At 38.3% G+C, this 57,671-nt stretch carries 48 protein-coding genes and 1 pseudogene (1 of these 49 running past the window's edge); 38 read left to right on the forward strand and 11 right to left on the reverse strand.

Annotated elements, in window-relative coordinates:
• Positions 1-217: 217 nt before the first annotated feature.
• Entirely contained in the window at positions 218-736 is a 519-nt protein-coding gene (locus IW492_RS12260) for an RNA polymerase sigma factor (protein WP_202067928.1), read from the forward strand.
• Positions 729-1,808 carry a hypothetical protein gene (locus IW492_RS12265; RefSeq protein ID WP_236671903.1) on the forward strand — a complete coding sequence of 360 codons (1,080 nt, stop codon included), beginning with the start codon at positions 729-731 and terminating at the stop codon, positions 1,806-1,808. The genes IW492_RS12260 and IW492_RS12265 overlap by 8 nt, the downstream gene beginning before the upstream one ends.
• Before the next feature lie 102 nt (positions 1,809-1,910).
• Here the strand turns inward: IW492_RS12265 and IW492_RS12270 are convergent, their stop codons facing one another.
• Entirely contained in the window at positions 1,911-2,054 is a 144-nt protein-coding gene (locus IW492_RS12270) for a hypothetical protein (protein WP_202067929.1), read from the reverse strand.
• A gap of 206 nt (positions 2,055-2,260) precedes the next feature.
• Between IW492_RS12270 and IW492_RS12275 the strand changes: the two are divergent.
• The 3 genes and pseudogenes from IW492_RS12275 to IW492_RS12285 form a co-directional block, all read left to right on the forward strand.
• Positions 2,261-2,923, forward strand: a pseudogene (locus tag IW492_RS12275) (IS30 family transposase); the annotation flags it as partial.
• 20 nt (positions 2,924-2,943) lie between these two features.
• Positions 2,944-3,516 (forward strand): DUF6434 domain-containing protein, encoded by a 573-nt coding sequence (locus IW492_RS12280; RefSeq protein WP_202067930.1) that lies wholly within the window; start codon positions 2,944-2,946, stop codon positions 3,514-3,516.
• Positions 3,517-4,361: 845 nt separating this feature from the next.
• Positions 4,362-5,567 (forward strand): aminoacyltransferase, encoded by a 1,206-nt coding sequence (locus tag IW492_RS12285; RefSeq protein ID WP_202067931.1) that lies wholly within the window; start codon positions 4,362-4,364, stop codon positions 5,565-5,567.
• 98 nt (positions 5,568-5,665) lie between these two features.
• Here the strand turns inward: IW492_RS12285 and IW492_RS12290 are convergent, their stop codons facing one another.
• From IW492_RS12290 to IW492_RS12305, 4 genes are all read right to left on the reverse strand, one after another.
• The gene (locus IW492_RS12290; protein ID WP_202067932.1) at positions 5,666-6,310 is read right to left on the reverse strand and encodes an ECF transporter S component; all 645 of its coding nucleotides are present in this window, start codon (positions 6,308-6,310) and stop codon (positions 5,666-5,668) included.
• A gap of 256 nt (positions 6,311-6,566) precedes the next feature.
• Complete coding sequence (coaC, locus tag IW492_RS12295) at positions 6,567-7,115, reverse strand: phosphopantothenoylcysteine decarboxylase (protein ID WP_202067933.1); 549 nt, start codon at positions 7,113-7,115, stop codon at positions 6,567-6,569.
• Between the two features lie 204 nt (positions 7,116-7,319).
• Entirely contained in the window at positions 7,320-8,084 is a 765-nt protein-coding gene (gene coaB / locus IW492_RS12300) for a phosphopantothenate--cysteine ligase (RefSeq protein WP_202067934.1), read from the reverse strand.
• Positions 8,085-8,095: 11 nt separating this feature from the next.
• Positions 8,096-9,088: an acrylyl-CoA reductase family protein gene (locus IW492_RS12305; RefSeq protein ID WP_330928002.1), complete on the reverse strand. Its 993-nt coding sequence runs from the start codon at positions 9,086-9,088 to the stop codon at positions 8,096-8,098.
• A 318-nt stretch (positions 9,089-9,406) separates the two neighbouring features.
• On the opposite strand from IW492_RS12305, the gene IW492_RS12310 reads away from it, so the two are divergent.
• From IW492_RS12310 to iolB, 14 genes are all read left to right on the forward strand, one after another.
• Complete coding sequence (locus IW492_RS12310; RefSeq protein ID WP_202067936.1) at positions 9,407-9,949, forward strand: helix-turn-helix domain-containing protein; 543 nt, start codon at positions 9,407-9,409, stop codon at positions 9,947-9,949.
• Between the two features lie 17 nt (positions 9,950-9,966).
• The gene (locus tag IW492_RS12315; protein WP_202067937.1) at positions 9,967-11,052 is read left to right on the forward strand and encodes an ABC transporter ATP-binding protein; all 1,086 of its coding nucleotides are present in this window, start codon (positions 9,967-9,969) and stop codon (positions 11,050-11,052) included.
• A 12-nt stretch (positions 11,053-11,064) separates the two neighbouring features.
• Positions 11,065-11,874, forward strand: coding sequence for an ABC transporter permease (locus IW492_RS12320; RefSeq protein WP_202067938.1), 810 nt, complete (start codon positions 11,065-11,067; stop codon positions 11,872-11,874).
• Positions 11,871-12,707 carry an ABC transporter permease gene (locus IW492_RS12325; RefSeq protein ID WP_202067939.1) on the forward strand — a complete coding sequence of 279 codons (837 nt, stop codon included), beginning with the start codon at positions 11,871-11,873 and terminating at the stop codon, positions 12,705-12,707. The genes IW492_RS12320 and IW492_RS12325 overlap by 4 nt, the downstream gene beginning before the upstream one ends.
• Positions 12,704-13,777, forward strand: a complete 1,074-nt coding sequence (locus IW492_RS12330) for an ABC transporter substrate-binding protein (protein ID WP_202067940.1) — start codon at positions 12,704-12,706, stop codon at positions 13,775-13,777. Before IW492_RS12325 ends, IW492_RS12330 begins: the two co-directional genes overlap by 4 nt.
• 379 nt (positions 13,778-14,156) lie before the next feature.
• Positions 14,157-14,468 (forward strand): PTS fructose transporter subunit IIB, encoded by a 312-nt coding sequence (locus tag IW492_RS12335; protein ID WP_202067941.1) that lies wholly within the window; start codon positions 14,157-14,159, stop codon positions 14,466-14,468.
• Between the two features lie 11 nt (positions 14,469-14,479).
• Positions 14,480-15,592: a PTS fructose transporter subunit IIC gene (locus IW492_RS12340; protein WP_202067942.1), complete on the forward strand. Its 1,113-nt coding sequence runs from the start codon at positions 14,480-14,482 to the stop codon at positions 15,590-15,592.
• 27 nt (positions 15,593-15,619) lie between these two features.
• Positions 15,620-16,492, forward strand: coding sequence for a class II fructose-bisphosphate aldolase (locus IW492_RS12345; protein WP_236671905.1), 873 nt, complete (start codon positions 15,620-15,622; stop codon positions 16,490-16,492).
• 37 nt (positions 16,493-16,529) lie between these two features.
• A complete protein-coding gene (locus IW492_RS12350; protein WP_202067944.1) occupies positions 16,530-18,455 on the forward strand; it encodes a BglG family transcription antiterminator in 1,926 nt (641 codons plus the stop codon).
• Positions 18,456-18,470: 15 nt separating this feature from the next.
• Positions 18,471-18,932 carry a PTS sugar transporter subunit IIA gene (locus tag IW492_RS12355; protein WP_330928008.1) on the forward strand — a complete coding sequence of 154 codons (462 nt, stop codon included), beginning with the start codon at positions 18,471-18,473 and terminating at the stop codon, positions 18,930-18,932.
• Between the two features lie 276 nt (positions 18,933-19,208).
• A complete protein-coding gene (locus IW492_RS12360; protein WP_202067946.1) occupies positions 19,209-20,312 on the forward strand; it encodes an iron-containing alcohol dehydrogenase in 1,104 nt (367 codons plus the stop codon).
• Positions 20,313-20,335: 23 nt separating this feature from the next.
• Entirely contained in the window at positions 20,336-21,184 is an 849-nt protein-coding gene (locus tag IW492_RS12365; RefSeq protein ID WP_202067947.1) for a transketolase, read from the forward strand.
• Entirely contained in the window at positions 21,184-22,149 is a 966-nt protein-coding gene (locus IW492_RS12370) for a transketolase family protein (RefSeq protein ID WP_229442044.1), read from the forward strand. Before IW492_RS12365 ends, IW492_RS12370 begins: the two co-directional genes overlap by 1 nt.
• Positions 22,150-22,260: 111 nt before the next feature.
• Entirely contained in the window at positions 22,261-23,082 is an 822-nt protein-coding gene (iolB, locus tag IW492_RS12375; RefSeq protein ID WP_202067948.1) for a 5-deoxy-glucuronate isomerase, read from the forward strand.
• Between the two features lie 513 nt (positions 23,083-23,595).
• Here iolB and IW492_RS12380 read toward each other — a convergent pair.
• Positions 23,596-25,002: a glycoside hydrolase family 1 protein gene (locus tag IW492_RS12380; protein ID WP_202067949.1), complete on the reverse strand. Its 1,407-nt coding sequence runs from the start codon at positions 25,000-25,002 to the stop codon at positions 23,596-23,598.
• 386 nt (positions 25,003-25,388) lie between these two features.
• Here IW492_RS12380 and IW492_RS12385 point away from each other — a divergent pair, with 386 nt between their 5' ends.
• The 5 genes from IW492_RS12385 to IW492_RS12405 all read left to right on the forward strand — a co-directional run bounded on the left by IW492_RS12385 (position 25,389) and on the right by IW492_RS12405 (position 30,033).
• A complete protein-coding gene (locus tag IW492_RS12385; RefSeq protein ID WP_229442042.1) occupies positions 25,389-26,696 on the forward strand; it encodes a PTS sugar transporter subunit IIC in 1,308 nt (435 codons plus the stop codon).
• Positions 26,697-26,974: 278 nt separating this feature from the next.
• Positions 26,975-27,634 (forward strand): ribulose-phosphate 3-epimerase, encoded by a 660-nt coding sequence (locus tag IW492_RS12390; RefSeq protein WP_202067950.1) that lies wholly within the window; start codon positions 26,975-26,977, stop codon positions 27,632-27,634.
• Positions 27,631-28,080 (forward strand): ribose 5-phosphate isomerase B, encoded by a 450-nt coding sequence (gene rpiB, locus IW492_RS12395; RefSeq protein WP_202067951.1) that lies wholly within the window; start codon positions 27,631-27,633, stop codon positions 28,078-28,080. The genes IW492_RS12390 and rpiB overlap by 4 nt, the downstream gene beginning before the upstream one ends.
• 140 nt (positions 28,081-28,220) lie before the next feature.
• Positions 28,221-29,675, forward strand: a complete 1,455-nt coding sequence (locus tag IW492_RS12400; RefSeq protein WP_202067952.1) for a glycoside hydrolase family 1 protein — start codon at positions 28,221-28,223, stop codon at positions 29,673-29,675.
• A gap of 169 nt (positions 29,676-29,844) precedes the next feature.
• The gene (locus tag IW492_RS12405) at positions 29,845-30,033 is read left to right on the forward strand and encodes a hypothetical protein (RefSeq protein WP_202067953.1); all 189 of its coding nucleotides are present in this window, start codon (positions 29,845-29,847) and stop codon (positions 30,031-30,033) included.
• A 125-nt stretch (positions 30,034-30,158) separates the two neighbouring features.
• Here IW492_RS12405 and IW492_RS12410 read toward each other — a convergent pair whose 3' ends face one another.
• The 3 genes from IW492_RS12410 to IW492_RS12420 form a co-directional block, all read right to left on the reverse strand.
• Positions 30,159-31,196, reverse strand: a complete 1,038-nt coding sequence (locus IW492_RS12410) for a LacI family DNA-binding transcriptional regulator (protein WP_202067954.1) — start codon at positions 31,194-31,196, stop codon at positions 30,159-30,161.
• Between the two features lie 1,056 nt (positions 31,197-32,252).
• Positions 32,253-33,026 (reverse strand): formate/nitrite transporter family protein, encoded by a 774-nt coding sequence (locus IW492_RS12415; RefSeq protein WP_202067955.1) that lies wholly within the window; start codon positions 33,024-33,026, stop codon positions 32,253-32,255.
• A 237-nt stretch (positions 33,027-33,263) separates the two neighbouring features.
• On the reverse strand, positions 33,264-35,288 hold the full coding sequence (locus tag IW492_RS12420; RefSeq protein WP_202067956.1) for a urocanate hydratase: 2,025 nt from the start codon (positions 35,286-35,288) through the stop codon (positions 33,264-33,266).
• A gap of 221 nt (positions 35,289-35,509) precedes the next feature.
• On the opposite strand from IW492_RS12420, the gene hutI reads away from it, so the two are divergent.
• The 14 genes from hutI (at position 35,510) to aspS (ending at position 56,519) form a co-directional block, all read left to right on the forward strand.
• Entirely contained in the window at positions 35,510-36,781 is a 1,272-nt protein-coding gene (hutI, locus tag IW492_RS12425; RefSeq protein WP_202067957.1) for an imidazolonepropionase, read from the forward strand.
• Positions 36,782-36,930: 149 nt separating this feature from the next.
• A complete protein-coding gene (locus tag IW492_RS12430; protein ID WP_202067958.1) occupies positions 36,931-40,011 on the forward strand; it encodes an AAA family ATPase in 3,081 nt (1,026 codons plus the stop codon).
• 1,130 nt (positions 40,012-41,141) lie between these two features.
• Positions 41,142-41,678, forward strand: coding sequence for a folate family ECF transporter S component (locus IW492_RS12435; protein ID WP_229444415.1), 537 nt, complete (start codon positions 41,142-41,144; stop codon positions 41,676-41,678).
• Between the two features lie 58 nt (positions 41,679-41,736).
• Positions 41,737-42,636 (forward strand): glutamate formimidoyltransferase, encoded by a 900-nt coding sequence (ftcD, locus tag IW492_RS12440; protein WP_202067959.1) that lies wholly within the window; start codon positions 41,737-41,739, stop codon positions 42,634-42,636.
• Positions 42,637-42,649: 13 nt separating this feature from the next.
• A complete protein-coding gene (locus IW492_RS12445) occupies positions 42,650-43,276 on the forward strand; it encodes a cyclodeaminase/cyclohydrolase family protein (RefSeq protein WP_202067960.1) in 627 nt (208 codons plus the stop codon).
• Between the two features lie 27 nt (positions 43,277-43,303).
• Positions 43,304-44,980: a formate--tetrahydrofolate ligase gene (locus IW492_RS12450; protein ID WP_202067961.1), complete on the forward strand. Its 1,677-nt coding sequence runs from the start codon at positions 43,304-43,306 to the stop codon at positions 44,978-44,980.
• 21 nt (positions 44,981-45,001) lie between these two features.
• Positions 45,002-45,616: a HutD family protein gene (locus tag IW492_RS12455; protein ID WP_202067962.1), complete on the forward strand. Its 615-nt coding sequence runs from the start codon at positions 45,002-45,004 to the stop codon at positions 45,614-45,616.
• A 102-nt stretch (positions 45,617-45,718) separates the two neighbouring features.
• The gene (locus IW492_RS12460; RefSeq protein ID WP_202067963.1) at positions 45,719-47,047 is read left to right on the forward strand and encodes an APC family permease; all 1,329 of its coding nucleotides are present in this window, start codon (positions 45,719-45,721) and stop codon (positions 47,045-47,047) included.
• Positions 47,048-47,126: 79 nt separating this feature from the next.
• Positions 47,127-48,464, forward strand: a complete 1,338-nt coding sequence (locus IW492_RS12465; protein WP_202067964.1) for a bifunctional folylpolyglutamate synthase/dihydrofolate synthase — start codon at positions 47,127-47,129, stop codon at positions 48,462-48,464.
• A gap of 62 nt (positions 48,465-48,526) precedes the next feature.
• Entirely contained in the window at positions 48,527-50,071 is a 1,545-nt protein-coding gene (gene hutH, locus IW492_RS12470; RefSeq protein WP_202067965.1) for a histidine ammonia-lyase, read from the forward strand.
• 110 nt (positions 50,072-50,181) lie between these two features.
• On the forward strand, positions 50,182-51,459 hold the full coding sequence (hisS, locus tag IW492_RS12475) for a histidine--tRNA ligase (RefSeq protein WP_202067966.1): 1,278 nt from the start codon (positions 50,182-50,184) through the stop codon (positions 51,457-51,459).
• Positions 51,460-51,486: 27 nt separating this feature from the next.
• Positions 51,487-52,365 carry a YitT family protein gene (locus IW492_RS12480; protein ID WP_202067967.1) on the forward strand — a complete coding sequence of 293 codons (879 nt, stop codon included), beginning with the start codon at positions 51,487-51,489 and terminating at the stop codon, positions 52,363-52,365.
• 837 nt (positions 52,366-53,202) lie between these two features.
• Complete coding sequence (gene hisS, locus IW492_RS12485; protein ID WP_202067968.1) at positions 53,203-54,501, forward strand: histidine--tRNA ligase; 1,299 nt, start codon at positions 53,203-53,205, stop codon at positions 54,499-54,501.
• A 248-nt stretch (positions 54,502-54,749) separates the two neighbouring features.
• Positions 54,750-56,519, forward strand: a complete 1,770-nt coding sequence (aspS, locus tag IW492_RS12490; RefSeq protein ID WP_202067969.1) for an aspartate--tRNA ligase — start codon at positions 54,750-54,752, stop codon at positions 56,517-56,519.
• 347 nt (positions 56,520-56,866) lie between these two features.
• Here the strand turns inward: aspS and IW492_RS12495 are convergent, their stop codons facing one another.
• Positions 56,867-57,406, reverse strand: coding sequence for an IS630 family transposase (locus IW492_RS12495; protein ID WP_202067970.1), 540 nt, complete (start codon positions 57,404-57,406; stop codon positions 56,867-56,869).
• Positions 57,372-57,671, reverse strand: the 3' portion of a protein-coding gene (locus tag IW492_RS12500) for a helix-turn-helix domain-containing protein (protein WP_202067971.1). It continues 234 nt past the right edge of the window; 300 of the gene's 534 nt are visible here — the last part of the coding sequence; its start codon lies beyond the right edge, outside the window — the gene reads right to left on this strand; the stop codon is at positions 57,372-57,374. Before IW492_RS12500 ends, IW492_RS12495 begins: the two co-directional genes overlap by 35 nt.

Below are 57,671 nucleotides of genomic sequence, written 5' to 3' on the forward strand. Positions count from 1 at the left end.
TTCATTTGGTGTAAGATGAGTATAGGTCATTTGTCTTCACTCCTTATAATTCTTTGGACGGAACTATTTTGAGTGTAGCACAAATGACTTATTTAGTTGTCTAGCTTAATTTTACTATCGGCGTTTCTTAAATATAAAAAATAAATTACTATTAAGTGAAACCTTTCAGTACATTTTTTTCTCTAATAAGTATAGGGAGGAGGAGGCAAAAGAGTTTATGAAAAATGAGTTACAAGTGAGTTTGGTTGAGAAGACCAAAAAAGGTGACGCTGAGGCGTTTGTAGAGCTTTGTCGATGTTATCAAAGTGTCTTGTATAACTCAGCGTACAAGTTACTTCAAAATAACGAAGATGTCTCGGATTGTCTACAAGAAACTGAAATAATTGCGTGGAAAAATATTAGTATGCTTAAGAACTCAGCTGCATTTAATACTTGGATTTTTAGGATTATGATAAATGTAGCAAAGGCTATTGTAAAACGAAGAATTGATATGGTTCGGATTGAAGAAAATGATGTGTTTGTTGAAGAAAAATATTATGGAGAATCTGAACTAGGGCAAATATTTGATCTGTTGCCTGAGAAATATAAAATTCCCATAATATTACATTATTACGCAGGTTTCAATATTAAGGAAATTGCCAGCCAACTGAATTTACCTAAAAATACAGTGAAAACTAGGTTAGCACGTGGAAGAGAGAGGTTAAAAATTTTATTGGAAGGAGAACAAAATGGCTGATAAAAATATTGATTTTGTTAGAAGTGAAATAGAAATTCCAGAAGAAGTGCTGAAGGATTTAGAGAAAAACCGACAAAGAATACTAAGTCACGAGGTGGAGCAGAAAATAAATACGAAGAAACATAAAAAAACAGTGATTTTAGCAGTTCTAGCAGTAGCGGTAGCAATGATTCTTTTTGTTAATCCGCAAGTTAACTCGGCTATAAGGAATGCTTTGGGGATAAGCAAAGATTCGGGTGTTGCAGCAATAGAAGATAAAGGGATAGAAAACAATTTGAATCTAGTAAGCAAATCAAATGACATGGAAATAACGTTAACAAAATTTGTTTCGACAAAAAGAAAAATGGCATTTGAGTATCAATTTAAAATGGATGAGGAATTAAAGACATTATTGGAAAAGAACAGTAAAACAGAAGATCCGTGGGCTAAGACATTTGAATTTATAGATGTTTCGCTCTATGTTAATGGGGGAACGAAGGATATCTATGGTGGAGTATCAGGTAGTTCAACCAGTCGAGTTGAGGGAGATATGTTTTACGGGTCTGTATTCTCAACTTTTGATAAGGAAATTATTCCTGAAAATGCCAAATTGACATTACATATCACTCGGTTAGCTTGGCAAGATAAGGAAGCTGCAGCAGCTGAGATATCGAGAGCAATGGAGAATCCAGACCCAACGGCAACGTTTACAATAGAGAATGCTATTGAATATGAGGGGGATTGGTCTTTCGATATTGAGTACAAACCATTGATGCAAACAGCTGCCCCAGAAATCAGTAACATAAATAATATTAGTGACATTCAAGTGAAGAGTGACGCATTACAAACCGTGGTGAAATTCAAGGCACCAGTCAATGAAGATAGCAGAACAGCGGTAACAATTTACAAAGATGGTGTTAAATTAGATGGTGTGACACATATGGGAAGTCAACAAATTGACGAAATCAGTGTTACTTTCAGCTTAAGTGCATTGGATAAAACAAATTCTGTTTATACGGTCCAATTAAATAAGATAGATTCTTTTGGTGAACCGATTGAAGAAATAGGATACTTTGATCTGAAAAACAACTAAAATGTTAATATTTCAAATTTTTACCTTTTTTATAGGAAAACTACAGATTAGTCAATTTGAATCGGATGGGTCGGGACTGTGACAAAAGTAGTCCTAAAATAATCAAAAAAGAAAAATGGCAATCGAAAATTTGTTGAAAGCTTTCGATTGCCGTTTTTCTTTGTCTTTTCCCCGTGCTCTGGCAGCTAATTTCATCATGCTTAAAGCTAAAATGACAATCCCGGATTCTCTCCGAACCTTCTCCATCCCCCCTACATGATAACGGGTGAAACCCAAACAAGCCTTCTCTTTTTTCTTAAACATCTATTTTACAGTACCAGATTCAGTAAATAATATGACTATTTTTTTGTATCGCCGATAGTAAAATTAAGCTAGATAACTAAAGTAAGTCATTTGTGCTACACTCAAAATAGTTCTGACCAAAGACTTATAAGGAGTGAAGTCAAGCATTTCCTATTTCATGCTCTGTCAGGACACTCTATCGTAAGTTCAAAGCCAATCAATTTGAGTGCATAAAATTCCCAATGAAGGGAAAAAGAAAGCCCAACAGGTATAACGAGCGTCGCAGAAAGCAAGCGTTTAAACGCACTATTTCAGAAAGAATTAATGACTATCCTGAATTTAACCAGGAATTTGGTCATTTGGAAGGCGACACAATTGTCGGCGTTCATCATAAAAGTGGCGTCATCACGCTGGTTGAGCGCCTGTCAAAAGTGATTATTACGCTGAAACCAGACAGTCGCAAAACAGTAGATATCGAAAAAGCAACCACTAAATGGTTACAAAATATTCTCAAGAACTTATTTAAATTCATTATCTTTGATTGTAGAAAAGAGTTCTCAAATTGGAAAGATATGAGTAATGACAATGATAGTTCGATCTATTTTGCAGATCCTGGAACACTGTCACAACGGGGATTAAATGAGCATTCAAATGGCTTATTGCGTAAAGACGGTCTACCTAAGAGCATGGATTTTAATCAAGTTGACCAAGCCTTTGTTTCAGCTGTCGCCTCCAAAAGAAATCATATACCAAGAAAATCATTAAATTATCAAATACCAATAGAGGTATTTTTGAGTTACATAAGTGAAGATCATTTGTCTAGCTTAATTTGACAAATAAAAAGGAGAAAAGCATGACTAAAAGACCATCATTAGACAAAAACTTAGATAGCAAAATATTTCGTGATTTCTATTATTTGAAAGAAGAGTTGGTAGACTTTTGTAGAGAAAATGGCTTGCCTGTTTCGGGAGGGAAAATAGATATAACAGATAGGATAGCCTATTTTCTTGATTCTGGTAAAGTGCTATCTGCAACACCTAAAAAGAAAAAAGCAACAGTAATATCCAATATTAGCAAAGACACAAAAATTGAACCTAATTTTGTATGCTCCGAACAGCATAGAGTATTTTTTAAGGAATATATAGGAAGTGGTTTTTCATTTAATGTAACATTTCAAAAATGGTTAAAAAGTAATGAAGGAAAAACGTATCAAGAGGCAATAATAGCCTATCATAAAATTCTTGAAGATAAGAAAATGGGAAAAACGAAAATTGACAAACAATTTGAGTACAATACCTATATTAGAGATTTTTTTGCAGATAATAGGGGAAGTTCTTTAGAAAAAGCGATTAAGTGTTGGAAATATAAAAAGCAATTACAAGGGCATAATCGATACGAAAAATCAGATCTAATAGCGATAAACTGAAAGATTCAAATTTGAATTTTTAGTATGGTCTTAATGATGTATTACCGAAAGGGAATGGGAGAACACAGCGTGAAGTTATTCGGGTTTTTGCGTTGGCTAAAGGGTACGTGGTGTTGATTAATGTTGTGATGGTCAAGATGAAGTTTATAAGCAATAATATGAATGGAACAGCTTATTCGGATATGAAATTTGTGGAGAGATTGGCCAGTTCCTGATGAAGAAAATAGTTGAATAATAAATTTTTTATGAGATAAAGACAGAAATACTTTGAATGAGATATTTTTGTCTTTTTTACTATCGGCGTAACTAAAAATCCAAGTTTTATTTATCTGAAAGGAAACATGACTTTTAGTATAGGGATATCGGTTATAATTCTTAGAGAAGATGCTGGATACTTATTAAACGTTCGCCCATGAAAGTCATATTTTTATACACCGAAACTTATACCGGTTGACTTCAAACATGAGAATCCTCTTCGGATCATTACGAATCGGCATGATCTTAATGTACAGGTGATTGCGACCTTGTTGACTACGCTTATTAAGCTTAAAATAGGGATAAAGGAAAAGATGTTTCAGATCAAGCGTTTGTTTCGCCCGCTGTGCCCGGACTTTCCTTTTTGATTTTTTTGGAAAAAGTAAGTAATCAGAATATACTGACTACATTTATACAGCACTGATGACTTATTATAAAAGTTTACAGGTCATATTTCTTTTTTTAGTTTACAAAAGCGCAAGGAAGCGATAGAATACGGGAATATGGGAACAAAAAAACAGATCAATCTACTGATGTTATATTAAAGCTATCAGAGTCATAGATTAATGATAAATAGGAGAGTTATGGAAATGTATGAATTTAAGATTGGCGTTAATCCTGAAGAACATGATCAGTTTGTAAAAGAACATCCGTTGTGTAATTTGCTGCAGTCGTCTTCCTGGGCTAAGGTAAAAGATAATTGGGATTCAGAAATAGTCGGCGTATATAGTGATGGAAAACTGGTTGCATCAAGTTTGGTACTTATTCAGACTCTTCCGGCAGGGTTTACGATGCTGTATACCCCCAGAGGACCAATTTTAGATTATACTAACAAGGAGCTTGTTCACTTTTTTCTGACAAATCTGAGGAAATTTGGAAAGCAGAAACGGGCACTTTTTGTTAAAATGGACCCGACAGTAATCCATAAGAATATTTCACTGACTCGTGAAGAAACGCTGAACTCTCAGGCTGAGGAAATTGTTCAAAATATTGAAGCTAGTGGGGCAAGGCATCAGGGCTATACAATGGAAATGGATGCGACCATCCAACCTCGATTCCAGGCTAATATCTATAAAGAAAACTTTAGTGAAGAGCAGCTGTCCAAGAGTACGAAGAAGATGCTGAAGCAGGCAGAAAAAAAGGGAGTCGTTGTCCATATGGGGCATCAGGAGCTGGTTTCTGATTTTGGGAAAATGGTTCAGCTGACGACAGAGCGTCAACACATCTCTTTGCGGAATGCAGACTATTTTACCAAGCTAATGACTATCTATCCTGAAAATTCATTTATTATGCTTGCAGAGGTAGATTTAAAAGCTCGTTATGAAGAAACAAAAGCTCGACATGATAAAAATAAAGAAGAGCTGGCTAATTTGAAAGAGAATCAAGTGAAGAAACGTCATAATTTAGAAGAGCTGGAATTTTCTTTGACAAGAGAATTAGCTGAACTGGAAGAGCATATTGCTGACTCAGGAGATAAGGCTGTTGTGGCCGGAGCATTGGCTTTGAATTTTGGTTCAACCAGTGAAATTCTATACGCAGGAATGGATGATCGTTACAAACGCTATATGCCTGCATACAAAGCGTGGTATGAGTCCATTAATGAATGTTTTAACCGCGGCTGCCAAAGCTGTAATATGGGGGGATTAGAAGGATCATTGAATGATGGTCTGTTGAAATTCAAATCTAATTTCAATCCGACAATCAATGAATTCATTGGAGAATTTGATTTGCCTGTGAACAAGCTGCTGTTTAGAGCGAGTCAGTATGCCTATAAATTGAGAAAAGGCAGAAAATAAAAAAGAGTGTAAACCAAAAATTTAAATACCGCTCCAAAATCAGACAGAAAATCTGACTTTGGAGCGGTATTTTTTTTTATCTTATGATACAAACTTTTCTACAATTTTTGTGTGGTATTTGTTTTTGTTAATCGAAGCAAGACAGCTGCAACCGCAACTGTGGCAAAGGCCGCCACAAGAGCTTCGATAATTCCGCTCGTAAAAATGATTCCCAGAATAACAGAAAATACTGTTTCGATATCAATGTCCATTGCCTGAGCATATGCATCTTTAAACAACAGGAAAATCCCGCCCATTACTAAAATAGTATTGGTTGCTGAACCGCAGAAACCTGCTATAAAAAGTCCGACTGTCTGCAAAGACTTATTATTTTCCGCTTTTGTTTTAAACAGCTTGTAAACATAGTAGGGAACAACCCCAATTAATATTCTTGGAATGAAGGCTATTAGAACTGCTTTCCAGCTTCCCTGATCTGTCCCAATAACAGGAATTACTGGTGAAAAAACAAAGGAAAGAGGAGAGATAATGATTGTACTCCGAATCATACTGATGATACCGAAGACGCCTCCCAGAAATCCGCCAATCTTAGGTCCTAAAATAATCGATGCAATGATAACAGGAATATGCATAGTTGTTGCATTAATTGGGCCGATTGGTATAAACCCCAGAAATGGAACGACAGCGAGTAAAATAAGGATCGCTAAAAACATTGCTGTTAAAGTGAAATTTTTTGTGTTTTTCATTTATTGACTCCTTTCCTGAGAAGATGATTTGGACCGCTGCTATCATTTTGAAAGAATACATTAATATCAATTCTTATGCAAATAACAGCAGCATTGTTTAATATCTGTCTGAAAACGTTGGTGGCAAGTGTTTTTGTAGTTTTATGGATATCATCGGCATAAATCCTCACTTATGAACTATACAAGCTGCCCTTTTTCATGGACCTCCACCAAAATCGCTGAAAAACTCATTTTCCCAATAGTCTTCAGATTGGTCCTAGTGAACATTATCCAGAATCTGGTGTACATAAGCAACGATCTCATCTACCTCTGCCAGTGCACCTCTGCCAAAATCTCCACAGGCAAGTAAAGCTTCCCGCGGCTCAAGCTCCTGATAGCCGATTTCCTTCAAGGTATTCAAATTGCGCTGCATGATCAGATTTTGATACATATACGTATTCATCGCCGGTGCAATAACCTTAGGAACTTCCTCTTTCAGAGCAAGGGCAATAGTGGACAGCATATCATCTGCAATCCCATTTGCCAGCTTGCCAATAATATTAGCAGATGCCGGAGCAACAAGAAAGAGATCAGCCTTTTTGGCAAGCTCAATGTGATTAATCTGTTCAGGGTAAATTTCTTCCATTACTTCAGTATGAACGGGTCGTTTAGATAAAGCCTGCAACGTCAACGGTGTAATGAATTTTGTACTGTTCGTAGTCATGATAACTTCGACGGAATAGCCAAGTTTCATCAGTCGACTGGTGATATCAGCTGCTTTATAAGCGGATATACTGCCTGAAACACCTAATAAAATTGTTTTCATAATAGGTTGCCACCTTTTCTTTTGTTAAGAAACCAAATGTTAGTATTATTCTAACAGAAAACAGCTGTTTAGTGATGATACAGCAATTATTTTTTCAGTATTTGTGTGTTTATGCGTGTTGCCTGATTGCTTTGCCAGTATGATCCCTCTGCTTTTAATTTGAATAATATAATCGAAAACCTTAAAAAATTTGTTGCAAATGAATCAGAATCGACTAAGTTTTTCCACATTTTTTACAATCAGCTGTGCAATTTCTTTTTTTGTATCAGCTGTTTCTACATGATGATCTGCATGGATTAAAAGTCCACGGTGATTATTTCCTTGAATATTTTCTAAGTCATTTGCCAGAACGAAATCACAGTGATTTTTTTCAAGTGCAGCTGTTCCTACGTTGATCAGCTCATTGTCTGTAACACCTACAAGCAGTTTGAATCCTACTAAAATAGTATCGGGCTGATGTTCACGAATCATAGCAATTATTTTAGGGTTTTTCTTTAAGAAAAGCAAGAGTCGATCTGTATTGGAAGAAATCTTTTTTTCTGATTGACTTTGCTGACCAAGCGAATCTAGGACAGATTTTATGATTTCACTAATTTTCTGTCCCGTAGACAACTCTTCTTTTTGCAGTTTTTTTGTCAGATTCTGAATTAATTCTTCCTCAGGAATACTGGTTTCGCTGGAGAAGTCGCTGACTGCCATACTATGAATAATACTGTCAAAATTGTGATTGGATAATAGCATCTTCATCTGCTGCTGAAGTTCATCTGTTGTTTCTATTTCTATTACAGTCAGCTGTTTATTTTCAGCAGGACGAACAGCATAAGGGGTGGTCAGATAAATCACCTGATGCTCTTTTTCTAAAAAGACTTCCGCAATTGTTTGCCCTAAACGCCCTGTGGAATGGTTGGTAATGGAGCGGACGTTATCAATTTTTTCTGATGTACCTCCAGCTGTAATTAATACCTTCATTAACGATCTCCTTAATCAAATTTGATAATGGTTCTTCCGATGTGCTGCCCTTTTTGAAGAGAGGTGAATATTTCCGGTGCCTGACCCAGTGAGATTTCAGCAACTAATGCCTGCTCAGTGATATTCAGGTCAGTTGCCAGTCGATTCCAAATGGTCAGTCGTTTCTTCATATCAGTATTCACAGAGTCAATGCCCAACAGATTAATTCCCCGCAAAATAAATGGCAGGACAGTTGTTTTTAGATTAATTCCTCCGGCATTTCCGCAAATAGCAGCACTTCCTCCGTAGCTGATTAATGGCAATACAGCAGACAATGTCTCACCGCCCACAGTATCCAGAACAAAATCATATTCCTGTTTTCCAAGTGGACGGATTTTCTCAGGAATAAACTCATCTAATAGAAGGACATTGGAAGCTCCTAGCTTTTCTAAAACGGCAGCAGATTCTTTTTTTCTTGTTAATGCAGTGATGTTTTTGTAACCAAGCTTATTCAGCATGGCAATTCCAAGACTGGCTACACCGCCTGAAGCCCCTGTTACTAAAATATGTGCCTCTTTGTTTTCAGATAGTCCATGCTTTTCAAGACCATCTACACATAAAGCGGCAGTAAAGCCGGCTGTTCCTATAATCATCGCATCCTTTACCGACAGCTGTTTAGGTAAAGAGACAACCCAAGAGGCAGGAACACGTACATATTCAGAAAATCCTCCAGTATGTGCAACGCCTAATCCATAGCTGGTGACAATGACTTTGTCTTTTGGCTGAAACTGATCACTTTGGGAAGAGACGACTTCTCCACTGACATCAATTCCCGGAATCATAGGATAATTGCGGATGACACCGCCGTTTTTGAGTACCACCAAAGAGTCCTTATAATTAATTGAAGAATAATCAGATTTGATTAGGACTTCGCCTTCGGATAATTCTTTTTCTGAAATTTGTTTAATTTCAAAGACAATTTCACCATTTATTTCTTCAACCACAAGCGCTAAAAATTTTTCCACAATGTTACCTCCGTTATTATGCTGATTTATTGTTATCATCATATCACATTATTTGTTTTTTGTGAGAAAGTGTATAAGATAGAGCCTTTAAGATTTACTGATACCGCTTGGGTTTGTCTGTCTTTAAGTTAGAAAAAAATGTGACGAAAATTGTTTTCTGAGCAGCCTCTTTCTTTATAGAAATTTCTCCTTAAAAATCCTTAAAAAATAGTTGCTATTTTTTGAAAAATTTGTATACTGGAAAAGGTGTAATTAAACTACTAGTTTAGTATTACCAAACTTTTTTGAAAGACTAAATGATTTGAGTGAGGTGAGAATATGGAGATTGGTGATAAGCTGAAGAATTTGCGTGTTCAGAAAAATTTAACTCAGGAAGAGCTTGGAGAACGGACTGATCTGACCAAAGGCTACATTTCACAGTTGGAAAGGGATTTGAGTTCACCGTCAATGGAGACGTTCTTTAATATACTGGAAGTTCTGGGAGTGACACCTGAAGAATTTTTCAGTGAAGATAGTGTGGAACAGAAGGTTGTATATGGGGAACAGGATTGCACCTATTATCTTGATGAAGAAAACGGGTATATGCTGAAGTGGCTGATTCCTGAATCGAATGAAATGGATATGGAGCCGGTATTACTGACATTTGATCGAGATGGAGAGTATAAGACCTTTGAACCATCCTTATCAGAAACCTTTATTTATGTTCTGGAGGGGGCTGTTTCTTTAGTCCTTGGAGAAAACGTACACGCAGCTAAAAAAGGAGAAGCAATCTATTATGAAGCCTCCGAACCTCATCAGTTAAAAAATAAATCCAAAGGGAAAAGCAGAGTGCTGATTGTAGCAACTGAATCTTATCTTTAAAATGGGGGAATGAACGAGTGGGAAAAACAATTATTTCTTTTGATTCTGTAGCAAAACAATACGATGATGAAACAGTATTAAAGAAAGTCAGCTTTGAGATTGAAGAAGGAAAGTTTTATACGTTACTTGGTCCTTCAGGTTGCGGGAAAACAACGATATTGAGGATTCTAGCAGGCTTCACAGATGTCAGCGAGGGCGATGTCTACTTTGAAGGGAAAAAGATCAATGTTGTTCCTGCAAACAAACGCCCGGTCAACACTGTTTTTCAGGATTATGCCTTGTTCCCTCATATGAATGTTTTTGATAATGTGGCATTCGGTCTTAAAATAAAAAAAATGCCTAAACAGGAAATTGAAAAAAAGGTCAAGGATGCCTTGAGAATGGTTCAGCTGCCTGGCTATGAAGGTCGGGAAATTAGTGAAATGTCCGGGGGACAGCGTCAGCGTGTTGCGATTGCCCGTGCAATCGTAAATGAGCCGAAAGTTCTTTTGCTGGACGAGCCGTTGTCTGCGCTTGATCTGAAGCTGCGGACAGCTATGCAGTATGAGCTGCGGGAGCTGCAGCAGCGGTTGGGAATTACGTTTATTTTTGTTACTCATGATCAGGAGGAAGCACTTGCGATGAGTGATGAAATATTTGTGATGAATAAAGGAAGAATTATTCAAAGCGGAACGCCGGTAGATATTTATGATGAGCCGATTAATCACTTTGTTGCTGATTTTGTTGGAGAAAGCAACATTGTTGATGGGACAATGATTGAAGATAATCTGGTGGAGTTTGTTGGAAGACAATTTGAATGTGTGGATGGCGGTATGCGGTCCAATGAACCGGTTGAAGTCGTTATCCGACCGGAAGATCTGTCCATTACAACTCCTGATAAAGGAAAACTGGTTGTTACTGTTGACACCCAGCTGTTCAGAGGAGTTCACTATGAAATTATTTGTTTTGATGAACAGAAAAATGAGTGGATGGTTCATTCTACAAGGAAAGCAAAAGAAGGCTCTCAGGTAGGGCTGTTTTTTGAGCCGGAAGATATCCATGTTATGCGATTTAATGAATCTGAAGAAGACTTTGATGCACGTCTTGAAAGCTATGAAGAGTAGAGGAGGCAGGAAATGAAAGCAGTTCGTCGAATTTATTCGATTCCTTATACATTATGGCTGCTGTTGTTTGTAATAGCACCGGTTTTATTAATTATCTATCAATCTTTTTTCGATATGAACGGGCAGTTTACACTGGAAAACTACCAGATTTACTTTACTTCTGGAACTTATCTGGCAATGACGTTTAATTCTGTCTGGTATGCCTTTTTGATTACTGCAGTGACGTTGCTGATCAGCTATCCGACAGCTTATTTTCTGACAAAACTGAAGCATAAGCAATTATGGCTGATGCTGGTTATTTTGCCGACATGGGTAAACTTGCTGTTGAAGGCTTATGCGTTTATCGGAATTTTCAGTGTACATGGAACAGTCAATCAGTTTTTAGGCTTCATTGGTATCGGGTCGCAGCAGATTCTCTTTACAGACTTTAGCTTTCTGTTTGTGGCTGCCTATATTGAACTGCCATTTATGATTATGCCGATTTTTAATGTATTGGAAGAAATGAATCCTTCGCTGATTAGTGCTAGCCGGGATTTGGGTGCGAACAATACTGAAACGTTTCGCAGGGTAATTTTTCCATTGTCATTAAATGGTGTAAAGAGCGGGGTTCAGGCCGTATTCATCCCGTCACTTTCGTTATTTATGCTGACTCGTTTGATTGGCGGAAATCGTGTCATTACGTTGGGAACAGCGATTGAGCAGCATTTTCTGGTTACGCAAAACTGGGGAATGGGCTCGACCATTGGTGTCGTTTTGATTGTTGCAATGGTAGCGGTGATGCTCTTGACAGGTGAAAAGAGAAAAGGAGGGCGGATCAAATGACTAAAAAGCGTTTTAAGTGGTCAAATATCTATTTGGTTCTGGTTTTTCTTTTACTGTACGCACCAATTTTTTATCTGATCTTGTACTCATTTAATGATGGAGATACAATGAATAATTTTACCGGCTTCACCTTTGACAATTACAGGGCTGTGTTTGAAGATACACGCCTCCTGATTATTGTGTTGAATACATTTTTGCTTGCTTTTTTATCTGCGTTGATTGCGACTGTTATTGGAACTTTTGGAGCGATGGCTATTTACTATACGAGAAGTCGCAGAAACCGAACAGCCTTGATGAGCTTTAACAATATTCTGTTGGTATCACCAGATGTTATTATCGGTGCCAGCTTTCTGATTTTCTTTACTGCTGTGGGCTTTATAAGTTTAGGGTTTACCAGTGTTCTGTTGTCTCACATTGCTTTCAGTATCCCTATTGTCGTTCTAATGGTTCTGCCAAAGCTTCAGGAAATGAACGATTCCATGGTGGATGCTGCCAGAGATTTGGGCGCAAGTAATTTTCAAGTATTAAAAAATATCGTATTACCTTATCTGTCTCCTGGGATCATTGCCGGTTATTTCATGGCGTTCACGTATTCTTTGGATGATTTTGCTGTAACGTTTTTTGTGACAGGGAATGGTTTTACGACTCTTTCTGTTGAAATTTATTCTCGGGCAAGACAAGGGATTAGCCTGGAAATCAATGCGCTGAGTGCTCTAGTCTTTCTATTCTCAATGATTCTTGTCATTGGCTACTATTTTATCAGTCAGGACAATACCTCTAAACGATTAAAAAAAATTCGACGCGAACAAAGCGAGGTGGCTAAACTGTCATGAAAAAGCTGAATTCTTTATTTGCCGGCATTCTTGTGATTATTTTACTGTTGTTTATCGGTGTTGGACAGTTGGAACGTGCAAGCGGGATGGCTGGTGCGGATACTCTGACTATCTACAACTGGGGAGATTATATTGATCCGGCTCTGATTAAGGCGTTTGAAAAAGAAACTGGCTACAAAGTGAACTACGAGACATTTGATTCAAATGAAGCAATGTTCACTAAGATACAGCAGGGGGGAACTGCATATGATATCACCATACCATCTGAGTATATGATCCAGAAAATGATAAAGGAAGAGATGCTTCTGCCTATTGATCATTCCAAACTTAAAGGGCTGGAAAATATTGATGAACGTTTTCTGAATCTGGATTTTGATCCGAGTAACCAGTATTCTATTCCTTATTTCTGGGGAACATTGGGGATTATTTATAATGACAAGTTTATCAATGAAGAAGAGATGCAGGAGTGGGATGATCTGTGGCGTCCGGAATTGAAAGACAATCTAATGCTGATTGACGGGGCGCGTGAAGTGATTGGCCTATCGTTGAACAGTCTGGGCTGCTCGTTAAACAGTAAAGATAATCGAGAACTGTTCGAGGCTTCGGAGAAATTAAATTCATTAACAACAAATGTTAAAGCGATTGTGGCAGATGAAATCAAGATGTACATGATTAATGAAGAAAGTGCTGCGGCTGTTTCATTTTCCGGTGAAGCTGCTGAAATGCTGGATGGCAATGAGCACCTTCATTATGTTATTCCTTCACAGGGATCGAATTTGTGGTTTGATAATATCGTTATTCCAAAAACAGCTAAAAATGTTCAGGGAGCCTATGATTTTATTAATTTCATGCTGAAGCCGGAAAATGCAGCACAGAATGCTGAATACATCGGCTACTCAACACCGAATAAAAAAGCCAAAGTGCTTCTGCCCGAAGAAATCTCAGAAGATGAACAGTTCTATCCAAGCGATGAAACAATCTCTCGCTTGGAAGTTTATGAAGATTTGGGACAGGAATATTTAGGTATTTATAATGATCTGTTTCTGGAATTTAAGATGTATCGGAAATAGGATGGAACCTTCGGTAAAAATGAACATCATCAAAATTTTTGAACCAGTTTTACCTATTATTTTATTGACAGATTCACAGTTTAAAAAAAGCGACTATTTAGTCGTTTTTTTTTATAAACCTTAATGAGTGGAAAGTATTCAATAGCCAAAAGTCAACAAGGGCTAATCTGCAAACCAGCTTCAGAGCACTGCCCCCACCTAGTTATAAATTTTTTTGTAATACTATGAAAAATATGTATTTGGTATAATTATAGTATCAAAATAATTTTGAAATATAAAAAAGAAAAAAATACCATAAATATGTAACCGCTTTCTTTAAAATATTTACTATTGAAAGAACTATACTGGATTTATAGAGAAAGAAAGGGAGGAGAAGCTTATGAAAATTGTAGGTATAACTGCGTGTACTGCTGGAATTGCTCATACGTATATTGCAAAAGAAAAACTTGAAAAGGCAGCAATCAGAGCAGGGGATGATGTAAAAATTGAAACGCAAGGGTCAATAGGTGTTGAAAATGAATTGTCTTCGGAAGAAATAAAGCAAGCAGATGTAGTTGTTATTGCCACAGATATTTCAGTCAGCAGGGATCGGTTTAAAGGGAAAAAAGTAATTGAAATACCTATTAGTTTAGTGATGAAGTCACCCGAGGGAGTTATAAAAAAAATCCATGAAAAATTGGTTAAAGGATAGGAGTGAAAACCATGAAGGGAAAATTTGCTATTAAGAAGCATGTAATGACAGGGATTTCCTATATGATCCCTATTATTGTAGCTGGCGGTATTTTAGGCGCTTTAGCTAAAGGATTTGGTGGGTTTGATATCGGTGATCTAATTGAGCCCGGGGCAACACCCTTTACAAATATGAATCCGTTTACTTGGGTTGGTTTCTGGTGGGGAGTGAATAAAATCAGTTCTTATGCAATGAGCTTTGCCGTAGCAGTAATGACGGCTGGGACTTCCTATTCTATTGCAGGAAGACCAGCAATAGTTCCTGGGCTTGTATTGGGGTTTGTTGCTACAGAAACGAAAGCTGGTTTCATCGGCGGAATTTTGAGTGCATTTGTTATTGGCTGGTTTGTTAATTGGATGAAGAAATGGAAAGTTCCTGAATGGTTGAAAGGATTGATGCCTGTATTGCTTATACCAACATTAACTTCATTTGTTTGTGGAATGCTCTTCTTAATTGTACTATCTCCTCCTTTAGCGTACATAATGGATAAATTCCAATTATGGATTATTTCTCTAAATGGTGGAGCGAAATCAGTTATTGGTGCTGTTATTGGTGCAGGTATGGGCTTTGATTTAGGTGGTCCAATCAATAAGACTGCTTCTTTAGCAGCAAATGCATTGGGGGCTGACGGTATCTATGGACCGATGGCAGCAAAGATAGTTGGTGGTATGACACCAGCGATCGGAGCATTTATAGCAACCTTGGTTGCAAAAAATAAGTTCTCTCAAGCACAAAAAGAGACTGGGAAAGCGGCGTTACCGCTGGGCTTATGTTTTATTACTGAAGGATGTTTACCATTTGCAGCGGCAGATCCGCTTAGATTCATTTTTAGTTCAATGTTAGGTTCTTCTATTGCAGGAGCAATCGCTACTGGAATGGGGGTAGAATCTGTTGCTGGCCATGGAGGTATTTTTGTTGTTCCGATGATGGAAAAACCAATATGGTTCCTAATTGCTTTATTTGTCGGCTCACTTACAACTGGTATTGTGTATGGATTAATTAAAAAGTCAAATGAGCAGCAATCTGAATCAGAAGAAAATGAAGCAGATCTGGATGATATTGATTTTGATATAACCGTAGAATAAAAACGAGGTGGAAGAATGTTAGTGACAATGAAATCAATTCTTGATGATGCAAATAAACATCAGTATGGCGTTATGGCGATGAACAGTATAAATATAGAAATGGTACGGGGCGGAATTTTAGCAGCAGCTGAAGAAAATTCTCCGATCATTATTCAATTTGGTCCGGGACAGATGAAAAAGCATGCACATAAAGAAGAAATGTTTCCTGTAATAAAAGAACTGGCTGAGAGAGTTCATGTACCAGTTGCATTGAATTTGGATCATGGAATGGACTTTTCTGTAATCACTGATTGTATCAATATGGGGTTTACAAATGTTATGTTTGATGGATCTAGTTTGCCTTATGATGAAAATATGAAGAAGACCGAGATTATCTGTAGTCTTGCTCATAGTAAAGGGTGCTCAGTTGAAGCTGAATTGGGTCATGTTGGTCAAGCTGCCCAGGAGGATGACAGCGATGAGAATTTATATACAGACCCTAAGATAGCACAGGATTTTGTTAAATATACAGGTGTTGATGCACTTGCCGTAGCTATTGGAACAGCTCACGGAAATTATCCGAAAGGAAAAACACCCAAATTAGATTTTGATCGCCTGAAAGAACTAAAAGAGATTCTTCAAATTCCTTTAGTACTGCATGGCGGGTCAGGATCTGGCGAGGAAAACTTACGAAAAGCAGTTGCTTATGGAATTAATAAAATCAATGTTGCCACTGATGCTTTCTCGGCAGCAAAAAACGGGATGGTTAAAGCTTTAGATCAAGATCCAAGCATCGATTATTTAGAGCTGTGTGTAATTGCTGAAGAAAGTGTCAAAAAATTCGTGAAAGATTATGTTCAGATCATTGGTTCTTCAAACCGATATGTCTTCAATACAGAAAATATTACTATTCATGAGTAAAAATTGATTCGAATCAGATAGACAAGGAGGCGGCAGTATGGATAAGAATCAAATATATCAGAAAAAGATATTAAAAATACTTCTTGATGCCCCTTTGATTTCTGTGAAAAGAATCTCAAAAAAAATTGGTATATCTGAAAAAACAGTTAGAATTCAAATTAACTATTTAGAAGATTATCTTGAAAATGAAAAAATTGGGCATATTGATAAGATCCCTAGTAAAGGGATTAAACTAGTTCTGAATTCTGGTATAGACAAAAATGATTTAAAAGAAAGTAAAGTAGTGGAAGTCTCTACTGAAAAAGCATTTTTCCATATTCTTAGACGGCTTCTGTCTCTAAAAAATAAAGAATATGTTACACAATCAGAACTTTCAGATGAAATATATGTTAGTTTGCCTACGTTTAGAAAGCAGCTGGAGGACATAAAAGCTTGGTTAATAGAAAGAGATTTAGAGCTTGAAATTGTACAAAAAAAAGGAATGCGCATAAAAGGAGAAGAACTTTCTATTTGGAGGGCAATAGGAAATTTGATATTGAAGAGCGGACTTTACAGTATTAGAGAAAACTTAGCATTTTTTGTTAGAGGTCTGGATATAGAACTGGTAAGTAAGGTAATAAGATCATCTGAAAAGAGCTGGCAAATCCAATTTAGCCGTGACTCTTTCAGTAGAATTTGGGTAATGCTTTCTCTTTCATTATACAGACAAACACCAAGCAATCTTAAGCGATTCAATAATTTAGATTGGGTAGAGAAATATAGTGAATACAATTTTGTTGAGACGTTAGAGAAAAACTTGAAACAATACAATTTGGGAAGAAGCTTGTCGGAAATTGATAAAAAGATTATGGCACATGAGATTCTGATTTCAAGTAAATTAGTTTGGACGACTGAAAATGAGAATAGAATGCAGAACAATCGACCAACCAATTTGGAAAACTTCGTGAATGATTTAATTGAAGTTGTTTCAGATATTTTACAAGTGGATTTAAGGGGCGATTTGATTTTAAAAAAAGACTTAACTGAACATTTAAGATCTGCTATTTTCAGAATGAAGTACAGTAAAGCAAATACTTCCAGCTTGAGCAAACAACTTAAAGAAGAGTACGGTAAAGTTTATCTCAGTGTTTGGTCAACCAGCCAATTATTTGAGGAATATTATGATATTCAGGTTACGGAAAATGAAATCTGCTATATTGTGATGTACATTGAAGCTGCTTTAATGAGGATCAAAAATATAGTTGACTTACTTTATATAACCGATCAAACAAGATCTCATAGCAGCTTTATAGTTGAAACGATAAAACACCACATTCCTGAAGTGGAGAGTATAAAAATTGTGAGAAACAGTGAGACTTCAAATAGAGTTTACGATCAGGAAATAGCTATTTCTGATTGTCTCCCTGAAGATAGAGGGACAATATCAATTTCCAAAATACCGACTGATCAAGAAATTAGCAGAATAAAGAATACTATCCATCATTTTAATGGAATTGAACACCAAAAAATTCAATTCTCAAATTCTATTCAAACATTGTTTGATCCTCAATTATTCTTTAGCAATATGAAGGTTTCTAACAAAGAGGAACTATTAAAAATGATGTGTCATTACTTAGAAAAAATGGGCTATGTTACCTCAGATTTTTTTGAGACTGTATGGGGAAGGGAAAAAGAAACTTCTACCTGTGTAGGATTTCAAACTGCAATTCCTCATGGATCGATGAATGAAGTAAATGAACCTAAGATAGCAGTCGCAACCTTGGAACAGCCCATTCTGTGGTTTGGGGAGGAAGAGATTCAGTTCGTATTTTTGTTAGCTGCAAAGATGAATACAAAGGTTAATATCAATAAAACCAAGCAGTTCTATACAGATCTAATCACACTAACTGAAGACAAAAACTCAATGAACAGGTTTAAAAAATGTGAAGATGGAATAAAGGCTTATGGCTTCTTGTTTCATTAGTTGGGAGGATGGCTTGTGACTGTAGATATTAAAGATATTTTAGATAGAAAGCTCATTAATTTAGAACTAAAAGCAACTAACAAAAATGAAGTAATTGAAGCGTTAGCGAAAATGCTGTCTGAAAAGGGAACAATTTCAGATTTAGAGACATTCATAAAAGATGTTTATTTGCGCGAAGGCGAAGGGATTACCGGACTGGGAAATAATGTTGCAATTCCCCATGGAAAATCAGAAGGTGTACGAATTCCCAGTGTAGCAATTGGTCGGACAGAAAATTATATTGATTGGGAATCATACGATGATAAACCAGTACGTTTATTTTTTCTATTTGCCGTACCTGATGGTAATGAAGGCGCAGAAGATCATCTAAGATTACTATCCCAAGTAGCAGCTAAATTGGCTGATGATGATATTTTAACTAGATTGAAAGAAATAAGAAATGAAGATAGCTTCATAAATATTTTACTAAGTTCATAAAAAAATTTCTGAATTTGAAAATGGGGATATTTTTTGAAAGTTTAAAAGAATAGTAGAGGCTGATTGAAGATAGGAGTTCTTAACGTTGACATGTATGCCGTAGGAGTCTTCTACATATAGAGGCTAGCAGGTAATCGAATTATAACATGTGGGAGATTCCTTTTTGTGTTGTCCAAAGGTATGTAAAATAAAAAAATAGTAGAAAATTATGGAAATTATCGAATGCTGTTTGTAAATGTAGCTACTGTGATCTTTTTGAAAGAGAGATGAAATAATATGGAATTCAAGCTCCACCCAGTTATTTGCTCTAAGAATAATTTAAGGGATTTTTTTAATGAAACTGCTAATGAGAAAGATTTAATTATCACTAATAAGTTCATTTTCATGCCTCAAATGGATAGCCAAGAATTAAAAGGTCATATTCTATTTCAAGAACAGTTTGGAACAGGAGAACCGAATGATGAAATGATTCGTGCAATGTTTCAAGAAATGAAAGGGAAGAAGTATGAACGGATTATTGCAATTGGCGGGGGGACAGTAATTGATATCTCCAAACTTTTTGTTTTTGGAACAGAGTATACGCTCAAAGAAATTTTTGAAAAAGGCGCAACACTTCCAAAAAAGAAAAAATTGGTCATTATACCAACGACTTGCGGCACAGGAAGTGAAGTGACCAACATTTCAATTGCAGAGTTCAGAGAAAAGAAAACCAAAATTGGCTTAGCTGCAGATCAATTATATGCTGATGAGGCGATATTGATTGGCTCATTGTTAGAAACGATTCCTTTCCAAGTTTTTGCAACAAGTTCAGTAGATGCGTTTATACATGCCATTGAATCCTATGTTTCTCCAAAAGCCAGCTTGTTTACCAAAGCGCTAGGTGAAAAAGCTATGCGTATTATTCTTAAAGGGTATCAAGATATTGTTAGCAAGGATAAATTAGAGCTTCCGGACAATCTCCAAGTCTTTCTCGAAGCAAGTACGTTAGCTGGCATCTCCTTTGGCAATGCCGGTTGTGCGAGTGTTCATGCGCTGTCATATCCTATTGGTGCAAATTATCATGTTCCTCACGGGAAATCTAACTACTTAGTTTTCCATGCCGTATTTGAAAAATATAGAGAGATGAACGCAGATTTGATTGAGCTTGAAAAGTTGCTTAGTGAAATTCTTATCTGTTCTCCGGAAGCTGTTTGGGAAAATTTAAGAAAATTGATTGATCAAATTATTCCAAGAGAACCTTTACATTCTTTAGGAATTACTAGGGGAGAGGCAAAAAAAATGGCAGAATCGGTTTTCAAAAATCAACAAAGATTATTAGTGAACAATCCCGTGCCTTTCACAGAATCTGATATTTACGATGTGTATCAAAAATGCCTTTAAGCAATAAGAAGAGAGTGAACAGAATGAATGATGAAAAAAAATATCAATTTTATGCGACAAAAATTAGGATTGAAGCAATGAAAGCTTTCGGAAAATTAGGCTTTGGCCATATTGGCGGTGTTATGTCGGCAGCTGATTTATTGGGTGTTTTGTATGGTGGGGTAATGAAGGTTGATCCGAAAAATCCAGATTGGAACGAGCGAGACTATTTTGTTATGTCTAAAGGGCATGCTGGACCGGGGTTATATGCTGCACTTGCACTAAAAGGTTTTTTCAAGATAGAAGAACTAATGACAATCAATACTAATGGGACCCGCTTACCTAGTCATTGTGATCGCAATAAGACACCTGGAATAGACTATAGTACGGGCTCTTTGGGACAAGGAATGTCTACAGCTATTGGAATTGCCTTAGGTAACAAGATTCTTAACAAACAGAATTATACTTATTTGCTGATTGGTGATGGAGAATCAGATGAAGGTCAGATTTGGGAGGGAGCATTATTCGCACCTCATCACAAATTAGGGAATTTGATTGCATTTATCGATTACAATAAACAACAACTCGATGGCTATACAGATGACATCTTGAATTTGGGTGATTTACGACAAAAATTTCAAGATTTTGGTTGGTATGCAATCGAAGTAGACGGTCATGATGCAATAGCAATAAAATCGGCAATTGAGTTGGGGAAAAGAGAAAAAAGAAAACCAAAAATGATTGTTTTAAATACTTTAAAAGGAAAAGGAGTCTATTTTGCTGAAGGACAAAAATATAATCATCACATGACCTTTACATCAGAGCAGTGTGATCAAGTAATTGAAGAGCTGCAAGTGAAACTGGATGAACAAACAGGAGGTGAAAACGAATAATGTCATATGGAGTGCTGAGAGATTTAACGATTGAAAAAAGAGCAATGCGGGATGTATATTGTGATACGCTAATCGAATTAGCAACTGAGAATGACAAAGTCATAGGCTTTGATGCTGATTTGATGAATTCTGTCGGAATGGTGAAGTTTGGCGAGACATTTCCTGAACGTATGATCAATTGTGGAATTCAAGAAGCTAATATGATTGGTATGGCCTCAGGGAGTTCCGCTGTAGGCTTGATTCCTTTTGTGCACACCTTTGCTTGTTTTGCTGCACGTCGCACTGCAGATCAGGTTTTTGTGTCTGCAGCTTTTGCACAAGCTAATATTCGTATCATCGGGAGTGATCCTGGAGTTACTGCAGCATTCAATGGAGCAACGCATATGCCGTTTGAAGATGTAGGGATTATGCGTGGATTCCCAACCGTAACCATTATAGAACCTACAGATACTGTAATGCTGGCAGATGTCATACGCCAACTTGAAAAATTGATTGGAGTATATTATATACGCCTCTCACGTAAAAATGTTATAGGAATTTATGAAGACGGCTCTACTTTTGAAATTGGGAAAGGTGCCCTGTTGAAAGATGGGATGGATGTGACGTTGATCGCCAGTGGAATTATGGTCAGTGAGACAATGAAGGCAGCTGAAAAACTAGAACAATTAGGGATATCAACTCGAGTCATCAATATTTATACGATTAAACCAATTGACAAAGAGATTATTATCACAGCAGCAAACGAGACTGGAGCAATTGTTACAGCTGAAAATCATAATTATATCAACGGATTGGGGAGTGCGGTAGCAGAAGTTTTAGCTGAAAATAGACCAGTACCAATGGCACGTATTGGGGTAGAAGATCAATTTGGACAAGTTGGAAGTGTTGAATACTTAAAAGAGATTTATGGACTTACTGCTGACAATATCGTTGAAAAAGCATTAAAAACAATTAAACGAAAGTAAATGAACAGCAAATGAGAGAATGTAAGGAATAACGGACTATTAACAAATTAATGAGGTACTAAATGAAAAATTTTCTTTTTAAGCAGGAAAAATCATAAAGGAGCCTTTAAAATGAATTCATATTTACAAAGAAAACCTAAGAACAAAAAAATTTCTGATGGTGTAATTTTACAGCATGAAATTACTGTTGAAAATTCACCGTTTGCTTATGTAGGATTTAAAAAGCTCGACATGGATAAAGGAGCAGAATTTGAAGAAGATACAATGGATAAAGAAGCGTGTGTGCTTGTACTGACCGGAAAGGTAACAGTTATAGAAGGAGACAATGTTTTTGCACACATTGGAAAAAGAAATTGTGTCTTTGATAAAAATCCTACAGACAGCGTCTACATTTCTAATGATCATACTTACAAAATTATTGCTGAGACTCCGGCAGCTATTGCAATTGGCTATGCTCCTTCTTCTAAGCAGTTACCAACTAAATTAATCAAAGCTGAAGAAAACAGTGTTGTTGAACGTGGGAAATATTTGAATAAGCGACTTGTAAACACGATGCTGGATGATGAATCATCAATTGCTGACAGTCTACTGATGACCGAGGTTTATACAGCAGCAGGGAATACGTCAAGCTATCCGCCGCATAGACATTCATTTAATAATTATCCAGAAGAAACATACTTAGAAGAAAGCTATTACCATGAAATCAATCCTCAGCAAGGCTTTGTATTACAGCGTGTTTACAATGACGATAGAACAATTGATACAGCATTTGGAGCGGAAAATGGCGATGTCATTTTATGTCCGGAAGGCTATCATCCAGTAGCTGTACCAGATGGCTACGAATCTTATTATTTGAATGTTATGGCTGGTCCCGTCAAATCATGGTCATTTTATAAAGATCCAGCCCATTCTTGGATTGATGAACGTGAATAAAAAGTTGCGGCTCATTTTTAGCTATCTATACACAAAGCATAACTAAATACCAAAATAAAAAGAAAATTGTTCGCACATGATTATCAGGGAATGCTGCACATGTATAAAGAAAAACTAAGTCTTTTCGTGGTCCGAGTAGTCGCGGAAGCAGTTCGTGTATGATATCCGCTTGGTTCTCAAGGCTGAACGCTTTTTATAAAAAAATTCTCCTAAAAAAACAAAAAAGACCTTCTCTTGTGCTTTAAAGAAAAGCTCTTTTTTGGCTTGTACCATAGTGATATTACTTATTGAAATACTTCTTTTTAAATACTCTTCTCCGTGTTTTAAAATAGTAATATTTTTCCTTTAACCTCCTATAGATAATTCGAATTATTAAGTGGACTGTTGCGATAATTTCTCTTCGTTTCCCTCGGTTTTTCTGTATTTTTAATAAGAAGAAGGATTGGATTCTTTCTTCCTTGTGTGTTACAGCTTCTTCCCATAATAATGTAAAGAACTGAGAAAGTTCAGAGGTTAATAGTCGATTTCTAAGCTAAGGTCATCACCATTTGAAGCAATCACTCGTTTGTACCAATAAAATGATTTTTTTGGATAACGATTTAAGCTTCTTAGATCATGCTCCTCTCGATCAATATAGATGAAGCCGTAGCGTTTTACAAAGCCTTCTCTTGTGCTGTGAAGATCAATTGCTGACCATGTGAGATAGCCGATGATTTCAACACCATCATAAATCGCTTCTTTAACTTTTTTGATATGATCTGCTAAATACTTGATTCGATAATCATCGTGAATTTTATTATCACTATCTAACTCCTCCGTATGCGCAATACCATTTTCCAAAATCAATATCGGAAGCTGATATCTTTGGTAGATTTCCATTAATTGAATGTATAAACCAGCTGGATCAATCGTCCAATTCCATTCGGTACGATCTGTATAAGGATTTAGTTCTTCACCGGAGCGATATTGAACCAGCGCCCCTTGAAATTGTTTAGGTTCAGGATAATTTGCCTCAATATCTTCTTTGGGAAGCGGAGCAGCCCGAACTAAACTTGAGAAATAATAAGTAGATGAAATATAATCTGGTTTCGCTTCTTTCATTTTTTTTTCATCATCCTTTGTAATGACTGGAAGAGCATCCATTTTATCTAGCTTATTAAGCAAATACTTTGGATATTCGCCACGACAATAAATATCCAGGTAGGCAATATTTGTCTCATAATAGCTTTTGGCAGCTGCTAAACAGTCAGCTGGGGCGCAGGTGGCAGGATATAGCATCTGAAATGCGCTATTTGGTCCAATTTTTGCTTGAGGATCAATGCGGTGACAAGCAATACAAGCTTCAGCATAGGCAACTGTGAGGTGATGCTCAGCCTGCCATAGTTGTTTTTTTGTTAAATCTTTATTTCCAGCAATGTATTCGCTATCTAAGTGAAACAAATTAGATTCATTAAATGGAACATAGTACTTAATTCGCCCCTTAAAATGTTTAAAGATGGTAGATGCATAGTGGTTATAGTCTTGAATACATTGCCGATCCAGCCATCCACCGTATTCTTCTAAAAGATTTACAGGCAGATCATAAGCATAGAGTGTACAAACCGGTGTAATTCCCTTTTCAATCAATTCGTTGACGATAGTGTCATAGAAAGCTAGACCTTTTGCATTGGGTTCGCTATTGTTGCCAGTGGGAAAAATTCTTGCCCAGGACATAGAGAAGCGATAAACAGTGAACCCCATTTCAGCGTATAATTCGATATCTTCCTTATATCGATGATAGGCATCACTGGCAGTTTTAAAGTCTGAATAACCATTTTTTAGCACACGTACGTCAGCAATAGTCGTGCCTTTGCCATCTTCATTCCATCCACCTTCATACTGTTGTGCATTGGTAGAACTACCCCATAATATTTTTTCCATAGCAGTATTCTCCTTACAATTATTTATAAAAATCAAGTTCTCTAAAAATTGCGCAAGTACTCATACAACAACGGTCATTTGTTTAATTCCACTCTTGGTAGGATTAATAGGTCTTCTAGACATAAATATAGTAGCTCTCGTGACTTCCTGTGTAAACGATTACTCGATTTTATTATGGAGAGAGGAAATGAAAAAGTCAAGGATTATTCTGATTTTTTCCTATAAACTAAAGGCTTCTTGTTTGAGCAGCTATTTTCAAGGGCTGTTTAATTTAGCCTTGACAAGATAAATCAGATATTTTATACTTTTATTAGGTAAACGATTACACAATTTTCACATTATTTTTTTCAGGCATGGGTAAACGATTACATGAAGGGGTGATAATAATGTCAAGTAATAGTGGAAAAGGGTTCATGGATAAAGTTGCTGATTTTACTATGAAAATCTCGGGTCCTTTAGGTAAGTTTGCAAATTTGGATTCAATTTCTTCAATCGTCAATGGATTAACAGCTGTAATGCCAATTATAATGATCGGCTCCATTTTTCTCATTCTATATGTATTGGGGTCTCCGGATATTGGTACAAGTGGCAAGGCGCTTATTCCTTTTTTAGCACCTCTGGCAGGCAAGTTTGCTTGGATGAATAGCTTAACATTGGGGTTTATGACCTTATATTGTTCGGCTGCTATTCCATTTAGTTATGCAGAAAGAAAGAACGTCAACACAAAAAATTCGATGTTAATGGGGCTTGCTACGTTTATTATCTTTACAATTGGTGGTTTGGATGAATCGGGTGGAATCTTAGTTGAATCTTTCAGTGCAACAGGTCTGTTTGCTTGTATTATTACTAGTTTAGTTAGTGTAAGAATCTATAAATTTTGTTTGGATCATCATATTACCATCAAGATGCCGAGCTCTGTTCCACCAAACGTAGGAAATGCTTTTGGAGCACTTATTCCATACACTGTTTCATTTTCTCTAGCCTGGTTGGTTAGAACTGCCTTCAATTTTGATTTTGTATCATTCTTAACTACGCTATTGGAACCAGTTATTTCAGGATCTGACTCTGTTTGGACCGCAATTATCGCAGCGTTTATTCCATTACTATTGTGGAGTATCGGGCTTCATGGGGATAATATGTTCTTGACATTATTTACTCCTTTTGGATTAATGTGGATTGATCAGAACGCAGCAGCGTTGGCAAGCGGAACGCCTGCAAATGAGCTGCCCCATGTATTGGCAGGTCTGGGGCAAACTGGATTGATGAGATTGACCGTTTGGACTGCTGCTGTATGGCCATTGATTTTTCTAATGATCATCTCAAAAAATAAGTTTTTAAAAACACTGGGATGGACAACCATTGGACCAGGGATATTTACAATTGTGGAACCAGTGATCTATGGGCTCCCGTTAGCGTTGAATCCCTATTTGATGATTCCGTTTGTACTAAGCGGAACAATTTCTACAGGTGTCAGCTACCTTTTGATGGCTAGTCCGCTATTGGGGAAGTTTTATGCACTGATTCCATGGGCGACACCACCATTTTTACTAGGCCCATTAGGAACTGGGGACTGGAAAACATTAATTATCCCGGTTATTTCTTTCTTGATAGGACTAGCCGTGTATCTTCCATTTTGGAAAGTCTATGTTAAAACCTTGGAGAATGAGAATAAGATTGAAACTGCAGATGAATAAAAAAAGAAGCTCAGGCCAAATTGTACCGAACGCCAAGTGTTAGATTTTAGGTCTAATATTAGGGGCTCACTACAAATCGCTTGGGTTTCTTTTTTTCACAGCTACTGGATTCTTTCATGGGTAATCGTTAACTCGCTGCTTTCATGGTTACCCTGAAATTTCAAGAGTGTACTAGCTGATTTGGTAGATTGAAAGAAAATGTGATATTAGTCTTGAAAAGCTATTTATCCATGATAATTTTAGGTTGAGGAAACGATTACTCGATAAGAGGGGGAACTATGATGAAACGCTTACTATGCTCTTCAATGATGTGTGCAAATTTTGCGAATCTTCAGGAGGATACAAAAGCTCTTGATGAAGCCGGTATTGACATCTTTCATATTGATATTATGGATGGAATATTTGTACCAAACTTTGCAATGGGCTTACAGGATTTACAATTGATTCGCTCATCTACTAAAAAAAAGGTTGATGTCCATCTGATGATTGAAAACCCTGGGAATTACGTTGATTTATTTAGTCAGATTGGAGTAGACATCATCTATATCCACCCAGAAGCTGACAAGCAATACGCACGTACCTTGGACATGATCAAAAGCAAAGGGATGAAAGCTGGGGTAGCAATCAATCCGGGAACGTCATTGGATACCATAAAAGAAATTTTTTCGTTGATTGATTATCTGATGATCATGACTGTAAATCCTGGATTTGCCGGTCAAAAGTATCTTGACTATGTAAATCCCAAAATTGAAGAAGCGGTCAGCTATGGTAAACTGTTTTCATTTAAGGTAATGGTTGATGGAGCACTTTCTCCTCAAAGAATTGAGGAATTACATGCAGTTGGAGTAACAGGCTTTGTTTTAGGAACGTCAGCGCTATTCGGTAAAGAGAAAAGCTATAAAGAGATTGTAAAAGAATTGGGAGGACAACTAGTATGAACATTGCAATTGGCAGCGATCATGCAGGGATAGAATTAAAATCAACGATTATTTCCTACTTAGAGGAATTAGGATATGCTGTGACTGACTTTGGACCTGATTCGGCAGAAAGAACAGACTATCCAACGTACGGCAAAAAGGTGGCTGAAGAGGTAGCCGGCAAAAATTTTGATTGCGGCATTTTGATTTGTGGAACAGGTGTTGGTATTTCGATTGCAGCAAATAAGGTCCGCGGGATACGGGCGATTGTTTGTAGTGAACCTTACTCAGCCCAATTATCCAAACAACACAACAACACCAATATTTTAGCTTTTGGCTCACGGGTAGTTGGTAGTGAACTTGCAAAAATGATTGTAAAATGTTGGCTAGATGCTGAGTTTGAAGGAGGCCGTCACCAAATTCGTATTGATATGTTAAAAGATATTGAAGAAAGACAAAAGGCATAAAATGGACTTAAGAATGATTAATGACTTGAACCTTGACTATTCGATCAAAACTATTCACAAGCCCGGCGGATTTATGAGGATTCATTGAAGAAATGGAAAAAAAGACAATCAAGGAAGTGACAAAAATAGGAGGAGAAAGAATGACAATTCCAGAAAATTTTTTATGGGGCGGCTCCATTAGTGCAGCACAATGTGAGGGTGGATGGAATGAAGACGGTAAGAGTCCTGTTCAAGTGGACTTTGGAGATGCTGGAACTACGAATGACAGACGATACATTCACTTTCAAAATTCGGATGGAACAAGAGGAAAAATGAGACAGTTTGATCATTTACCTGAAGGAGCAAAATATGCTTTATTTGATGATATAAGATATACCAATCATATCGGGATTGACTTCTATCATAGGTATAAGGAAGATATTGCACTATTTGCGGAAATGGGATTTACAACCTTCAACACAACTGTTTCCTGGGCTAGAATCTTTCCGCTTGGTGTAGAGGGTGGCGTAAATAAAGAGGGGATAGAATTCTACCGCAATGTATTTAAAGAATGCAGAAAATACGGAATGGACCCAGTGATTACATTATATAAGTATGATGAACCGGTTTATTTAGAAGAAACATACGGCGGCTGGACAAATAGAGAAATGATTCATCAATTTGTAGAGTTTGCGAAGGTATGCCTTAGTGAGTACAAAGATTTAGTGGATAAATGGTTGACGTTTAATGAAATCAATATTTTGCTCCATTTTGAAGGGAAAGAAGGTGGTCAAGCTGCCTTTACTGAACTGCATAATCAAATGGTTGCTTCGGCACAAACGGTTAAAGCAGCCCACGAAATTGATAAAAATATCAGTGTTGGATGTATGGCAGCAGGCTTCTGTATCTATCCATATACCTGTGATCCAGAAGATGTACTGGCAGCCTATAAAGAATTCCAAAATAAATTTGGCTATTGTGCCGATACAATGATTAGAGGGTATTATCCTTCTTATGCAAAAAGAATTTGGAAAGAGAAAAATGTTGAATTAGAAATCACAGAACAGGATAAAAAAGATTTAATTGAAGGTAAAGCAGATTTTTTAGCGTATTCATATTATATGTCTAGTGTCACAACGACACATAAAGATGAAATTAAGGAGTTAGCGACTGCTGGAGGGCAAGGGGATTTAGCTAATCCATATCTTAAAGCTTCGGATTGGGGCTGGCAAATTGATCCAACAGGCTATGAATATTTTTTACATTTCTTAAATGATCGCTATCAAGTTCCAATTTTTGATGTAGAAAATGGTTTAGGGGCTTACGATAAAATAGAAGAAGACGGCTCAATCCATGATAGTTATCGAATTGATTACTTGAGAAGTCATATCAAGAGTCTAATGAAAGCCAGAGAAGAAGGAGTCAATATTTTCGGCTATACGACCTGGGGACCTATTGATTTAGTATCATTCACAACTGGACAGATGAATAAACGTTATGGTTTTATCTATGTTGATATGGATGATGATGGAATCGGTGATTTGCATAGAATGAAAAAAGATTCATTCTATTGGTATAAGAAAGTTATTGCTTCCAAAGGGAAAGATTTAGATTAGCAAAAATAGAATGTCTGGGAGTGTGGCAGAAGTTGTCCGCATTCCCTTAAAATCGTATAAATGAGCAGCTAAGCACTTCTATCCTGACGTCAGTTTAACCTCTAATTTAGTATGATCAGTGCAAGGATTTTCCAGATAGAACTGCGAAATGTGATTATAGAGACTGTTTGTGATTCAGATGGCTTTGATCATCGGGAAGTCGTTAGTCATTTGTAAGCCTGAATTGCTCAATGAAATTGAAGCTAAAGCAAAAGAATATTTTATTTTCCCGGATTATTTAAGGGTTATTCCCGCTGAATTTCAGGATAGTGCAAGGGTGATCAGTGCAGCGTTACTGTCCAAATTTTTTGGACAGTAGGAAACAGAGAACTTTCCCACAGGAAAAAATGACCGCTTTTTTAGAAGGGCTTTGATAGACTTCTAAGCAGCGGCCATTATTTTTCGTGAGTTTTCGAAGCGGCTCCGTTGTCCATTTCTCAGGAGTCAGCTCTTTCCTATCGTATCCGTTCCCGGATATATTGATTCACGCAATACTAGATCAACAGGTATAAGGAAGGATTTGCCGATGTTTATTGAGTTGGGCTTACTGATTGTTTCCAATAGATTATCAACGGTAACCTGAGCAATTTTTGCTGTATTCTGCTTTACTGATGACAGCGCAGGATAGGAGTATTTATCTTGCGGCGTATCATCAAAACCGATAATTTTTATTTGCTTCGGTAACTTAAAGCCCAATTTCTTCAGTACAACAATCAATTCTAAACCGATATTATCATTAATAGCAAAAATTCCATCTACATTGTCTTGCTCCTCAAAAAATTGTTTGACTGATTCTTCGAAATTATCATCGTAAATATCTACGTTTAGTTTACTTTTTTCGCGGTCAAATATGATACTATTTTTTTTCAGAGCATCAAAAAATCCGTTTTCTCGTTCAAGTGCTGATGGCGATCTCCTTGAATGCATGGCAATTACAGGGTTTTGACAACCAGCGGCAATCAGCTGCTCAGTCGCTTCAAATGCACCTTGGTAATGGTTTGATGAAATGAAGATGGTGTCTGACTTTACTTTCGGCTCTCTGTCAATACAAATATAGGGAATATTCTTTTCTGGTCTGGAATAATTAAAAGAGAATTCTTCGGCTCCCGAAATAACGATTAAGCCATCCACTCCTTTACTTTCAAGCATTTGCAGATAGGCAGTCTCTTTGGTGCTGTTCCGAGCAGTATTGCAAATAATTGTAGAATATCCTTTGTTGAAAAGAATTTCTTCGATTTTTTGAACGACATCAGCAAAGAAATAGTTGCTGATGTCTGGTACAAGAATGCCTATAGAAAAGGACTTGTTCATACGCAGACTTTTAGCACTATAATTCATTTGATAACCGGTTGATTTGATAACCTCTAGAATTTTATTTTTAGTTTCTTCTGAAAATCGTCCATTATTATTGATAACTCTGGAAACAGTGGCAACTGATACACCACTTAATTCAGCGATATCCTTGATTGAAATTTTCTTCATAGCTTCGATCCGACCCTTTCATGAGTAATCGTTAACTCGATATTCTCATATCTATTCTGAAATTTCAAGAGTATACTAGCTAATTTAGTAGATTGAAAGAAAAATACGATATTAGGCTTGACAAAACTATTTATCCGTGTTGTTTTCCAGACGAGGAAACGATTACCTAACTGGTTAAATAATTAATGCGCTTGGCAAAGTGATGCCATCATTGAGTGTTCTAGGGATAAAAAGCATAGCAAAAAATGTGCCAGAACAATTATTGCAGCTCAACGCTGCTCAGTGTAAAGTACTTGCTTTGCCACCTATGGTAACATAATCAAATTGTTATAATGGGAGGGAGAATAGAAGCAGGCTATGAATCCTTGTACATTAAGGATTTGGAGGTTTCAGGTGAATATATTTTGGATTACCACAAAATAAAAGAGAAGATGTTTATGAAAAAAGAATCCTTAATTAGCTGTTTTATTGGGAATTTTAGCTTTTTCGGGAGATTGATAGTTATATAGTGACCTTTAAAATTACTCCAAACATAATTGAAGGAAAAAATAAAAGTACCAACATTTTTATTTTTTCCTTGACTAATCATAGGAAAGGGGAAGGTGTCAAAAAAGAAAAACAGCGAGCAAAATTCTTTTGAAAGACTTTGATTGTCGTTTTTCTTCTTTGCTTTTTCTCCATTTAAAGCAGTAATAGTTTTTTTATGATAGGTTTAGTTTATCACTTTTCCCTCATCTTTCCATTTGCAACGAGGTCGGGACAAAAGCCTGTTAATTTTCGCTTCTGGGCTTTATTTAAGATGGACCGCTTCTGTTTGACGGGATTAGGTGATATCTTCCTGGTTCCGCTGACTTCTTTCTCAAGCTCTTCCAGGTGCAATGATATGTGTGTTAATCTTTCATAAATCATTTCTAAAAATGATGAAGATCCGTCTGGTATGCGTTTGCTTTGATAAGCTTCATTTACTTCACTTATCAACAGAAGAATATTATCTCGATCTTCTTGGAGCAGTACTCTTTTACCAGGGCTCTTCCGCCGATGCTCAATTTATATTATTTATTCGGACGGTTTATTTTTCCCTAAACCGTAGAAATAGAGGAGACTGACGAAAACAGCACCGCCGACAATATTGCCGAGATAAACTGGAATAAAGTTGCTGATAAAGCCGCTCCAAGTAGCACCGCCTTCAAAAATCGCAGCACTAATAACAAACATGTTTGCTACACTATGCTGAAATCCAATAGCAACAAACGTCATTACCGGAAACCAGATAGCCAGGATTTTTCCTGCATCAGACTTTGCACCGTAGCAGAGCCAGACAGCTAAGCCGACAAACCAGTTACAGCCGATTCCGGAGAAAAATGCCGCTGCCGGCGGTGCACTGATTTTTGTCTGTGCAATCAAAAGGGTTTCCTCCAAATAAACACCTGCACTTGTCAAGCCGGCAAGATGACTTAAAAAATAAGAAACGAAAAGGGCTCCGGCAAAATTGGCCAAGGTGATGATTGTTAGATTTTTAATGAGATCGATGAAGGAAATTTTTTTTGAAAACCAGGCAGCAGAGAATGCCATCATGTTGCCGGTGACCAGCTCTCCGCCGCCCAATAGAATCACGATTAGTCCCACTGGGAAGACCAGAGCACCAATAAATGAAGCAAAGCTGCCCCAGTCATGTGCAATTGAGGAAATCACACGGATATAAGCAAGATAGCCAAGAGAAATCATTGCACCCCCGATGAAGCCGAGTATAAGTTTTTGCTGCAGTGTTTTTTTCGTTTTTTTGTATCCCATTTGTGTGCTTATTTCCATAATTTCTTCAGGTGAATGCATAGTAACCTCCAATAATTGACTAGGGCGTGTCTGAAAAATTCAGGATATCTGAGTTTTTGTGAAAATTATGAGAGAAGCCGCAGCTTATGCAGTGCATACACAAGTAGTCCTGACGACAAGTTCATAAAGAATTACAAAAATATTTACCGCTGGAATTTCCAGAAACTCCCTAAGTTTTTAAAAGAAAACACACTCAAATTTACGAAGGAGCAGAGTCATTTAAGTGTGTTTCATTATTTAATTGAATAAACTGCTAATTGCCTTGTCAACAAGCTGCTCATCTGCTAAATAAGGAATGGTGATATGATCTGAGCCTGCCCGTGATTTGTTATATTCGATTGATGTCTCAATCGCATGCTCATTTCTGGCCCAATTCCGTCGGGCAACGCCCCCCATAGTATCCCAGGCAATGGCAGATTTAATGATTTCATCGCATAGTTCGCTGCCATCTAAAACAAGACCAAAGCCGCCATTGATTGACTTGCCAATTCCAACACCGCCGCCATTATGCAAGGCGATTAAGCTCATACCTCTTGCTGCGTTCCCTGCATAACACTGTGTTGCCATATCTGCGGTAACATTACTGCCGTCTTTGATATTGGATGTTTCCCTAAATGGTGAATCTGTACCTGACACATCATGGTGATCTCGCCCAAGCATTACTGGACCGATCTTGCCTTCACGAACCATTTCATTGAATTTTAGTGCAATATTCACACGTCCCATTGCATCCTGATAAAGAATTCGTGCTTCAGTCCCTACAACCAGCTGATTTTTCTCTGCATCACGAATCCAGTTGTAGTTATCACGGTCCTGATAGCGACGGTTTGGATCAATAACCTCCATTGCTGCATGATCCGTTGCAACTAAATCCTCATGTTTTCTACTCAGACAAACCCAGCGGAATGGTCCATAACCATAGTCAAACAGCATTGGGCCCATGATATCTTCAACATAGGAAGGCCAGATGAAGCCATCCTTATCATCTACACCATTTTTAGAGATCTCTTTGATCCCGGAATCATAAATTGACTTCATAAATGCATTACCATAATCAAAGAAATAAGTTCCTTTGCGAGTTAATGATTTAATGACCTGATAATGACGAGCCAAAGTTTTATCCACAAGTGTTTTAAATGTTTCCTGATCTTCTGCCAACAATCGAGTACGCTCTTCAAAAGAAACACCCACTGGGCAATAACCGCCTTCATAGACATTATGACAAGACGTCTGATCCGATAGCAGATCTACATGAATGTTCTTTTGATCGATATATTCCAGCAAATCAACAATATTGCCCTGAAAAGCGATCGACGTTGATTCCTGCTTTTCCAGATATTCCGTTGCAAGTATCATGGTTTCTTCAGGTGTCTCAGTAACATTACTGATCCAACCCTGTTCAAGCCGCGTATCAATTCTTGAACGATCCACTTCTGCAATAATTGCTACAGCATTCGCTATCTCTCCGGCTTTTCCTTGTGCGCCGCTCATACCGCCCAAGCCGGAAGAAATGAATAGTTTTCCCTTTAAATCGCCTTCATCGGAAATCCCTAATTTCAACCGTCCCGCGTTTAACAGCGTGTTGAATGTCCCGTGAACGATTCCTTGAGGACCAATGTACATCCAGCCGCCTGCAGTCATTTGTCCATAGTTAGTAACTCCCATCTGTTCTGCGATTTCCCAGTCCTCGATATTATCATACTCACCGATCAACAGACCATTAGTGATGATGACACGCGGGGCATCTTTTTTAGATTTGAACAGGCCTAAAGGATGCCCCGATTCAACAACCAATGTCTGTTCGTCGGTCATATTCTCCAAGTAACGCTTAATTAACTGATACTGCATCCAGTTCGAGCAGACTTGTCCCGTTTCGCCATAGGTCACCAGCTCATAGGGATACAAAGCTACTTCAAAATCCAAGTTGTTATCGATCATTACCTGCATAGCTTTTGCTGCGACACAGTGTCCTTTATATTCATCGATCGGCTTCCCGTGGATGCGTTCCTTTGGATACCAGCGATAGCCGTAGATTCTGCCCCTTGTTTTCAGCTCTTCTAAAAATTCTGGGATTATTTCTTCGTGGTACTTTGGATGAACATAGCGCAGTGCATTCTTCAATGCGGTTTCTGTCTGTGCCCTGCTCAAGCGGAAGCCTCGATCTGGTGCACGACGAATCCCTTCTTGAAAAACTGTTTTTTCCGGTAGTACGTCATCCAGCTTGATCGTCATTGCTGCCTCGATTTCTTTGTATAGGACCATTGTTTTTCTCCTCCTAGTTGAACTCTTTATATTCTCCCTGGAAAAACCTCCAAGGCTGGTTACTTCCCTAGTGTAAACGGTGCTTGTCAACGAAATGTCTATAGATATTATTATAAAGAAAGACTGCTGTTTAAAAAGCGCTTTCTTTTTTTTGACAGAAATTAGACACGAAAATGATTCAATGAGTATAAATCTTACTAGAGAAAGAAGAGCGTATATGTATGGGAGCAGATAAAATTTTATGTCATTTTAGTCAAGTCTTTTGTCCGGTAGACAAAGGGCATCCGCTTAGAGGTGCTGAGATGTCTGAGGGAACGCTCATTGATAATGGTTATATTGCCATTAAGGATGGGGAAATTCTGAAGGTCGGAAGTGGCGAACCGGATAGTACCTTGGTTGATTCGGAAACAGAAATAATTGATTATACAGGGAAATTTGCTGCACCGGGCCTGATTGATTGCCATACTCATTTGGTTTATGGCGGTAGTCGTGAAAATGAGTTTGCAAAAAAACTAGCGGGTGTCAGTTATCTGGATATTCTCGCTGGAGGTGGGGGGATTTTAAGTACCGTTCGTGCAACCAGAGCGGCTTCTTTTGAGACCTTATTGAAAAAATCTGAACAGCTTTTGAATCAAATGGTTGTTCACGGCGTTACAACTGTAGAAGCAAAAAGCGGCTACGGCTTAGATTGGCAAACAGAGAAACGTCAGCTTGAGGTTGTTAAAGCTTTGAATGATACCCATGATATTGATTTAGTTTCAACCTTTATGGGTGCCCATGCGGTACCTCCTGAATACAAGGAAAATCCAGCTGGCTATTTGGATCTGCTGATTGATGAGATGCTGCCGAAAGTAAAAGCTGAGAATTTGGCAGAGTTTTGTGATATTTTTTGTGAGACCGGGGTATTCACGGCAGAGGAATCAAAACGGTTGTTGACAGCAGCAAAAGAGCTGGGCTTCAAGTTGCGGATACATGCAGATGAAATTGATTCGATTGGCGGAGTGGATGTGGCAGCTGAGCTTAAAACGGTCAGTGCTGAGCATCTAATGAAGGCTACAGATGCAGGAATTGAGAAAATGAGCAAAAATCACGTTATTGGCAACCTTTTGCCGGGAACAACCTTTAGCTTGATGGAGGATACTTATGCACCGGCGCAAAAAATGATTGACAGGGGGATGGCAATTAGTCTGTCGACCGATAGTAATCCTGGCAGCTGTCCAACAGCCAATTTACAATTCATCATGCAGCTTGGCTGTTTTATGATGCACCTGACGCCAATTCAGGTCTTTAACGCAGTTACGATTAATGCTGCATATTCTGTTGCCAGAAATGAGACAGTCGGCAGTCTGGATAGGGGGAAGCAAGCCGATATTGCTATTTTTGACACACCCAATATTGATTTCCCATTGTATTTCTTTGCGACAAATTTAGTTTCTGAAGTCTACAAAGCCGGAAAACTTATTGTACGGGAACGGCAGCGGGTTAATTCATAAAACAAAGATCAAAAGGGTTTTCTCCTGAAGTTCTGAAGAGAAAACCTTTTTGATTGGGTTTACTTTATGAACGGGTTTTAACATGCTGTCTTTTCTGTTTGTTTTGTCGTAAAATAAACAGAAGAGACTTGGAAAAGAAGGTGAATAGGATGAAAGATACAGTATATTTTCAATTATTCGGTACGCCCCAGATTTTTTTGAATGGACAGCCCATTCTTTTTTCGTTCTCTAAAATAAATGCGCTTCTTTATTATTTGGTTGTGAATAAAACAGCTAGCAGAGATGAGGTTGCCGGACTTTTATGGGTAAATAAATCAGAAAAAAGTGCCAAAAAGAATCTACGCAATACAATCTATCAAGCTAATAAGGTCCTTGGTGATGACTATATTGTTTCTCCAAACAAAACAATTTTGACCCTGAATGAGTCATTGGAAATTGAAAGCGATATCAATTCTTTTTTATCAAATCCTGTTGCGCATTTCGATTTGTATCAGGATGATTTTTTGAAGGGATTTTTCTTAAAGGATTCCGAGGCATTTGATCTATGGGTCGTAAAAATGCAGAATTTTTATGAACAAAGGTTTGTTCAAACCTGCTATCAAAAAATTGAACAGGATCTTCATAACAATGAATTGACCCATGTAGAAGAAAATATTCGACGGCTGATTGCTATTGATGAATTTGACGAGCGAAACTATCAGCTGCTCATGCAGTATTATCAAGATAATCAGCGCTTTGGAAAAGTCATTGAAACTTACTATGAGCTGTCCAGCTTATTGGAACAGGAACTGGGAATTTTGCCAAATAGCGAAACAAAAGCAATTTATGAAAAGACACTGGCAATTGTTAATCATAAAAAGCAGCATAAGATAAGGAAGGCATCGACGCTATTTTTTGGGCGTACGGCTGAAATTGAACAGCTGGAAACAAACTTTAATTTATTTTCTCAAGATCAGCCCTATCATTCTGCACTGATCGTCGGCGATGCCGGTGTAGGGAAAAGTGCCTTGAGTAAACGAGTACTCACAAATGTTCAGGAGGATTTCCATATTCTGGAAGTCTCCTGTTATCAAGCTGAAAAAGATCATTTGCTGCGTCCTTGGCGAGGGCTCATTGAACAAATTACACAAATCATCGAAGAGGAATGCTTAGTTGACTGCATCTTATGGCAGGAAACAGTTGCCAAATTTTTCCCAAGTTTAACAAATGCTCCACAAGAAGCCGACTATATCGAGACAGAAATAAAGAGTAATATCAATTATTTATCACAGGTTATTTTGGAAGTACTGCAAAAAATCAGCAAAACAAAAAAAGTGATTATATTTATAGAAGATATTCAATGGATGGATGTGCAAAGTATCGGGTTGCTGACCAGCCTAATGCTGCATGTGAAGCATGGGGAAGCTCTATTCCTTTTAACCTTACGGACTGGGTATCAAACGGATATCGAAAATTTCATGGCAACTGTTATCAATTATGAAAAGCTGCTTACGATTAGGCTGGCACCATTTTCTAAACAGGAAACCATAGCATTTGTCCAAAAGCAGCTGGGCAATCTACCGATTGATACCATGACGATGAACCATTTGTTCGATTATACCGAAGGGAATCCCTTCTTTTTAGTTGAGTACATTGGGCTGTTAAAAATGAACATGAATCTGGATGTTATGACTGTTAAAATGCAGGACGCCATAAAAAATCGTTTTTCTTATTTATCCCCTGTAGAAAAAGAGGTGGTTGATATTGTATCTTATTTCTATGATATGGCCCCGATTTCATTGATCGCTCAGCTCTTGGGAAAAGATCAGCTGGTCATTATCGATGCCATCGATAGATTAGTTAATAAAAATATCTTGGAAGAAAAACTGTATGAGGAAGAAAGTCACGCCAGCTTTACACATGTAAAGCTGCGAGAGTTTATTTATCTGAATCAGTCGGTAGCTAAAAAAAGAATCCTTCACGGAAAAATTGCGGTGATTCTGGAAGAGCAGGTTCCGCTAGAGTCAAGTGATCCGCTGCTGTTATCAAAAATTGCCTATCATTATCGGAAAGCAAAACAAGAATTAAAATCGCTTGAGTATGAGTTGGCTTATTTGCAGAATTTTTTCAAATTTCAGCATGAGCTGTTTCCTGTATACAATCGTCAGGAAATCCGAGGGAATAGGACAATAGATGTAGAACAGGAATATACTTTTGAGCGTTTTAGGAATATTCGACAGCAGCTGGCTGACCTTGAAGCGCACCATGAACAGACCGAAAAATATCAGCTGTTATTGGTTAAGTTTTTATATTTAGAAGGTCGTTACCTCATTCATTGCGGTGATTACAACCAAGGGATCGAAAACATCCAACGGGTGATTTTCAAATCCAAAAGCTTCCATAATGAAGAATACTTACTGGAAGGGTATCGCCAGATGATTTATTACTACATTCAAACAGATAATGCTGTTGATATGTTTCATTATATCGAATTGGCAATGAATGCCTCTATTAAAGCAAATAACCATGAATCTATCGGAATATTATTACGTCTAAAAGGATTGTACTACTTGATGAGCGGTGATAAAGAGCAGGCAGAACGACTTTTTTATGAGTCGATTACCACCTTTACGATCACCGAAGCCATTAAGAAGAAATATGCCGTAAATATTGCTGCAGCTTACGACTACCTGGCTGAAATTGAACGATTACGTGGAAATGTCAACCAATCTGTGGCTATTCAGGAAAAGGCACTGGCTCTTTGTGAAGGAACTGGAGTTTATTCTAGTTTGGTTGTATTTTATGTTGATATGGGCATTGCATTATTTGCACAAAAAAACTATATGCGTGCAAGGGAATATTTTGAAAAAGCTCAAAATTTGTATACGAAGTTGCCCTCCTTGTGGAAAAAAATACAGCTAAATGCATATACTGCTCTGATCGATTTGCAGGAAGAAAATTACGAAGCAGTCCATAAATTTTTGATAAACTCTAAAGAATATCTAGATACCTTTTCAAATCCTCGAGATGCCGGTATCGTCTATTTCGTGAAAGCTTTGGTCAAGCATCAGCTAGTCCATCAACAAATTGCAGATAAACCACTGGCAGTCTTATTAGTACATAGTGAGAGCTACTATTATGAAAAAGCAACAGCCAGTCTGAGCGTTTATCGCGATCGCTATGAACTACAGGTGCTAGAGGAATTGTTTACCAAGCTGTTACCATCTACTTCTGTAAATGAATCAGTCTGAAATATAGGTAAGCAGGTATTAAATTTGAATAGATATTGGGATAAAAGAGAGAGACTGTGACATAAGTATATCTGAGATCCCTAAAACCGAATAAACGGTGTTCCAGAAGCTGTCTCTTCGGAAATAAGTCGAACTATACTGAAAATATGAGTAGCTATTTTCGTATAGTTCGACTTATTTCTTGAGACAGAACACTTCTGTCACAACCTCTCTCTGATTTTTTAGGAAATGGTTTATAACTGATAATTAAATAGTATGGTTTATCCCTCAGAAGCTAATATTTTAATAAATTACTTAGGAAAACAGGGAGTTATTATCTTTTAACGAATAACTGCTAGAAGCTTCCTGTGTTTGACGAAATAGTATAGGTGATTTGGAAATAGACAGTTGAATATTTTCCCTTTTTACTTATGGGAAATGAATTATGGCAGTCCTCTCTTTTTACGTAGTTAACAGTGTCTCCTAATTCACTGATTATTGTTTGTTGAATCAACTATATTTATCGCCAGAGAAGTATCAGCCTTATTAAAAGTTGCCCTATGAAATTAAATAAGAGCATTTTCTATAATGAATTTAGAAGATGTACTGCCAAAATCTGCTAATAAAATCATTTTTTTTGCTGATCCAATGATCATTCTTTACGGATTTTTGTGTAAATAAGATTAAAATTTGGTTAAAAATAAATAAAATTTCACTTATTTTTAGGGAGTTCAAGTAATCTATTAAACGTCAAAATACATGATAGAACCTGATTTTTGGTTTAAAGGAATCTGTCCTTCTTTTTTTCTTAAAATCTTCTAAATCTGTCTGTATTTTTTTCTCAGTGATTTGACAGTCACTTTGTGGTGTTGTTCTTTGCCATCGATTTAAAAAAAAATTAAAAAAGCACTTAATTATTGCAGCTTCATTTGAGCAGCTCCGTCTATTCTATTCACAGCTGTCAAAAAAGTGTCAAATTATTTTTCTAAAATAAAAGAGCCTTTTTTAGTTTGAAAAAAATAGTCTTTTTTTTTGTCAAAAAACCAGCAAATTCCGGCAAAAAATCTGGATTTTACCTATGTTGACACTCGAAAAGAACAGTGATATTTTTGGTTTGAAAGCGCTGTCCAGCGCGGGGAGGAGGTTAAGATTTGTATAAAGCAGACGGTTATTCAATGGGACGAAAAATAGCTCTTATGGGTCTACTTATTGCCTTGTCAGTTGTGGCAACTCGGTTTCTATCTTTTGAAACCAGTATTATCAGAATTGGTTTTTCTTTTTTACCGTTAATGGTTATGGGGTATTTATTTCAGCCATGGTTTGCAGGAACAGGTGGAGCAATTGCAGATATCATCGGAATGATTTTATTTCCGAAGGCAGCATTTTTCTTTGGATTTACGATCAATGCGTTTTTAGCACCATTTATCTACAGCCTGTTTTTCCATAAAAAGGAAGTGACGCTTAAACGTAATATTACCGCTCAAGTCGCAGTCATGGTTATCATCAGCTTAATTTTAACACCTATTTGGCTGAATTTGATGTTGAAGCTGCCGATCATTGAGCTTTTACCATTACGGATAGGCAAAGAATTGATTGTTGTACCGATAAAAGTTATGGTCGGTCAATATTTATTTAGTCAAAGGAACATGAAAACGGTATTAAATGATGTGTCAAGAAACATGGTATGACGTTATCGTCGGCCGAGTTTGAAAAAATAGAGAGAAGCAAAAGGAAGGATGAGTATAAATGGCAAAATTAGTTGAATGCATCCCTAACTTCAGTGAAGGAAGCGACCAGAAAATAATCGACGGACTGGTAACAACAGCGAAGAGTGTAGGTGGCGTAACGTTGTTGGACTACTCTTCTGACAGTAGTCATAACCGCAGTGTTTTTACTCTTGTGGGTGATGAAAATAGTATTCAGGAGGTTGCTTTTCAATTAGTAAAATATGCAAGCGAGCATATCGATATGACTAAGCAAAAAGGTGAGCATCCAAGAATGGGGGCTACTGATGTAGTACCGTTTGTTCCAATTAAGGATATCACGACAGAGGAATGTGTAGAAATTTCTAAAAAGGTAGCAAAAAGAATCAATGATGAATTAAATATCCCTATTTTCTTGTATGAAGAATCAGCCAGCACACCAAATCGGGTAAACTTGGCGCGAGTGCGTAAAGGTCAATTTGAAGGAATGCCGGAAAAATTACAGGAAGAAGAATGGGCACCCGATTTTGGTGAAAGAAAAATCCATCCGACTGCGGGTGTCACTGCTGTTGGTGCAAGAATGCCGCTGGTGGCATTCAATGTGAATTTAGACACAGATGATATTACCATTGCAAATAATATAGCAAAGATTGTTCGCGGCTCAAGCGGCGGCTTTAAGTATTGTAAAGGTATCGGTGTAATGCTGGAGGATCGCAATATTGCACAAGTATCCATGAATATGGTGAACTTTGAAGGAACGCCCCTTTACCGTGTTGTTGAAACGATTCGTTTTGAAGCAAAACGCTACGGTGTCAATATTATCGGAACAGAGGTTATTGGTTTAACTCCGGCAAAGGCGCTGATTGACTGTGCGGAATATTATCTGCAGGTTGAGGATTTTGATTATGGTAAACAAGTTTTAGAAAATCATTTATTAAACTAGGAGGAGGAAAAAAATGAAACTGGTTGACTTGACTGTAACTGATTTTATGCAGGTACTTGGTTCTGACGAGCCGGCACCCGGCGGCGGCTCTGCTTCAGCATTAGCAGCGGCAATGGGGATCTCATTGACGAAAATGGTTGCAGAATTAACGGTGGGTAAGAAGAAATATGCAGAATTTGATGCACTTATGAAAAAATGTCAGACGGATGCTGCCCAATCACAAGAGGAGCTGCTGCGGGCAATTGACGAAGATACAGAGGCGTTTAACGCCGTATCAGCTGTTTTCTCTATGCCGAAAGAAACAGACGATGAAAAAGCCAAACGACGAGAGGCTATGCAGACAGCATTGGAGGGGGCTGCTAAAACCCCTTATCAGATGATGGAGAAAATTGTTTATGCGCTTCATATTACCAAAGAAGCAGTTGGTAAATCTAATGTGAATGCTGCCAGTGATTTGGGTGTTGCAGCGCTGAATTTAAAATCTGCACTGCAAGGAGCTTGGCTGAATGTACTGATCAACCTTTCAGGGATCAAGAATGAAGAATTTGTGAAGCAATACCGCATGACTGGTGAAAAGATTTTAACAGAAGGCTGTCGGTTGGCAGATGAGATTTATGCAGAAATTTTAAAGATAGTTTAGCTTAGATGGAAAGGATGAATAAATAGGATGACTCATTTATCAGATATTGAAATTGCAAATACGGTTCAAATGAAACCAATTGAGGAGATCGCTGAAAAAACCGGAATTGATGCAGAAAATCTATCTTTGTACGGAAAATATAAGGCAAAGGTCAACGTTCATCAATTAGGGAGCTTAAAAGATAAGAAAAACGGCAAATTGATTCTGGTTACTGCTATTACTCCAACACCAGCTGGAGAGGGGAAAACCACAACCTCAGTCGGGTTGGCTGATGCACTGACAAAGCTTGGAAAAAATGCAATTATTGCTTTGAGAGAACCTTCATTAGGACCTGTATTTGGTGTTAAAGGAGGTGCTGCTGGCGGCGGCTATGCCCAGGTGGTTCCAATGGAAGATATCAACCTTCATTTTACTGGTGATTTCCATGCTATCGGAGCAGCTAATAATTTACTGGCAGCTTTGCTGGACAATCATATCCATCAAGGCAACAGCTTAGGGATCGATTCCCGACGGATTACATGGAAACGTGTAGTGGATATGAATGACCGACAGCTGCGTCATATTGTAGATGGCCTTCAGGGAAAAGTCAACGGCGTTCCTAGAGAAGATGGCTATGACATTACGGTAGCATCGGAAATTATGGCAATCCTTTGTCTGGCAAAGGATATCGTTGACTTGAAAGAAAAATTACGCAAAATCATTGTGGCGTATTCCTTTACCGGAGAGCCCGTCACTGCAGGTGACTTGAAAGCTGAAGGGGCTTTAACTGCTCTGCTGAAAGAGGCAATTCATCCTAATCTAGTTCAAACATTGGAGCAAACACCAGCCTTTATCCATGGTGGACCATTTGCCAATATCGCTCATGGCTGTAATAGTGTACTGGCAACAAAAATGGCTTTGAAATATGCTGATTATGCTGTAACTGAGGCAGGCTTCGGTGCAGATTTAGGTGCGGAAAAGTTCATTGACATCAAATGCCGACTGGCTGATTTACAACCGGATGCTGTAGTATTGGTGGCAACTATTCGCGCTCTGAAAATGCATGGCGGTGTTAAAAAGACAGAATTGGGAGCAGAAAATGTCGAAGCTGTGATCAATGGTCTGCCTAATTTGGAGAAGCATCTGTCAAATATTCAAAATGTCTATGGTCTGCCGGTGGTTGTAGCGATCAATAAATTCCCGACAGATACAGAAGCTGAATTACAAGCAGTTCATGCAGCCTGTGAGGATCGCGGCGTAGAGGTTGTATTATCTGATGTCTGGGGCTCAGGAGGTGCTGGCGGTGAAACGTTGGCTAAGAAGGTCATAGAATTGGCAGAACAGACGAATACCTTTAGCTACGTATATGAGCTATCTGATAGTATTGAAGAAAAATTAAATAAAATCGTCCAAAAGGTTTATGGGGGTCAGGGGGTTGAATTAGCTCCTGCTGCTCGTAGAGAGCTGCAGGAACTGGAACGACTGGGCTTTTCCAACTATCCGATTTGTATGGCGAAGACACAGTATTCATTCTCTGATGATGCCAGTCTCATTGGGGCGCCTAAGGACTTCACTGTGGCAATCAAAAACTTAAAAGTTTCAGCAGGTGCCGGCTTTATTGTTGCATTAACAGGTGCCGTCATGACAATGCCGGGCTTACCCAAATCACCGGCAGCTGAACGTATTGATGTTGATGCAGATGGGAATATCTCTGGTCTGTTTTAGCCAGAATGTTTAGAGACCTGCATGGGAATTTGTAGATTAACCTCAAAAGAGTATCATGTCTCTGACTGGAGCGGCGGAAAGACAACGGAAATCTATCTTTCCCCTCCAGAGGGGCAGTATCAAATCGGTAAATTTGACTATCGAGTGTCTAGTGCAAGAGTTGATTTGGAAACAACTATTTTCAGCGAGTTACCCGGCTATAAGCGTTTAATTATGCCGATTGAGCAATCTTTGACATTAGAACATGTATATCCAGTTGATACAGTAGAAAGAGTCATTCTCCAGCCATTTGAGAGCCACTGCTTTGATGGTGGTCAAAAGACAACAAGCTATGGAAAATGCCGGGATTTCAATCTAATTTATCGACCGGAGTATTTTGGGGAAATGATTGCTTTGATGAAGGAACAGCCTTATTTTATCGAGCCTGGTAAAACCTATCTATTTTATGCGTTAACAGATGTGTTGGTGGAGATTTTTGAAAAAAATGAATGTATTTCGTCACTGCAGCTTTGCGGTGAGGAGAGCATACTTTTCTCGGAACATACATTCCAGCTGTTATTGGCAGCAATCCCGAAGAAAAGAACGCATCGTGAACCACTGGCAATTTGGACAACTATTGCGCGAATGAGCGAATGATTTAAAAATGTTCACGCTAAGATGAACATTTGAAAGCGTTACCTTTTTTAATCTAAAAAAACTACTGACTGTTAGTGGATTACAGCCAGAGAGGAGAAAAATATGGACAAGAATCAGGAGATGGAAAACGAAAAGTCCAAGTTTAGTTTGAATGGTGCAACATTATATGGGATTAATGCAGTAATTGGTTCAGGGATATTCCTGCTGCCTCGAACGATTTACAGGGATCTGGGACCGGCCTCCTTGATCGCTATGCTGCTGGATGCTGTTTTAGTATTGATGCTGGCTGTTTGTTTTGCAGAGGTAGCTGGGTATTTTAACAAAAATGGCGGTGCTTTTCAGTATTCTAAAACAGCTTTTGGAGACCTTGTAGGTTTCAACGTGGGCTTATTGGGTTGGTTTGTCACGATTATCGCCTGGTCAGCTATGGCTGCCGGCTTTGCTAAATTATTGATTGTGACCTTTCCCAGCTTAGAAGGAAAGAATACCATTATTAGTATTTTACTTGTTTTGTTTTTATCCTTGATCAACAGCTTTGGGATTAAAACATCAAAGATTTTTACGATTACGATTACGATTGCAAAACTGATTCCGATTATTGCCTTTTCAGTTATCAGCCTTTTCTTTATTAGACATGGGTTTTCTGAAGGAAACTTTACACCCTTTCTACAACTGAATCCGGATATGACACTATCACAGGCAATGGCTTCAACATCGTTAACTGTTTTTTATGCCTTTATTGGTTTTGAAGCGCTGCCGGTTGTTGCTGGAGAAATGCGTAATGCCAAGAAAAATGTGCCAATCGCAATTATTGGTTCGATTAGTATTGTTTCGATCTTATATTTTATAATTATTTCCGGAACGATTGCTATGCTGGGAACAGGCATTTTACAAAGTAATGCACCTGTTCAAGATGCGTTTGTAAAAATGATTGGTCCAGCAGGAAAATGGCTGATTTCCATTGGGGCATTAGTTTCCATTGCTGGGTTGAACATGGGTGATTCCGTGATGATTCCTCGATATGGTGCCTCAATTTCTGATGAAGGCCTGCTGCCAAAAATGATTGCCAGAAAAAATGGGCGTGGCGCTCCCATCGTTGCTATCATCGTATCAGGAGTACTAACGGTAATCTTACTGTTGAGCGGCTCATTTGAGCAGCTTGCGGAATTAAGTGTTGTCTTTCGTTTTATTCAGTATATTCCTACCGCATTATCCGTTATCTGGCTGCGCAAAAAAGGGATGGATCACGTACCGGTCTTTCGCTTACCATTTGGTCCGGTAATTCCAATCCTATCCATTATTGTTAGTATCTGGATGCTGGCAGCTGCTGATCCAATTAATATTATTTCCGGTATTGTTGGTATTGTTGTTGCAACGATTTTATATTTTGTATTGAATCGTAAAAATGAAGCTGCCGATGGAGAAATTTGATTAGCGAATCGAAAGATAGCAGAAACTGGAAAGCCATAATGAAAAAAAGATTATGTGCTTAAACGCAAGGATGGGGAGAATGAGAATAAGCAGTGAGGAAGCAATTGCCTGGATTCACCGGAGAATACCTGTTGGTCAGCGTCCGGGATTGCGTCGTGTGAACCGTTTGCTTAAAATGGTTGGACATCCTGAAAGAAATGTCCCCACGATTCATATTGGCGGGACTAACGGGAAAGGATCTACTGTTACCTACTTGAGCTGTTTGCTGCAGGAAACAGGTCTGTCCGTAGGCACCTTTACCTCCCCTTATATTGAGTGTTTTAATGAACGCCTGTCAATCAATGGACAGCCGATTTCTGATGAGCAGTTAATCGCCTATGTTGAAAAATATCAACCATTAGTTATGCGGCTGGATGAGGTACAGGAAACAAAAGGAATAACAGAATTTGAATTATTGACCGTAATGGCTTTTGATTACTTTTCCAATATGCAGGTGGATGTATTGATTATGGAGGTCGGCATAGGGGGACGCTGGGACAGCACAAATGTCTGTCACCCGTTATTAACGGCAATTACGACGATTGGAAAAGATCATACAGATATTTTGGGGGAGACGCTGACGGAGATTGCTGGTCAAAAAACAGGAATCATTAAACCGTACGTACCTGTTGTGACGGGTCCTCTCCCTAAAGAAGCCTTGAGGGTTGTACAGAAAGAAGCCGGCAAACAACAAAGTCAGTTATACTGTTTAGGGGAAGGCTTTCAGGTCAGCTATGAACACCCTGCGGATTTTTGGGGAGAGCTCTTTCATTATTATAGTCGGAATCTCTCTCTGTATGATCTGCGTCTGCCGCTTGCAGGCAGACACCAGATCGAAAATGCCGGCGTTGCTCTTTGCTTGTATGAATTATTTTGTGAATTGAACGAGCTGCCGGTGTGTTCTGACAATATTTATCGTGGGTTTTTACGAGTGCAATGGCCGGCTAGAATGGAGCCTGTCAATCAGACACCATTGATTATCTTGGACGGCGCGCATAATGAAGCGGCAGTTGAGCGCTTGGTTGAAACGATTCAGAACGAATTCTGCCATCAGCAGGTGTTTATTCTATTTTCTGCTTTGGTGACAAAGGATATTCAGAAAATGCTTTTACTGCTTCAAGCAATTCCGAATGTCCGCGTGTATGTAACAACCTTTTCTTATCCAAAGGCTATGGTCTTTGATGAAAGCTGGCTTAAGGAGCATCCGGAAATTTCCCATGCTGCTGATTGGCAGGAATTGATCTATCATTTCAAACAGACCATGAATAAAAATGAGCTTTTGATTGTCACCGGTTCGCTTTATTTTGTTTCTCAGGTCAGACAGCTTCTGATCAGTGAAACAAAAAATGAAACAGCGAAGCAGAGTAAAAAGAAATAAGTGTGTTTGCTTTGATTAAAATAAGACGGAGTCAAATTAATTTTGGCGAGGAGGAAAATGAAATGGCAAATGTATTAATATTAGATGGAGATAGTTTGACCTTAGAAGATGTGGCAGCGGTTGCACGCCAAGGTGTCATTTGTAAAATAGATGAAGCGGCGAAGAAAGAGGTTATTGCTTCAAGAAAGATTGTAGATAAAATAGTGGAAGAGCGCCGGGTTGTCTATGGTGTCAATACAGGATTTGGCTCTCTTTGTAATGTGAGCATCTCAAAAGAAGATACCGTACAGCTTCAGGAAAATTTGATTCGTACCCATGCATGTGGTTATGGCGACCCCTTTCCGGAGGATGTTGTTCGGGCAATCATGCTGATTCGGGTAAATTCATTGGTTAAAGGATATTCAGGTATTCGCTTAAGTACGATCGAAGCCTTGTTAGGGATGCTGAATAGCGGTGTGCATCCATTTATTCCGGAGAAAGGCTCTTTAGGTGCTTCAGGTGATTTAGCACCGTTGGCACATATGGTTCTACCTTTACTAGGCTTAGGAAAGGCTTACTATAAGGGCGAATTATTGCAGGGCAAGATAGCTATGGAAAAAGCAGGCTTACCGATTATTCAGTTGAGTGCTAAAGAAGGCTTGGCTTTTATTAACGGAACAACCGTATTAAATGGAGTGGGTGCTCTAGCAACCTATGATGCAATTGAGTTATTGAAATTGTCGGATATTGCCGGTGCATTATCCTTGGAGGTACACAATGGTATCTCAAGTCCTTTTGCAGAAAATTTACATACCATTCGCCCTCAAAATGGTCAATTAGCCACTGCAAAAAATATACGTCAGCTGATCAAAGGCAGTGCATACACTACTGTGGCAACTGCTGATCGAGTACAGGACCCTTATACTTTGCGCTGTATCCCGCAAATTCATGGAACCAGCAAAGACAGCGTTGCCTATGTCAAAGAGAAGGTTGAAATTGAGCTCAACTCGGTTACCGATAACCCAATTATTACTAGAACCGGTGAAGTAATTTCAGGCGGAAACTTTCACGGTGAACCATTGGCACAGCCATTTGATTTTCTGGGGATTGCTGCTTCTGAAATCGGAAATGTTTCTGAGCGCCGTGTTGAGCGTCTGGTGAACAGCCAATTAAGTAAGCTGCCTTCATTCCTGGTAAAATATCCAGGATTGAACTCTGGGTTTATGATTACACAATATGCTTGCGCCTCTCTAGCTTCAGAGAATAAAATCCTTTCTCATCCGGCCAGTGTAGATTCTATCCCTTCTTGTGAAAATCAGGAGGATTTTGTCAGTATGGGAACAACAGCGGCAAGAAAAGCAGCGGAGATTATTAAGAATTCCCGTAGAATTGTTGCAACTGAAATCATGGCAGCTTGTCAAGCGCTTGATATAAAACAGCAGCAAAAAGACCTTGGTAAAGGAACAAAGGTTGCATATGAACAATTTAGAAAAGTCGTTAACTTTATTGAAAACGATAAGGATATTGAAATCTATGAAGAACTAAATAAAGCGACAAATGCTTTAACTGACGGAAAATTATTAGCAGCCGTAGAACAGGCAGTCACTTTAGACATCCAATTTAACTAGAGCAAAAAAGACAAGCAGGAAAAGTCAGCAGCTAAAAATGATGCGCATCCCCTGCTTGTTTTGCCATATCTTCGTTTACATACAATAACCTTAAAAAGGGGGAACATCGCATGCGCTATCAAAAACCAAAAGGAACCATTGATATTTTACCCGGGCAATCAGAAAAATGGCAGTATATAGAGGCCGCTGCCAGAGAGGTTTTTCAACGCTATAATTTTCATGAAGTACGGACACCGATTTTTGAGCATTTTGAAGTGATTGCTCGAAGTGTAGGAGAAAGTACAGACATTGTCAGTAAAGAAATGTATGACTTTTATGATAAAGGCAACCGTCATATCACACTGCGTCCGGAGGGAACAGCCCCTCTTGTAAGAAGCTATGTGGAAAACAAGCTCTATGGACCTGAACACAGTCATCCATTTAAGGCTTATTATATGGGGCCTATGTTTCGTTATGAACGACCTCAAGCTGGGCGGCTTCGGCAGTTTCATCAGATTGGCGTAGAAGTGATCGGCAGCAGTAATCCCGCAACTGATGTAGAAACGATGATGATGGCTTTAGAATTTTTTAACTGTTTAGGGGTCAATGAAACGAAATTGGTCATCAATTCTTTAGGGACCCGAGAAAGCCGTAAAAAGTATCGTCAGACATTGATTGATTATTTGACACAATTTGAAGAACAGCTGAGTGAAGATTCAAAGCGGCGGCTTTATCAAAATCCCCTTCGAGTACTAGACAGTAAGGATGCAAGGGATCAGAAAATCATCACAGGGGCACCATCTATTTTAGACAGCCTTGACAGAGAAAGCAGCTTATTTTTTGAAGAAGTTAAACAACTGCTGGAGGACGCGAATATTTCGTATAGCGTGGATCATCGTATGGTACGTGGACTGGACTATTATAATCACACTGTCTTTGAAATTATGAGTGAGGCAGCTGCCTTTAATGGTGTGCTTACAACGATTTGTGCCGGGGGACGTTACGATGGTTTGATTAGTGAATTTGGAGGACCAGCTGTTGTAGATACAGGCTTTGGCTTTGCACTGGGAATCGAGCGGGCGCTGCTTGCAAGTGAAGCTGAAGGGAGAAGCATTCCGGTTTCCAGAGAGATAGATGTTTATGTTGCTTGTCTGGCACCTTCCGGAAACGGCTATGCGCAACAGGTTGCACAAACAGCTAGAAAAGCGAAATTGATCGTTGAGCGGGATATCTCCTACCAAAAGATTCGAAATCAGCTTCGCAAAGCAAATAAACTAAATGCAAAAATTGTTGCGATTATTGGTGAAAATGAAGTAAATGATGCACAGGTGGTTTTGAAGGATATGCATTCCGGTGAAGAGCTGCGTATTCCCTATACGCAGTTAACAGCTTATTTTGATAACGTTTAGAAATATAAGATGAAATGGGCGAAAACAATGAGGATGTTAAGAAACAAAGATTTTTGGCAGGAAATGATTACAAAATTAACGGTTATTTTGATTTACGCATTTTTATACTCAATTGCATTAAACTTGTTTTGGCAGCCGGGAAGGATATATGCTGGGGGAATTACTGGCTTATCCCAGATCATTTCCACTGTTGTTACACGCTGGGGCTCATTTTATCTGCCTATCTCAGTTATTTACTATGTGTTGAATATTCCTTTATTTATTCTTGCCTGGTTTAAACTCAATCGGAAGCTTGTTATTTTTATGATCGTCAGTGTTACCAGCGCTTCTTTTGCTATTCAAATTTTACCCTCCGTCGCACTAACCACAGATCCGATTATCTGTGCGATTTTTGGCGGAGCGGTCAATGGCTTTTCATTAGGTCTGGCCCTGAAGTATGGATTGTCTACAGGAGGCCTGGACATTGTTATCATTATCTTGCGTAAATGGACCGGTCAAAGTGTTGGGGCAATTTCTATGATTATCAATGGATTGATTGTTTTGACTGCAGGCTATTTATTTGGCTGGCCCTATGCTTTTTACAGTCTGCTTTCCATTATTGTCAGCGGGAAGGTTACTGACTTGGTTTATGTAAAGCATCAAAAGGTGCAGGTGATGATTATCACACAAAAGCCGGAGCTAGTCATTCCGGGACTGCAGGCCCAATTGACTAGAGGAATCACGATAATTCCACAGGCAGAAGGTGCCTACGATCATCAACCGCAAACGATTTTAATCACCATCATCACCTACTATGAAATGGAGCTGCTGGAAAAAATTATGAAAAAGGTTGACCCGCACGCATTTGTCAGTGTATCGCAGGACGTGAAGATTTTAAGCCAGTTCAAGGAGCTGGACATTGTGTAGCGCAAAAGATGATTTCATTGATGAAGTTAAAACAGCTAAAGCCCTGATTGATTTTGTATCTAATAAAGATTTCAGCAGCAGCCTTCTATGTTAAAATCAACTATTCTCACTTCGACTGGCAGAGCTGCTGTAAAGCTTGCCTTTTTCTATGGCAGTATTGAATTTTGACATTTTCCGATGATTTATCAAAAAGTAAAAAATCAGTAAAACATAAAAGAACAAGCCTCGAAATGATTTCGTGAGGTATTTGTTCTTTTTCAGTATAGCTGGCTGACTCTTTACTGTTTAGATAGACTGATCCGTTGCGTTGGAAATAGAAGAGTTTACCTTGCTGTCGGCGGGAAATAGAAATCTTTGGGAATCATTAAAATACCACTTGACTTTCATGAAAATCTCTAGTAATTTATAGTTTGTATGTAATATTGAAAATCGATGAAGGAACGAGTAAATTTCTTATTTGTGTCAAAAGAGAGAGAGGCCTTGGCTGAAAGCAGCTCCGCAAAAGAAATCGAAAGACATTCCTGAGATGAATGTAAGAAAAGCCATTCCGTTACGAGCGTTAATCGTTGAGATGAGAGAGCAATCTTTCAAAATTAGGTGGTACCGCGTATGAATGATTCGTTCGCCCTTGTAGATGATACAAGGGCGAATTTTTTATTTATCAGGAGATAACAAGAAGTTTGACGTGTCGAGGATAAGAAATCCCAGTTAGTTGATACTGTCCTTTTCATGTTAATAACGTTTAGCAAGCGAGCGTTTTGCCAATCGTACAATAACAATTAGTTATTTTCATTGTCAACCAATTGAATCAATGAGAGAGAAATGGAGGAAAATCAGATGAATTATCAAAAGCCAAAAGGTACATATGATCTGCTGCCGGGGACAACAGAGAAATGGCAATTTGTTGAGGAAACAGCACGTTTGCTTTTCAGAGATTATCAATATCAGGAAATCCGCACGCCGATTTTTGAACACTACGAAGTGATTGCTCGAAGTGTGGGTGATACAACCGATATCGTTTCTAAAGAAATGTATGATTTTTATGATAAAGGAAATCGGCATGTGACACTGCGTCCGGAAGGAACAGCACCGATCGTCAGAGCCTTTGTTGAAAACAAGCTGTTTGGTCCTGAATATGCGAAGCCATATAAAACATTTTACATAGGACCAATGTTCCGTTATGAAAACCCGCAGGCAGGGCGTCAGCGTCAATTCCATCAAATCGGTGTTGAAGCGTTTGGCAGCGATAATCCTGCTGTTGATGTAGAAAGCATGGCGATGGCAATGGATTTCTTCAAACAACTAGGCATCAACGAGATCAAGTTGGTCATCAATTCTTTAGGAGATAAAGACAGCCGAGCTGCTTACCGTCAGGCACTGATCGATTATCTTGAACCGAAAGCCGAAGAGCTTAGTGAAGATTCAAAACGGCGACTGTACGAAAACCCATTACGTGTGTTGGACAGTAAGGATAGAAAAGATAAGGCGATCATAGCAGATGCCCCCTCTATTCTGGATTACTTAAATGAAGCATCTAAGCAACATTTTGAAACGGTGCTGCAAATGCTGGATGAATTGGAAATTTCTTATGTAATCGATCAAAATATGGTTCGCGGATTAGATTATTATACACATACGATTTTTGAAATCATGAGTGAAGCAAAAGGCATGGGGGCACAGTCAACGATCTGTGCCGGTGGCCGCTATGATGGACTGGTCGAAGAACTTGGGGGACCGGAAACACCGAGCTTTGGTTTCGCCATGGGGATTGAGCGGATTTTGCTCACAATGGAAGCGGAAGGAATCATCATTCCTGAAATTAATGAGATTGATGCTTATGTTGTCGGTATTGGTGCGGATACAAATATTGCTTCGCTGAAACTGGTTCAAGTAATTAGAAATTTTGGTTTTTCTGCGGATCGCGATTTTATGAGTCGTAAACCGAAGGCTCAATTTAAAACGGCAGCGAAGCTCAATGCAAAGCTGGTATTAACGATCGGTGAGAGTGAACTGGTTGAAGGAATTGTTAATGTGAAAAATATGGTCAGCCGTGAAGAAAAAGCATTTAAGCTGGTTGATATTTATGAACGCTTCAATGAAGTCTATGATGAGATGATAACGATTATGCTTGATTGATAACGACAGGTAAATATGGTTAAAAAACGAAACGAAGAAAAAGGGAGTTGTTTCAGCAGAGAGAATCTGTTTAGAAACAAAAGCAGTGTCTAACTAATAAAAAATGAATGTTGTCAAACAAGAAAGGGAGTGCCATTATCCTGTTATCAAGTATGGTAGGAATAATGGACATCGGACCTTCAAAATTAAAGCATTCAAATTATAAGTAAAAAATGAATGGTGTCAAAAAAGAAAGGGAGTACTATTTTATGTCAGAGCGTACAGTGTATTGTGGAGAAATAACAAAAGAATTTACAGGCAAGGTGGTTGTCCTTAAAGGGTGGGTGCAAAAGCGTCGTGACCTTGGGGGCGTAATCTTTATTGATTTAAGAGATAGAGAAGGAGTTGTACAGGTCGTATTCAATCCTGAGGTTTCAAAAGAAGCATGGGAAATTGCTGATAAATGCCGAAGTGAATATGTAATTGAGATCACTGGTGAAGTCGTTTATCGTGATGATGAAGCAGTGAATCCTAAGATGACAACCGGTGAATTTGAGGTAATGGCCTCAGATATTACTATTTTAAATAAAGCGAAAACCCCACCCTTCCTAATTGAAGATGACAATAACGTCAGTGATGAAGTGCGAATGAAGTATCGTTATCTTGATTTGCGACGTCCCGGGATGACTGAAAACTTCAAGCTGCGTCATCAGGTAACAAAATCTATCCGCCATTATCTGGATGATCATGCATTTATGGATGTAGAAACACCTTACTTGGGAAAATCATCTCCAGAAGGGGCGAGAGACTATCTGGTGCCTTCACGTGTACACGCCGGACATTTTTATGCATTGCCTCAATCACCGCAGATTTTCAAACAGCTGCTGATGGGTGCCGGATTTGACAGATATTATCAGATTGTTCGCTGTTTCCGTGATGAAGATTTGCGTGGAGACCGTCAGCCTGAGTTTACACAAGTCGATATTGAAACAACTTTCCTTACAGCAGAAGAAATTCAGACAATGACGGAAGAAATGCTGGCGAAAGTGATGAAGGAAGCGAAAGGTGTAGACCTGCCGCTGCCATTCCCTCGAATCACTTATGATGAAGCGATGGCTCGATACGGCAGTGACAAGCCGGATACTCGTTTTGAGATGGAACTGATTGATATTGCACCGGTGGTTAAAGATGTGGACTTTAAGGTTTTCCAAATGGCATTACAAAATGGTGGACAGGTAAAAGCGCTGAATGCAAAAGGTGCTGCAGATAAATATTCACGTAAAGATATGGATAACTTAGGTCAGTATGTAAGTCAATTCGGAGCAAAAGGCTTGGCTTGGCTGAAGGTTGAAGAAGATGGACTGAAAGGACCAATTGCGAAATTCCTGACAGATGTTACAGATGAATTAATTAAAGTAACTAATGCAGAAGTAGGGGATCTGCTGATGTTTGGTGCAGATACACCGGGAATTGTTGCTGCATCATTAGGTGCCATCCGCTCTCGAATGGGTAAAGAGCTTGGCTTGATTGATGAGTCTAAATATAACTTCCTTTGGGTCGTAGATTGGCCGTTGTTTGAATATGATGAAGAAGCGAAGCGTTATGTTTCTGCTCACCATCCATTCACTTTGCCGAGAGAAGAGCATATCGAGATGCTTTCAACGACTCCTGAAAAAGTTTATGCACAGGCATATGATGTTGTGCTGAATGGATATGAGCTTGGCGGAGGCTCCCTGCGTATTTATCAGCCGGAACTGCAACAAACAATGTTTGAAACACTGGGGATGTCTGAAGAAACCATTCAAGAACAGTTTGGTTATTTATTGGATGCATTGTCTTATGGATTTCCGCCGCATGGAGGAATTGCTTTGGGGCTGGATCGTCTGGTTATGCTGCTTGCAGGTGAAGAAAATATTCGTGAGGTCATTGCTTTCCCTAAAAACGGAAAAGCAGCTGATCCGATGAATAATGCGCCAAGTACTGTATCAGATTTACAGTTGTTCGAATTGAATTTAGATGTAACAGCGATTGACGAATAGAAAAAGTCCGTCTATATAAAACCCTGTAAAATAAAACTTGAGGATAGGAAAATCGTTTGAGAACGGTCTTTCTGTCCTTTTTATTTCAGATTAATTTTTTTGAGGTATCTTTGCAGGAACAAAATTTTCCGTGAAATTATATGATTTTCAGTGTTTTATCATTACGGTAAAAAAGTATTGACCTTGATATTGAACTTGAACCGTTTCGGATAGGAAAGAACATAAGCGATTTGAAGTCATTAGAAAGCTGAGAAAAACATTGCTAATATGGAAAGTAGAAATTTGTATGGAGGATTTTCTTCTGTAAAAAAATTAAGTAATATATAAAACCTGTAAAAGAATTTAGATTATAAGCATAACCGATCGATCACCTGTGTAGGAACTGTGTTGACCCACTGAATAAACGAACGGACAGCTAGCGTTATCTGATAGTACTTTGAAAAAAAGACATTATTAATGCATGAATCTTTCAACCATTTCCAAAGCCCCTCAATCTGATTCAAAATTGGGCTATAGGGTGGCAGAAAGAGTAACTGTAAGCGTGGATTGGCATTCAGAAAAGGGACCAAAAGCTTGGCATGATGAACGCGAGCATTATCTAGTACCATCACGATCTTCCCTTTTGGATAGAGGGTGAGTACCTTTTCTAAAAAAGTCAAAAAAACTTTTGCATCAAAGGCGAGGCCTTCTTGGACATAGACTGCACCCGTTTCATAATTAAGAATACCAGTCAATTTCACACTAAAATGCTTCCCATAGGTCTTAATTAATTTTTGTTTGCCTACAGGAAACCAGGTTGATAGTAAAGCCTGATAGTCTCTAATGGTCGATTCATCTTCAAAAAGTAAATGGTCAATTTCGCCATTTAACAGTTTTTTTTTCAGCATCTAACTGTTTGATAAACAAGGCCTGTTTCTCTTTGTCTGCACTGGCCATTGTGTCGCTCGGTCTTGAGTAACTCAGACCAAGTTGATGTAACTGTTGGAGCATACTACTTTGGGCATACTCAACCCCATAGGTAAGTTTTAACCAACTAGAAGCAAGGGAAGCTGTCCAATTGTATCGACCAGGAAATCCTACTTCATGAGGGGAGTGATTCTGAATCACTTGATAGAGGGCTTGTCCTTGTTCAGCTGTCATAAAAGTAGGACG

This window comes from Enterococcus sp. BWB1-3, from assembly GCF_016745275.1.
GTDB lineage: Bacteria > Bacillota > Bacilli > Lactobacillales > Enterococcaceae > Enterococcus_L.

Bases quoted from the DNA above. Each gene is read 5' to 3' on its own strand.
- IW492_RS12260 (WP_202067928.1), top strand. From the start codon at position 218: ATGAAAAATGAGTTACAAGTGAGTTTGGTTGAGAAGACCAAAAAAGGT.
- IW492_RS12265 (WP_236671903.1), top strand. From the start codon at position 729: ATGGCTGATAAAAATATTGATTTTGTTAGAAGTGAAATAGAAATTCCA.
- IW492_RS12270 (WP_202067929.1), bottom strand. From the start codon at position 2,054: ATGGAGAAGGTTCGGAGAGAATCCGGGATTGTCATTTTAGCTTTAAGC.
- IW492_RS12280 (WP_202067930.1), top strand. From the start codon at position 2,944: ATGACTAAAAGACCATCATTAGACAAAAACTTAGATAGCAAAATATTT.
- IW492_RS12285 (WP_202067931.1), top strand. From the start codon at position 4,362: ATGTATGAATTTAAGATTGGCGTTAATCCTGAAGAACATGATCAGTTT.
- IW492_RS12290 (WP_202067932.1), bottom strand. From the start codon at position 6,310: ATGAAAAACACAAAAAATTTCACTTTAACAGCAATGTTTTTAGCGATC.
- coaC (WP_202067933.1), bottom strand. From the start codon at position 7,115: ATGAAAACAATTTTATTAGGTGTTTCAGGCAGTATATCCGCTTATAAA.
- coaB (WP_202067934.1), bottom strand. From the start codon at position 8,084: ATGAAGGTATTAATTACAGCTGGAGGTACATCAGAAAAAATTGATAAC.
- IW492_RS12310 (WP_202067936.1), top strand. From the start codon at position 9,407: ATGGAGATTGGTGATAAGCTGAAGAATTTGCGTGTTCAGAAAAATTTA.
- IW492_RS12320 (WP_202067938.1), top strand. From the start codon at position 11,065: ATGAAAGCAGTTCGTCGAATTTATTCGATTCCTTATACATTATGGCTG.
- IW492_RS12325 (WP_202067939.1), top strand. From the start codon at position 11,871: ATGACTAAAAAGCGTTTTAAGTGGTCAAATATCTATTTGGTTCTGGTT.
- IW492_RS12330 (WP_202067940.1), top strand. From the start codon at position 12,704: ATGAAAAAGCTGAATTCTTTATTTGCCGGCATTCTTGTGATTATTTTA.
- IW492_RS12335 (WP_202067941.1), top strand. From the start codon at position 14,157: ATGAAAATTGTAGGTATAACTGCGTGTACTGCTGGAATTGCTCATACG.
- IW492_RS12340 (WP_202067942.1), top strand. From the start codon at position 14,480: ATGAAGGGAAAATTTGCTATTAAGAAGCATGTAATGACAGGGATTTCC.
- IW492_RS12345 (WP_236671905.1), top strand. From the start codon at position 15,620: ATGAAATCAATTCTTGATGATGCAAATAAACATCAGTATGGCGTTATG.
- IW492_RS12350 (WP_202067944.1), top strand. From the start codon at position 16,530: ATGGATAAGAATCAAATATATCAGAAAAAGATATTAAAAATACTTCTT.
- IW492_RS12360 (WP_202067946.1), top strand. From the start codon at position 19,209: ATGGAATTCAAGCTCCACCCAGTTATTTGCTCTAAGAATAATTTAAGG.
- IW492_RS12365 (WP_202067947.1), top strand. From the start codon at position 20,336: ATGAATGATGAAAAAAAATATCAATTTTATGCGACAAAAATTAGGATT.
- IW492_RS12370 (WP_229442044.1), top strand. From the start codon at position 21,184: ATGTCATATGGAGTGCTGAGAGATTTAACGATTGAAAAAAGAGCAATG.
- iolB (WP_202067948.1), top strand. From the start codon at position 22,261: ATGAATTCATATTTACAAAGAAAACCTAAGAACAAAAAAATTTCTGAT.
- IW492_RS12380 (WP_202067949.1), bottom strand. From the start codon at position 25,002: ATGGAAAAAATATTATGGGGTAGTTCTACCAATGCACAACAGTATGAA.
- IW492_RS12385 (WP_229442042.1), top strand. From the start codon at position 25,389: ATGTCAAGTAATAGTGGAAAAGGGTTCATGGATAAAGTTGCTGATTTT.
- IW492_RS12390 (WP_202067950.1), top strand. From the start codon at position 26,975: ATGATGAAACGCTTACTATGCTCTTCAATGATGTGTGCAAATTTTGCG.
- rpiB (WP_202067951.1), top strand. From the start codon at position 27,631: ATGAACATTGCAATTGGCAGCGATCATGCAGGGATAGAATTAAAATCA.
- IW492_RS12400 (WP_202067952.1), top strand. From the start codon at position 28,221: ATGACAATTCCAGAAAATTTTTTATGGGGCGGCTCCATTAGTGCAGCA.
- IW492_RS12410 (WP_202067954.1), bottom strand. From the start codon at position 31,196: ATGAAGAAAATTTCAATCAAGGATATCGCTGAATTAAGTGGTGTATCA.
- IW492_RS12415 (WP_202067955.1), bottom strand. From the start codon at position 33,026: ATGCATTCACCTGAAGAAATTATGGAAATAAGCACACAAATGGGATAC.
- IW492_RS12420 (WP_202067956.1), bottom strand. From the start codon at position 35,288: ATGGTCCTATACAAAGAAATCGAGGCAGCAATGACGATCAAGCTGGAT.
- hutI (WP_202067957.1), top strand. From the start codon at position 35,510: ATGGGAGCAGATAAAATTTTATGTCATTTTAGTCAAGTCTTTTGTCCG.
- IW492_RS12430 (WP_202067958.1), top strand. From the start codon at position 36,931: ATGAAAGATACAGTATATTTTCAATTATTCGGTACGCCCCAGATTTTT.
- ftcD (WP_202067959.1), top strand. From the start codon at position 41,737: ATGGCAAAATTAGTTGAATGCATCCCTAACTTCAGTGAAGGAAGCGAC.
- IW492_RS12445 (WP_202067960.1), top strand. From the start codon at position 42,650: ATGAAACTGGTTGACTTGACTGTAACTGATTTTATGCAGGTACTTGGT.
- IW492_RS12450 (WP_202067961.1), top strand. From the start codon at position 43,304: ATGACTCATTTATCAGATATTGAAATTGCAAATACGGTTCAAATGAAA.
- IW492_RS12455 (WP_202067962.1), top strand. From the start codon at position 45,002: ATGGGAATTTGTAGATTAACCTCAAAAGAGTATCATGTCTCTGACTGG.
- IW492_RS12460 (WP_202067963.1), top strand. From the start codon at position 45,719: ATGGACAAGAATCAGGAGATGGAAAACGAAAAGTCCAAGTTTAGTTTG.
- IW492_RS12465 (WP_202067964.1), top strand. From the start codon at position 47,127: ATGAGAATAAGCAGTGAGGAAGCAATTGCCTGGATTCACCGGAGAATA.
- hutH (WP_202067965.1), top strand. From the start codon at position 48,527: ATGGCAAATGTATTAATATTAGATGGAGATAGTTTGACCTTAGAAGAT.
- hisS (WP_202067966.1), top strand. From the start codon at position 50,182: ATGCGCTATCAAAAACCAAAAGGAACCATTGATATTTTACCCGGGCAA.
- IW492_RS12480 (WP_202067967.1), top strand. From the start codon at position 51,487: ATGAGGATGTTAAGAAACAAAGATTTTTGGCAGGAAATGATTACAAAA.
- hisS (WP_202067968.1), top strand. From the start codon at position 53,203: ATGAATTATCAAAAGCCAAAAGGTACATATGATCTGCTGCCGGGGACA.
- aspS (WP_202067969.1), top strand. From the start codon at position 54,750: ATGTCAGAGCGTACAGTGTATTGTGGAGAAATAACAAAAGAATTTACA.
- IW492_RS12495 (WP_202067970.1), bottom strand. From the start codon at position 57,406: ATGCTGAAAAAAAAACTGTTAAATGGCGAAATTGACCATTTACTTTTT.